This is a genomic window from Amnibacterium endophyticum, assembly GCF_042680685.1.
In the GTDB taxonomy this organism is placed as follows: Bacteria; Actinomycetota; Actinomycetes; order Actinomycetales; family Microbacteriaceae; genus Amnibacterium; species Amnibacterium endophyticum.
In genome coordinates this window covers 54,063-108,629 of record NZ_JBHUEA010000008.1, presented here as the reverse complement: position 1 = coordinate 108,629, position 54,567 = coordinate 54,063, and the positions used below count along the sequence as shown (strand labels likewise).

Here is a 54,567-nt window from a genome sequence, read left to right as displayed (position 1 = left end):
CGAGACGCGCAGCATCACCTCGAGGGGCGAGTCCTGCGCATCGAACACGTGTACTACACTACCTCTGCTCGACCTGATGATCAAGCGAAGAGGTGTCCTCCTTCCAGTGTCGGCCACCCGCTCGTGCGGCGTTCGAGGTCAGGGAAGCGGCACCGACGTCGCAGTAGCGTCGGGCCGATGCGGCGCAGCGGCGGGGACCGGCGCCCGGTCTCGACCCCCGCGCTCGCCCTCGTCACGGGCTTCGGGCCCTTCGGCACCGACACGTATCTGCCCGCGCTGCCGGCGGTGGCCCTCGCGCTCGCCGTCCCCGCGTCGACGGCGCAGCTCTCGATCACCGTCTTCCTCGTCGGGCTCGCCGTCGGGCAGCTGCTGGCGGGGCCGATCTCCGACGCCGCCGGCCGCCGCGGGCTGCTGCTCGGCAGCGGGGTGGCGCTGGTCGTCGCGTCCGCCGCCTGCGTGGTCGCGGCCGACGCCGGCACCCTGCTCGTCGCCCGGACGGTCCAGGGCCTCGCGGGCGGCGCGGGGTCCGCGATCGGCGTCGCGGTGGTCTCCGACCGCTACTCGGGGCCGGAGGCCGCCGCCCGCTTCGGCACCCTCTCCGCGATCCGGCTGATCGCTCCGGTCGTCGCGCCCGGGATCGGGGGCCTGATCCTCCTCGTCTCCGACTTCCGCGGCGTGTTCGTCTTCATGACCGCGTTCAGCGCGCTGGTGCTGCTCATCGCCGCGGTCGGGCTGCCGGAGACCCTGGAGCCCGCGATGCGCCAGCCCGCCGGTCTCCGGCACCTGGGCGCCCGCATCGTCGACCTGCTGCGGCGTCCCGCCTTCCGGGCACCGGTGATCGTGCAGTGCATCGCCCAGGCCGGGTTCTTCGTCTACATCGGGGGCTCGTCGTTCGTGCTGCAGCAGCAGCTCGGCATCGGTGAGGGCCTCTACTCGATCGTCTTCGCCACCGACGCCGCCGCGATGGTCGTCACCAGCGTGCTGTTCCGGCGCTTCGTGCTGCGCGTGCCCGTCACCCGGCTGCGCGCGATCGGGCTCTGGATGTCGAGCGGGGGAGCGGCGGCGCTGCTGCTCGTGGAGCTCGTCACCGCGGGCGGCGCCGGGCTCGCCGCGGTCTGGGTGCTGCTCGGCGTCGCCGTGGCCGGTAACGGCTTCTGCATCCCCGCCACGACGGTGCTGGCGCAGGAGGCGGGGCGCCCGTCGGCGGGGACCGCCGCGTCGCTGAGCGGCGGGCTCGCCTTCCTCGTCGGCGCGCTCACGACGCCGCTGACCGGCCTCATCGGCGTGCAGACGGTGCTCGTCCTCGCGCTCGGCATGGCCGTGCTCTCGACGACCGCGCTCGTGGCGTCCCGGCTGCTGCCGCGCGGCTGACGGTCAGGAGTCGCGGCCGACCGACGGCTCGCCGACGAACGCGTGCGCCTCGGACGCGAGCTCGACCCAGTCGGCGGAGTCCTCGACCGAGACCCACGAGCCCTTCGCCTCCGGCCGGTCCCGACGCGCGGCGACCCCGCGCTCGACCAGGTCGTCCGCCCGGTCCTCGGGCAGGTCGACCACCATGTCGTCCCCGTCCCGCACGGCGAAGGGCGTCCCGTGCACCAGCAGGGCGTCGTCCGTCGCGGTCACGTCCGCGTCGGCGTCGTCCAGCAGCGCCCCCTGCACCTCGACCCAGGCCGTGTCCTTCGCGTCGTCGCCCATCGAACGTCCTCTGCTCCCAGCGGGCTCATGGAAGAACAGTCCGGTGCCGCTCTTCTCCCCGCTCGCCGATCCTCCCGCAGCCCTGCCGGACGTGCGCCGCATCGCCGTGCTCCGCGCGAACGGCGTCGGCGACTACGTCGTCGCCGAGCCCGCGCTCGCGGCCATCCGGTCGGCCTATCCCGACGCGGAGATCACGCTGCTCGGCGCCGCGCACCACCTCGCCCTCCTCGAGGGCCGGCCGTCCCCGATCGACCGCGTCGTCGTCGTGCCGCCGGTCGCGGGCGTGCGGGTGAGGACCGAGGAGCCGGACGCGGACGAGGCGACCGTCGAGGCGTGGGCCGCGGAGCAGCGGGCGCACGGCTACGACCTCGCGATCCAGCTGCACGGCGGAGGCGGCAACTCGAACCGGCTGCTGCTGCGCCTCGGCGCCCGGACCACCGTCGGTGCGGCGACGCCCGACGCGCCGAAGCCGGACCGCTGGGTGCCCTACACGGCGTTCCAGCACGACACGGTCCGATGGCTCGAGGTGGCCGCGGCCGCCGGGGCACGCCTGGAGCGGCTCGACCCGCGCGTCGAGGTGCTGCAGACCGACCTCGACGCGTCACGGGCCGTGGTGCCGGAGGACGCCCGACGGCTCGTCGTCGTGCACCCCGGCGCGACGGACCCCCGTCGCTGCTACCCGGAGGCGCGGCTCGGCCGCATCGCCCGGGCGCTCGCGGACGACGGCGCCCGCGTGGTCGTCGTGGGCGGCCCCTCGGAGGGCGACCGGGTCGGCCGGGTCGCAGCGGGCTTCGGCGGTGACGTCGAGACCGTCGTCGGCGGCCTGACCCTGCCCGGCCTCGTCGGCCTGCTGGCCCGGGCCGACCTGGTGCTCGGCAACGACTCCGGCCCCCGCCACCTGGCCGCCGCCGTCGGCACCCCGACCGTCGCCGTCTTCACCTACGCGAACCTCGCCGACGTCGCACCGCTCACGCGGGCCTGGCACCGGGTGCTCGTCTCGTGGCACGGCGGCTGCCGCGTCTGCGGCAAGCGGGTGCTCGACGGCTGGTGCGACCACGGCGCCTCCGCGACGCACGACGTGCCGGAGGCGGACGTGCGCGCCGCCGCGCTCGAGCTGTGGGGGACGCTGCCGCGGGACTGACGGGACCGGGTCAGACGCCGAGCGGTCCCTCGACGGACACGACGCGCACCGCGATCCTCGTCGCCGGCACCTCCACGCCGTCGAGCACGCCGCGCACCGCGTCGACCACCGCGAGGGCCGTCGACGTCGCGGGCACCTCGTCCGCCACCGAGACATCGACGCGGACCTCCAGGACGTCACCCCGCAGGGAGGCGGTCACGGACTCGTCGGCGACGAGCGCGGAGAGCACTCCGCCCGCGGTGCCCAGCCGGGAGAGGGAGGGGCGGCTCGCGGGATGCAGCCGGACGACCCCGGGCAGCGCCCGCAGTCGGGCCGAGATCGTCCCGGTCAGCAGCTCGAGGTCGCTCACGGCCGATCCTCCCCGCGCACGACCAGGTCCTGCACCTCGACGTCGATCCGCAGCCGCTCGAAGCGCGTGTGCCGGCGGACGGCGGCGTCGACGGCGGCGCGCAGGCGCTCTGCCGCAGCGGGGATGGGCAGGCCGTGCGCCACGGTGGCGGCGACGCGCACGGTCAGCGGCGCATGCGGGTCCTGCAGGTCGCCGACGAAGCGCACCCGGCCGACCAGGACGCCGGGCTCGCCGTCACCGGCGGCGCGGATCAGCGCCCGCAGCGCGCCCTCGGTCATCGTGATCGAGGAGTCCGTGCCCGAGTCCACCAGCGGGAAGTCCGCGCCGGCGTGGGCGTCGAGCGCGATGCCGCTCATCACCCGCGCGAGGAAGCCGTCGGCCGGCTCCGCCTCCGGCGCGTCGTCGACCAGCAGCTCCGGTGCGAGCGCCCGGAGGCGCTCCAGCGCGGCGAGGGCGTGCCGGCAGGCGGCGGAACCCTCGATCGACGGATCGGGCAGGGTCCTGCCCGCGTCGAGGTAGTCGGCCAGCTCGTCGATCGTGTGGCCGTCGAGCTCCTCCGGCTCCTTCGCGATCGCGTCGAGCGCGTCGTCGGTCTGTCCGTCCATCGTCACCGCCACCCGTCCATCCGCTGGATCAGCCCCGTCCTCGCCCGCGCGAGCAGGCCGCGGACCGTGGAGACCGGCAGGCCGAGGTCCGTCGCGATCTCGTCGTAGCCGAGCCCGCCCAGCTCGCGCAGCGTCCAGGCGCGCCGCTGCGCCTCGGGCAGGGTCCGGAGCGCCTCGTCGAGCGAGCCGGCGAGGGCGTTGGCGCCCGCCACGCCCTCGGGGCCCCCGCCCTCGGGCGCCGGGGCGTCGTGGTCGTCGATGTCGACGGCGGGGCGCTGGGCGCGCAGGACGTCGATCGCCTTGCGGCCCACGATGCGGATCAGCCAGCCGCGCACCGCGGCGCGGTCCCGCAGCTCGGGCAGCTGCCGCCAGGCGGTGATCAGCGCCTCCTGCACCACGTCGTCGCTCGCGGCGTTCGATCCCAGCACCCGGCGGGCGTACGCGCGCAGCATGCCGCTGTGGCGACGGACGAGCACCGCGAACGCACGGGCGTCGCCGTCGGCGGCGCGATCGGCGAGCAGCGCGTCGCCCGCCTCGTCGAGCAGGGAGGCGGGCACGACGACGGATCCCGTCACGGCGCCTCCCTCCCGCGCCCGCGGCGCGTCCATCCGCAGCATGCCACCCGCGCGCTCCGCGTGTTCGCAGCCGAGCTCCCTGTGGGCGTTCAGTATTCGCACAGCCGACGCCCCGCTTCCACTCGGTCGGTCGGCGCTACAACCTGGGAGTACGCCGAGTCGCCGTGACGATCCGGCGGCGCGATGCGTCATCCCCATGACGCGGCACCGACCCGGTGCCGGATCGCACAGCAACGAAGGAGCACCACATGACCACCGTCACCACCACCTCGGCGCAGACCTCCGGCGGCTCGACCACCATCGCCGACGGCGTCGTGGCGAAGATCGCCGGCATCGCCACCCGCGACGTCCCGGGCGTGCACGACCTGGGCAGCAGCGCCGGCCGCGCGATCGGCGCGCTGCGGGACCGCATCAACCAGACGGACCTCACGCAGGGCATCGCGGTCGAGGTCGGCGAGACGCAGGTCGCCGTCGACGTGACCCTCGTCGCCGAGTACCCGATGAGCCTGCAGCAGGTCGCCGACGACGTCCGCACCGCGGTCACCGACGCGATCGAGTCCTACGTCGGCCGCGAGGTCACCGAGGTCAACGTCACGATCACCGACGTCCACATCCCGTCCGTGGACGACGCGGACGACGCGACGCCGGTCGCCAAGTGACGCCGACGCAGACGGGCATGGCCATCGGCGCCGTGCTCGCGATCACCTGGGCGGCCTTCGGCTTCTGGGTGTTCGTCGGGGTCGCCGTCGCGATCGCGATCGGCGCCCTGGTCGGGCGCTGGGTCGAGGGCCGGTTCGACCCGTCGAGCCTGATCGCCGCCGTCAGCGGCCGGCGCTCGTCCTCGTGAGCACGGCGGTCGCGGCGGCGCCGCCCGCCGCAGGGGCCTCGACCCGTGGGCGCACGCGCATCACGGGTCCCGCCCTGCAGCGGGTGGTGGCCGCCGTGGCCGGCGAGGCCCTCGGCGTCGACGCGAAGGACGTCGGCACGGACCTCACCGACCACGGCGGAGCGCTCGACCTCGCGGTCGACACCCCGATCGGGGTGCCGTCGATCTCGCGGGTCCGCGAGCAGTCGAAGGCGCTCGAGCGCTCCGGCGGCTCGATCCTCGAGCGCTGCGCCGCCGCCGAGCAGACCGTGCGCGATCGCGTGCACGAGCTGACCGGCTACGACATCCGCCGCGTGACCGTCCGGGTCACCGGCGTCCGCATCACGAAGGAGAGGAGGGTGCGATGAGCGACATCACCCGCGGCTACGGCCGCATCCGGCGCCGCGAGACGCATGCCTCGCGCTCGACGTCGGCCGTCGTGGTCGCGATCGTGCTGATCGCGGCGCTGGCCTGGCTCGTCGTCGAGATCGTCCTCGCGGCCGCCGGGCAGCAGCCCCTGCTGCTCAGCCCCGCGGGCATGGTCGAGGGGATCGCGGCGCTCGGCGGCGTGCCCGTCGGGTGGCTCTGGGGCGCGGGCGCGGTGCTGGCCGTGCTCGGCCTCGTCCTGCTCGGTCTCGGTCTCGGCCGAGGTCGCCGCCCGCGGCACGTCCTGCCGAACGACCGGGCCGTGGTCGTCGTCGACGACGAGGTCATCGCCTCGGCGCTCGTGCGCGCCGCAGCCGACGCGGACGGCATCGACCCCGACCGCGCGGTCAGCTCGATCTCCCGACGCACCGCCGTCGTGCGCGTCACGCCCACGTCGGGCGTGCCGGTGCAGCGCGACCGCATCGCGGAGGCGCTCGGCGAGCGCCTCCAGCAGTGGGGGCTCGCGCCCTCCTTGCGCTCCCGCGTGCAGATCCAGAAGGCGAAGGTCGGCGCATGAACAGCTCGAACCGCGGAGCGAACCGGCTCCTGCTGATCGTGACCGGGCTGATCCTGCTCGCGGCCGGCGCCGCGGCGCTGGTGATGGCCGGGGCGCCGGCCGTGCGGAGCGGCTTCCGGTCCACGGCCGGCGACGTGACGCGATCGGCCCCCGCGTGGATCGCCGACCCGGCGGTCGGTCGGGTCAGCTGGCTGACGATCGCCGTCGGCGCGGTCGCCGTCGTGCTCGCCGTCCTGCTGATCGCATTCGTCGTGCGGCACGGACGGGGGCACACCTCGCGCGTCGTCGACGCGGCGAACGGTGCCGAGGGCCGCACCCTGGTCGACCTCGGCGTCCCCCGGGCGCTGCTGGACGAGGAGCTGAGCGACCGCGACGAGTTCGTCGCGACGCGGATCAGCGCCTACCGGGTCAAGGGCGTGCCGACGCTGAAGGTGTCGGTGCAGTGCCGCCGCGGGGTCTCGCCCGCGGATGCGACCCGCATCGTCACGGAGGCACTGGACGGGCTCGACGGGCTGCTCGGCCGCAGCCTGCCCGCCATGGTGCAGCTGAGCGGCGGCTTCCGCAGCCGCACGGCTGCCCGAGCCCGGCTCACCTGAGCCCGTCACCATCCACCGGGCGGCGTGTTGCCGCCCCGGACACCTGAGAAGAGAGAGAGGAAGCCCCATGGCACTCGGAGACAAGATCCAGAACGCCGCGCAGGACCTGACCGGCAAGGCCAAGGAGGCCGCCGGCAAGGCGACGGACAACGAGCGCCTGACCGCGGAGGGCAAGGCGGACCAGACCGCCGCCGACGCGAAGAAGGCCGGCGAGAACGTGAAGGACGCGTTCAAGCACTGACCCGCGAACGACCGAGGGCCGGGACGGCGACCGCCGTCCCGGCCCTCAGCCGTGCCGGACGAGCGGGACCGCCCCGGACCAGCCGGTCGGGCTGCGGGTCGCCGCCTGCACCCGCCAGTCGCCCCGGCGCGGATGCCACCGGCCGGTCGCGATGTCCCGGCGGAGCGTCGGGCCGGGGTCCAGCGGCACCTCGACCAGCGCCTCCACCCCGGGCGCGACGTCGACGCGGGCGAAGCCGAGCAGCTGGGCGACCGGGCGCCTGGCCCGGACGTCGGCGGCGTAGACCTGGGCGACCGACGAGGTGGCGGCAGCGCCGGTGTTCCTGACCCGCACCCGCGCGACGCCCGAGCCGAGGTCGTGGTCGATCAGCTCGCAGGTGCAGGCCGACCAGCCGAGGCCGGAGCCGAAGGGGAAGGCGGCGGCCACGCCGTCCCGGTCGAGCACCCGCTGACCCCACCAGCGGTCGTAGACGACGTGCCGCGCGTGCCGTCGGAACGGCTGCAGGTCACCGGCGCGCTCGGGGATCGCGAAGGGCAGGCGGCCGGCGGGCTCCGCGGCGCCGGTCAGCACGTCCGCGAGCGCCCGGCCGCCCTCCATGCCCGGGTACCACGCGTGCAGCAGCGCCGGCACGGCGCGCCGCCACGGACAGGTGATCGCGCTGCCGCCGATGAGCACGACGACGGTCCGCGGGTTGGCGGCGGCGCCCGCCTCCACCAGGCGCTCGTCGGCGCGGTGGAGGCGCAGCAGGCGCCGGTCGCCGCCCCGCACGAAGCGCGTCGCGAAGCGCGCGAGCCCGGTGAGCGCGGCGCGCAGCGGTGGCAGCGCCGCGACGCCGCCGAGCACGCCGACGTCGACGCCGGGCGTGACGACGGCCTCGCCCTCGTCGTCGTGGTCCATCCCGACCACGACGATCGCGACGTCGGCCGACGCGGCCGCCGCGACCGCCTCGGGGCCGCCGGGCTCGTGCACGACCTCGGCGTCCGGCAGCGCCTCCCGCAGCCCGTCGAGCGGCGTGGAGGTCTCGGGCGGGCGCACCCGGGAGGAGCCGTGGTCGCCGAGGTTCGGCTGCGTCGCGAGGCGGCCGATCACCGCGACGCGCCCGATCCCGGGTCGCAGCGGCAGCACGGGGGCGTCCCCGACCGACTCGTTCCGCAGCAGCACCATCGAGCGGGCCGCGACCCGGCGGGCGAGCGCGCGGTGCTCGGGTCCCGCGACCTCGACCGGCTCCTGAAGCGGCCGGGCCGCCTCGAAGCCGAGCCGGGTTGCCACGATCCGGCGCGCGGAGCGCAGCACGAGCGACCTCGGCAGCCGGCCGTCCCGGGCCGCTGCGGGCAGGACGCGCGCCCGGCGCAGCCGCAGCGGCATCTCCACGTCGAGCCCGGCCTCCAGGCTGCGGATCGCGTCGTGCGTGCCGAAGACCCAGTCGCTCGTGACGAAGCCGCGGAAGCCCCACTCGTCGCGCAGCACGTCGGTGAGCAGCCGGCGGTTCACGTCGACGTGCTCGCCGTTCACCGCGTTGTAGGCGCTCATGACGCTCTCCGCGCCCGCGTCGACCACCGCTCGGAAGTGCGGCAGGTACACCTCGTGGAGGTCCGCCTCGGAGACCCGCACGTCGACCTCGAAGCGCATGTCCTCCATCGAGTTCAGCGCGAAGTGCTTCACGCACGCCATCACGTGCGGGCGGAGGCCGCGGGTCAGCGCGACGCCCATGCGGGCGGTCAGCACCGGGTCCTCGCCGAAGCACTCCTGCGCGCGCCCCCAGGCCGGATGCCGCAGCAGGTTCACGCACACGGCGGGCACGTAGTCGGCGCCCTGCGCGCGGGCCTCGAGCGCGATCGCCCGCCCGACGTCCTGCTCGAGCGCGACGTCCCACGTCGCGGCCCGTGCCATCGCAACCGGGAAGCTCGTGGAGCGGCCGACGACCACGCCGCGCGGGCCGTCCGAGAAGGCGAAGCCGGGGAAGCCGAGCCGCGGCACCGCGGCGGAGACGACCGGGGCGGTCCGGATCATCCGGGGGATCGCGAACAGGCGGCGGGCGGGGACGCCGCCGTCGAGCAGCCCGAGCAGCTCGCGGTCGGTCATCGCCGCCAGCAGCGCGTCCGCGGCGTCCTCCGGCGCGACGCCCTCGTCGCGGACCCGGCGGACGCAGTCGTCCCAGCGGTCCCGATCGCGCACCCGCCGACTCTCCCACCCCGCCGCCCCACGGCTCCCAGGAACGCCGCACGGGCACGCGGGACCATTCCGGCATGAAGACGCCCTTCGGCCTGCTGGACACGTCCGCCCCGGAGAGCCGGAGGGTCGGTGCCGCGCTCGCGGCGGGACTCGTCGCCGGTCTCAGCTCCGGCGCGATCAAGATGGCGTGGGAGGCCTGGCTGCCGCCCCGCACGCCCGACCGCGAGGTGCCGCCCGTCACGCTGCTGAAGGAGCAGGGCGCCGACCCCGACTCGCTGACCTACTCCTACAACGGCAACGACGTGCCCTGGGGCGTGCTGTCGATCCACTTCGGCTTCTCCGTCGTCACCGTCGCCGCCTACTCGGTGCTCGCGGAGTACTTCCCCAAGGTCCGTCTGTGGGGCGGCGCCGCGTACGGCCTCGGCGCCTGGCTGGTCGCGCACGAGCTCGTGCTGCCGAAGCAGGGCCTCACGCCCGCGGCGAAGGACCTGCCCGTCGAGGAGCACGTCTCCGAGGCGCTCGGGCACGTGGTGTGGATGTGGGAGGCCGAGCTGGTGCGCCACGGCGTGCGCGCAGCGCTCACCGGGGCGCCCGACGCGGAGACCCGCCGCGCCGCGCTCGGCAAGCTCGGCACGACCGCGCAGGCCGGCGCGAAGCAGGTGCTGGCCGCCGTGAAGCGACGCTGACCGCGGTGCCGACGCGGCGGGTGCTCGTCGTCCGCCTGGACAGCATGGGCGACGTGCTGATGGCGGGGCCGGCGATCCGGGCGGTCGCCGCGGAGCCGGAGACCGAGGCGTGGCTGCTCGCCGGCCCGCGCGGGCGCTCCGCCGCAGGGCTGCTGCCGGGGATCGCTGCGATCCGCACGGTCGGCGTGCCGTGGATCACGGCCGTGGACCGGCCGGTGGACGCCGCGCTGGTGGCGGAGATCGACGCCGTCGTCGACGAGTGCCGGCCGGACGAGGCGCTGATCCTCACCTCGCCGCACCAGTCGCCGCTGCCGATCGCGCTGCTGCTGCGGCTCGCGGGGGTGCCCCGGATCCTCGGCGCCTCCGTCGAGGCGTCCGCCGGGCTGCTCGACGAGCGCTGGGTGCCGGGGGAGACGTTCCCCGAGCTGATCCCCGAGCCGGAGCGCAACCTCGCGATCGCGCGGCTGGCCGGCTACGCGCTGCCCGACGGCGACGACGGCCGGCTGCGGGTCGACCTGCCCGAGGGGCGGCCGGACGGCCTCCCGGACCGCTACCTCGCCGTGCACCCGGGTGCGCAGTACCCGGCGCGGGAGTACCCGGCGGAGCACTTCGCGGAGGTCGTCCGGCTGCTCGCCGCCGCCGGCCACGCGGTCGTCGTGACCGGCGGGGGGCACGAGCGGGAGCTGACCTCGCGCGTGGCCGGCGCCTCGGGCATCGCCCTCGGCGGCGCGCACGGCCTCGTCGACACCGCGCGGACGCTGCGGGGCGCCGACGTCGTGATCGTCGGGAACACCGGGCCCGCGCACCTCGCCGCCGCGGTCGGGCGCCCGATCGTCAGCCTGTTCTCCGCCGTCGTGCCGCCGGAGCGCTGGGCGCCCTACGGCGTGCCCGTCCGCCTCCTCGGCGACCGCACCGCGGCCTGCCGCGGGACACGGGCGACCGCCTGCCCGATCCCGGGCCACCCCTGCCTCGCGGGCGTCACCCCGCGCGAGGTCGTCGACGCCGCGGAGTCCCTCCTCCCGCGCCCCTGACCGGCTCCGCGAGGGCTGGGGCCCTGGTCAGGCGCGGGCGACGAGGAGGCAGTCGCAGGCGAGGCCCGCGTCGACGGCGCGATCGCGGCGCCCGCTCAACTCGACTTCGAGGCCCGCGGTGCGAGCGGCTTCCGCGGTCTCCTCCGGCGTCGTGCGGATGCGCGGGTCCATCGCGCCCGCCTCGCCGCGAGCGACGTCCTCGCGGTCGTGCCAGATGCCGAGGAGGACGCCGCCCGGCCGCAGCCCGCGCGCGGCGGCGCCGATCGCCTGCGCCAGCGCCTCGGCCTGCAGCTGCAGGTAGCAGAGCACCGCGAGGTCCGCGGGCCGGTCCCCGGTCCAGGTCGTCACGTCGGCGACGACGGCGTCGAGGCCGTCGGCGCGCATCCCCTCGACCGCGGCCGCCGAGAAGTCGACCGCCTCGACGGTCCACCCGCGTCGCACGAGCCAGCGGGCGTTGCGCCCCTCACCGGCGCCGAGGTCGACGGCGTGCCCGGGGGCCAGGTCGGCCGCCTGCTCGGCGATCCAGCCGTTCGGCTCCGCGCCCCAGAGCGACGCGCCCGTCTCGGCAGCTGCGCGGTACCGCCCCTCCCAGAAGTCCCTGCTGCCGGCCACGGCGCAGGTCAGCGGCGCAGGTCGAGGTACTTCGCGATGAGCGAGCGGGTCGACGGGTCCTGCGCGTCGAGCGCGGCGCGGTCGCCCTGCACCGCGGGCGTGATCTCCTGCGCCAGCTTCTTGCCGAGCTCCACGCCCCACTGGTCGAAGCTGTCGATGCCCCACACCGTGCCCTCGACGAAGGTGATGTGCTCGTAGAGCGCGATCAGCTGCCCGACCACCGACGGCGTCAGCGACGGCGCGAGGATCGAGGTCGTCGGCCGGTTGCCCGGGAACGTCCTCGCCGGCACGACGGCCTCGTCGACGCCCTCGGCCCGCACCTCGTCGGCGGTCTTGCCGAACGCGAGCGCCTTCGTCTGCGCGAAGAAGTTCGCGAGGAAGAGGGCGTGCACGTCGGTGTCGCCGTCCTTCAGCGCGTGCGCCGGGTTCGCCACCGCGATGAAGTCGGCGGGGATCAGCCGGGTGCCCTGGTGGATCAGCTGGTAGAACGCGTGCTGCCCGTTCGTGCCCGGCTCGCCCCAGAAGACCTCGCCGGTGTCGGTGGTGACGGGGGAGCCGTCCCACCGCACGGACTTGCCGTTGCTCTCCATCGTGAGCTGCTGCAGGTAGGCGGGGAAGCGGTGCAGGTACTGCGCGTACGGCAGCACCGCGTGGGTCTGCGCGTCGAGGAAGTTCGTGTACCAGACGTTCAGCAGGCCCATGAGGACGGGCACGTTCGACTCCAGCGGCGCGGTGCGCATGTGCTCGTCGACGGCGTGGAAGCCGGCGAGGAACTGCTCGAAGCCCTCGCGGCCGATCGCGATGGCGACGGAGGTGCCGATGGCGGAGTCGACGGAGTAGCGGCCGCCCACCCAGTCCCAGAACCCGAAGGCGTTGTCGGGGTCGATGCCGAAGTCCGCGACCTTGTCGAGCGCGGTGGAGACCGCGACGAAGTGCTTGCTCACGGCGCCGCGGCGCGACTCGTCGGTGTCCTCGATCGCGCCGGCGTCGGCGAGGCCCTGCCAGAGCCACTGCCGCGCGAGCCGCGCGTTCGTCAGGGTCTCGAGCGTGCCGAAGGTCTTCGAGGCGACGATGAAGAGCGTCGTCGCGGGGTCGAGGTCGGCCGTCTTCTCGTACACGTCCGACGGGTCGATGTTCGAGACGAACCGCACCTCCAGCCCGTCCTGCACGGAGGGCTTCAGCGCCTCGTAGACCATCACCGGCCCGAGGTCGGAGCCGCCGATGCCGATGTTCACGACCGTGCGGATGCGCTCCCCGGTCATGCCGGTCCAGCTGCCGTCGCGCACCTGGTCGGCGAACGCGTACACCTTCTCCAGCACGCCGTGCACGCCCTCGTCGACGTCCTCGCCGTCGACCGTGAACGGCTTCGGCGGGGTGAGGTCGCCGTCCGACGGGCGGCGGAGGGCGGTGTGCAGCACCGCGCGGTCCTCCGTCACGTTGATGTGCTCGCCGGCGAGCATCGCCCGGTAGCGGCCGGTGACGTCGACCTCGCGGGCGAGGTCGAGCAGGTGGCCGAGCACCTCCTCGGTGAGCAGGTTCTTCGACAGGTCGACGGTCAGGTCCGCGGCCTCGAGCGTGTACCGCTCGGCGCGCTGCGGGTCGGCGTCGAACCACCCGCGCAGATCGGGGTCGAAGCCGTCCGTCACGATCGCGCCGAGCGCCTTCCAGGCGCGGGTGGTCGTCGGGTCGACGGGTGCGTCGGTCACGGGGTGTCCCTGTCTTGGAAGGAGCCGCCGGGCGGGCGGGGCTCAGGGGCCCTGGGCCACCCGGAACGGTAGCGCGACCGGCTGCGCGGCAGCAGACCGCGCGGACCGAGGCCGCTCCTGCGGCTCGCTACAGTCCCGGGAGAGCCGGGCGAGGGAGCAGGAGGCGCCGATGATCGCAGGGGTCGAGACGGGCGGGACCAAGGTGATCTGCGCGGCCGCCACGGCCGACGCGCCTGATGCGCCCGTGCTGACGAGGCGCTTCCCGACGACGGGCCCCGAGGAGACGATCGGCCGGATCCGCGCCTTCCTCGACGAGGCCGCCGCGGACGGGCCCCTCGAGGCGCTCGGCGTCGCCAGCTTCGGACCGGTCGACGCGGCGCCCGGCAGCCCGCGGTTCGGCTGGGTCACCGACACCCCGAAGGCGGGCTGGTCGGGCACCGACCTGCTCGGAGCGGTCCGCCCGGACGGTCTGCCGGCGGCCTTCGTCAGCGACGTCACCGGCGCCGCGATCGGCGAGCTGCGGTACGGCGCGGGGCGCGGCGCGTCCTCCGTCGCCTACGCGACGATCGGCACCGGGGTGGGCGTGGGGCTGATCGTCGACGGCCGCCCGCTCGGCGGCGACGGCTGGCCCGAGCTCGGGCACCTGCTCGTCCGGCGCCACCCCGAGGACCGCTACCCGGGCCGCTGCCCGTTCCACGGCGACTGCCTCGAGGGCCTCACCGCCGGCCCCGCCGTGCTCGACCGCTGGGGGGTCGACGCGTCCTCCTTCCCGGACGACGTGCGGGGGACCGCCCTCGACGTGCTCGCCTCCTACATCGCGCAGCTCGCCTACACGGTGATGCTGACCACCGGTGCCGAGCGCATGGTGCTCGGCGGCGGCGTGACCCAGGCGCCCGGCCTGCTCGAGCGCGTCCGAGCGGCCCTGCCCGGCCTCGCCCGGGGCTACGGGCCCGCCGCGCTCACCACCGCGGCACCGGCGGACGTGCTGGTGCCGCCGGTGCTCGAGGCGTCCGGTCTGATCGGCGCGCTCGCGCTGGCCGCCGACCTCGTCCGCCCCGGCGTCAGCTCCTGAGCGTCCCCCGGAGGATGGAGTCGCCCGAGTGCGCCGGGTCGCCGTCGGGTCGCTCGCGGCTGACGTCGACCACGTCGTAGCGGTCGAGGTCGACGTCGCCGGGCACCGCGTAGACGCCGCTGCCGCCCGCCACGACGCCGAGGCTCACCGCCCCCGTGCCGCCGTCGAGCAGCCAGAGCTCGCGGTAGTCGCTGCCGACGGACGGCGTGGCCACCTGCAGGCGCACGACGCGGCGGCCGTCCGGCAGCCGGTCGAGCTCCGCGGTGCCGCTCGACCCCGACCAGCCCGGCTCGGCGCGCAGCTGGGCCCGCGCGACGACCTCGGCCGACGGCGCCGCGATCGCCGTCCAGACCGCCGCGATCGCGGCGCCCACCACGAGGACGGCCGTCGCGCCGAGCAGGGCGGCCGTGCGGCGCCGCATCGGGCGCCGGGTGCGGCGCCGCTCCACCCGGTGGGTGCCGGCGAGCGGCTCCTCGGCCTCCGGGCCCGGGGCCAGGTCCGGAGCGAGCCCGAGCTCGTCGCGGATCGCGCCCCAGACCGCGGGGGAGGGCGTGAGCATCCGGCCGTCGATGCCGGTGGCGCGGCCGATCCGCGCCGCCTCCGTCAGCTCGGCCAGCTCCTCCCGGCAGGCGGCGCAGCCCTCGAGGTGGCGCAGCCGGTCGTCCGGCACCTCCTCGCCGAGGGCGAGGAGCGCGAGGTCGTCAGGGTCGGGGTGCTGCACCGTGCGTCACCTCCAACCGCGTCCGCATGCGCTGGAGGCTGCGCCTGAGGTGGCTCTTCACGGTACCGAGGGGCAGGTCGAGGCGCTCCGCGATCTGCGCGTGGGTGAGGTCGTCGTAGAACGCCAGCCGGACGACCCGCTGCGCGGTGTCGTCCAGCCTCGCGATCTCGTCGGCCACGAGCAGGCGTTCGGCGAGGTCGGGCTCCGCGACGGGTTCCACGTCGCCGCGTGCCCGCTCCGCGAGCTCGCGCAGGCGCCGCCGCGCTTCGTGCGCGTCGGCGATGCGCCGCCTCGCGATGCCGGTCAGCCACGCCCCGAGCGCGCCCCGCTCCGGCCGGAACCCGGCGCGTCCCTCCCACGCCGACACGAACGTGCGCTGCGTCACGTCCTCGGCGTCGCCGACGTCGCCGAGCGAGCGGACCGCGAGCGTGTAGACGAGCGGGGACCACCGCTCGTACGCCTCGGCGAGGGCGCGGTCGTCGCCGGCCGCGAACCGCCGGGCGAGGTCGTCGTCGGCCATCGCTCCTCCGCGGTCGTCAGTCGTTCGCGGATCCGGGCGGGTCGGCCGGCCGCGCGTGGACGATCACATTCTGGCTGTAGGTGCGGGTGGTCCGATCGAACGAGCCTCCGCAGGTGATGAGCACCAGCCGACGGTCCCCTGAGCGCGAGAACAGCCGGCCGACGGGCAGGTCGGCCTTCGCCGTCCGCTCCACGCCCTCCACGCGGTACTCGACGCGCTCGCCGCGGTCGTCCGTCAGCAGGACGCGGGCGCCGCGGGGCAGCTCTCGGATGCGCACGAACGGACCGAGGCCCCACTCCAGCGAGTCGACGTGGGCGGCGAGCACCGTGGTGCCCTCGCGGCTCGAGGCGTCCGGACCGAAGCGGTACCAGCCGGCGACCGAGGGCCGCTCCGGCACGTCCATCGCGCCGCTTGTCAGCACGCCGACCGGCTCGACGCGCATGTCCACGTCGACCGACGGCACCGCGACCCGCACGGGCGCGACCTGCTCGCGGGGCGGCTGCAGCGCCGCGCTGCGCACGGGCACGTCCGCAGCCGGCGCAGCCGAGGTCGAGGGCGCGGGTGCGGGTGCGGTCGAGGCCCTCGCTGAAGAGCTCGTGGCGGGTGCCGACGCGGTCCGCTGCGCCGGACCCGCCGCGCATCCGCTCGTCAGCGCGATCGCCAGCACGGCCGCGGCCGCCCCGGGGATCCGGGACGACCGCGGCCGCATCGGGCGGTCAGGAGCGACGGGCACGGACCGCGAGCGCCGTCCCGATCACGGCGATCAGCGCGACCGCCGCGCCGCCGGCGAGCCAGCCGGTGGACGGGCCGCCCTCGGCGGCGAGGCCGCCGGTGCCGGTGTTCACGCCGTCCGGCGCGCCGCCGAGCCCGTCGATCGTCTGCGTCGCGAGCTGCAGGGTGTCGTCCTCGAGGCTGCCCCACGCGTACAGGATCGTGTTCACGCCGTCCTGCACCTGCACGTCGGCCGGGCCGATCACGGGGTCGGTGGTGCCCGCGGCCGCGACCGACGCCGACACGGTGCCCGCCGGCAGGTCGAGACTGCGTCCGTCGGGGTTCTCGAGCCCTTCGATCACCGGGTCGCCGCCCGCCAGCACGTCGACGGCGGGCGCCGCGGCGGTGTGCCGGACCGTCAGGCGGCCCTGCCCGGCCTCGGTGGCCGAGGTGTCGTTCGTGAACAGCGTCGCCGTCGGCTGGCCGTCCGCGTCGAGGTGCGCCGCGGCGGTGTAGTTCCCGCCGGCCTCGAGCGGCAGGTCGATCGGCCCGATCACGGGGTCGGAGTCGTCGGTGGCGTCCGCGGCGGTGATCGCGACCGAGTAGCTGCCGCCCGGCAGCCGCAGCGGCCCGGCGAGGTCGCCGGGCTCGAAGTCGTCCAGCTGGCGCTCGCCGTTCACGTAGACGTCGACGGGCGTGTCCGGCACGGCGTGCAGGACGGACAGCGACGCGTCGGCGGTGCTCGCCTGCGCGGGTGCCGCGGCGGCGACGGCGAGGGCCGTCGCGCCGACGAGCGCTCCGGCGATGCGATGGGTGGTGCGCATGATCTGCTCCTCTTCGAGTGGGGGATCGCTTCACCACCAATTCCCGGCGGGGCCGCCCGGCGGATGCGCTCGAACCTGGCAAGAACCTCCGCAACAGCCCCTCAGGGGCTGGGCGAGGACGGGTCAGGCGGCGACCGCGTGGGCCGTCCGGCGCTGCCGGACGAGTCCCGTCGCCGCGGCGGCGACCCCCGCGAGGGCGCCGACCATCAGCCCCTCCCGAGGTCCCAGCGCGTTCGCCACCCAGCCGACGACCGGACCGCCGACGATCGTGCCGCCCATGACGGTCGCCATGTAGAGGGCCATGACGCGGCCGCGGACCACGGCGTCGACGCCGAGCTGCACGATGCCGTTGGCCGTCGTCATGAAGGTCTGCGAGGCGACGCCGACGAACGGCAGCGCGAGCGCGAGGACGAGGTACGAGGGGGCGAGCGCGCCGACGACCAGGCCCGCGGCGAACACCGCGGCGCCGACCGTCATCAGGGCGGTCCGGGGCGCCGAGCGCCGGGCCGACAGCAGCGCCCCCGCGACGGCGCCGACCGCCAGGGCGGAGGAGAGCAGCCCGTACCCCGACGCGCCCTGGTGGAACAGCACGGCCATGGTCGAGGCGTAGATGGGGAAGTTCAGGCCGAAGGTGCCCATCACGGCGACCATGCCGAACACGACGAGCAGGTCGGGGCGGCGCACCACGGTCTGCAGGCCCGCCGCCGCCTCCCGGAGCCCCCGGGGGCGTGCCGGCCGCTCGTCGGGCACCGGGCGGATGGCGCGCAACGACGCCAGCACCGCGGCGAAGCTGACGGCGTTCAGCAGGAACACCCAGCCCGTGCCGATCACCTCGATCAGCAGGCCGGCGACGGCCGGGCCCAGCAGCCGGGCGAGGTTGAACGAGGCGGAGTTCAGCGCGACCGCGTTCGACACGTGCTCCTGCCCCACCAGGTCGGAGACGAAGGACTGCCGGGCCGGTGCGTCGAACGCCGCGGTGCAGCCGCCCAGGAAGGCGAAGACGTAGACCTGCGCCAGCGTCACCGAGTCCGTCACGACCAGCAGTCCGAGCGCGAGCGCGAGCACGCCCATGACCGCCTGCGTGCAGAGCAGCAGGGTGCGCCGCGGCACCCGGTCCGCGACGAGGCCTGTCACGGGCAGCAGCAGCAGCTGCGGCCCGAACTGCAGGGCTGTCGTGACACCGACGGCGAAGGCGTCGTGCTGGGTCAGTCGCGTGAGCACGATCCAGTCCTGCGCCGTGCGCTGCATCCAGGTGCCGACGTTCGACACGATCGCCCCGGAGGCCCACAGACGGTAGTCGCGGACCCGGAGCGAGCGGAACATGGAGCCGGACGCGATCGCAGTCATTCATCACCAGGATATGCAGTCTGACCTGGCTGTTGCGTCGGAGCCGGTGTGGAGGAGGATCGCGGCGTGGACTACCGGCTCGAGGTCGTGGCGCTGCCGGTCTCCGACGTGGACGCCGCGATCGCCTTCTACCGCGACGGGCTCGGGTTCCACCTCGACCACGACGTCGAGACCGTCCCCGGGATCCGGGTGGTGCAGTGCACCCCGCCGGGGTCCCCGACCTCCATCGCCTTCGGCACGGGCATGGCACTGGGCGAGCCCGGCACCACGAGGGGTCTGCAGCTGGTCGTCCGCGACATCGAGGCGGCCCGGGAGGAGCTCGCGGGCCGCGGGGTCGACGTCGGCGAGGTGCGGCAGCTCGGGCCGGAGGGGATGGACGGGTCGCGCTTCCTGTTCTTCTCCGACCCGGACGGCAACGGGTGGTCGGTGCAGGAGCTCCGCCGCGACGGCTGACCGACCTGCGGGAGGATCGAGGGGTGGGCTCGTTCACCGACGCCGAGGGCGTGGTCGTCTCGACCGTCGAGTGGCCCGTGCCGGACCCTCGCGGCATCGTGCAGGTCTCCCACGGCATCGGCGAGCACGTGCGGCGCTACGCCCCGCTCGCCGCGGACCTGAACGGCGCCGGGTTCACCGTCGTTGGGGAGGACCACCGCGGCCACGGGCGCACCGGCGAGCGGCAGTGGGGCGGCAGGGACCGGCTCGGTCGCCTGGGGCCCGGCGGGCTCCGCGCCACGGTCGAGGCCATCGGCCGCTTCGGCGAGCTGACGAGGCAGCGGCATCCCGGCGTCCCGCTGGTACTGGTCGCGCACAGCTGGGGGTCGCTGATGGCGCAGATCGCGCTCACGACGCGCCCCGGGCTCTACGACGGGGTCGTGCTGTCCGGCACCGCCTACCGCATGCCGGGCTCGATGGACGCGGGGGACCTGAACCGGCGCCATCGGGTGCCGGGCGGCACCGGCGCCGAGTGGCTGAGCCGGGACCCCGCCGTCGCGACCGCCTGGGTCGCGGACCCCTACACGTTCCCCGCCCAGACGGCGAAGCTGCTGGGCGTCCGCGACGCCCTCCGCCTGTTCGGGCGCCCGGGCCCGGGGCTGCCCGCGGACCTGCCGCTGCTGATCCAGGTCGGCTCCGACGACACGCTCGGCGGGCGGCGCAGCGCGGAGCGGCTGGCCGCGGCCTACCGGGCCCGGGCGGGCCTGCGGGACGTCACCCTGCGCGTGTACGAGGGCGCACGCCACGAGGTCTACAACGAGATCAACCGGGACGAGGTCGTCGGCGACCTCGTCCGCTGGATCGAGCGCCACGTCCTCGAGAGCGGACGATGAAGGAGCACGGATGAGCGACGAGATGCTGCACGGGGAGTACAAGGTCCCGGGCGGGAAGCTGGTGGTCGTCGACCTCGCCGTCGAGGGCGGGCGGATCGCCGCCTTCCGGCTCGCCGGCGACTTCTTCCTCGAGCCCGACGAGGCGCTCGAGGCGATCGACGCCGCCGTCGTCGGGCTCCCCGCCGACACGAACGCGGCGGAGCTCGCCACCGCCATCCGCGCAGGTCTCCCCGAGGGCGCCGTGCTGCTCGGCTTCAGCCCGGAGGGCGTCGCCACCGCCATCCGCCGGGCGATCGGCCGGGCCGCCGACTGGCACGACTTCGACTGGCGGCTCGTGCACCCGGGGCCCTTCGCGCCCGCCCTCCACCTTGCGCTCGACGAGGTGCTGACGAACGAGGTCGGCGCGGGCCGCCGGCCGCCGACGCTGCGGATCTGGGAGTGGGACCGGCCCGCGGTCGTGATCGGCAGCTTCCAGTCGCTCCGCAACGAGGTCGACCGGGAGGCGGCGGAGCGGTTCGGCATCGACGTGGTGCGCCGGGTCTCCGGCGGCGGCGCGATGTTCATGGAGGCGGGCAGCGTCGTCACCTACTCGCTCTACGCACCCGGGGACCTCGTCCGCGGCATGTCCTTCGCGGAGTCCTACGCGTACCTCGACGACTGGGTGCTGCAGGCGCTGCGCTCGCTCGGCATCGAGGCGACGTACCAGCCGCTGAACGACATCTCGAGCCCGGCGGGGAAGATCGGCGGGGCCGCCCAGAAGCGCCTCGGCTCCGGCGCCGTGCTGCACCACGTGACCATGTCGTACGACATGGACGGCGACAAGATGGTGCAGGTGCTCCGCATCGGCCGGGAGAAGATGAGCGACAAGGGCACCGTCAGCGCGGCCAAGCGGGTCGACCCCCTGCGCAAGCAGACCGGCCTGAGCCGCGCGGCGATCATCGAGCGCATGGAGCAGGTCTTCACGACCCTCACGGGTGCGACGGCCGGCTCGCTGACCGACGCGGAGCTGGCGGCGGCGGAGGAGCTCGTCCGCACCAAGTTCACGACGCGCGAGTGGCTCGAGCGCGTCCCCTGACGACGTGCCCGGGCGGTGCTGAGTCCCCGGCGCTCAGGGGACTCATAGGACCGGCGGCGGCGCGGCCGGAACACGCCCTGGGAGGATGGTGTTCCACCTGATGAGCCGGGGAAGGCCCGGCGGGAGGGGACCCATGCCGCACCGGCACTACAACGGACTGAAGACGGCGCTGCTGTTCGGCCTGCTGGGCGCCGTCATCCTGGGCGCCAGCTACCTGCTGTTCGGCCCGAACCTCGGAGCGCTGACGATCGGTCTCGTCATCGCGCTCGCCGTGAACCTCGGCGCCTACTGGTTCAGCGACACGGTCGCGATCAAGGCGATGCGCGCGCAGCCGGTGTCCGAGGCGGAGCAGCCGGAGATGCACCGCATCGTGCGCGAGCTGTCCGAGAAGGCGGGCCAGCCGATGCCGCGCCTCTACGTCTCGCCGACGCAGGCGCCGAACGCGTTCGCCACGGGCCGCAACCCGGAGCACGCGGCGGTCTGCTGCACCGAGGGCATCCTCGGCATCCTGACGGAGCGCGAGCTGCGGGGCGTCCTCGGCCACGAGCTGATGCACGTCTACAACCGCGACATGCTGACCGGCTCGATCGCCGCCGCGATGTCGAGCGTCATCACCTACCTCGCCTATGCGGCGCTGCTCTTCGGCGGCGGCCGCGACGAGCGCAGCAACCCGCTCGCGGGCATGCTGATGCTGTTCCTCGGCCCCCTGGCGGCCGGGATCGTGCAGATGGCGATCAGCCGCACCCGCGAGTACGACGCCGACGAGGACGGTGCGAGGCTGACCGGCGATCCGCTGGCGCTCGCGTCCGCGCTCGCCAAGCTGGAGCGCGGCGTCCAGCAGCGCCCGCTGGCGCCGGAGCCGCGGCTGCAGTCGAGCAGCCACCTGATGATCGCGAACCCCTTCCGGGCGCAGGACGTCAGCGCCCTCTTCTCGACGCACCCGCCGATGGGCAAGCGCATCGCGCGGCTCGAGGCGATGGCCGGCCGCCCGCTCGGCCGCTGACCCTCCTGCCCCTTCGCGGGCGCGATCCGACTGCGCGGGCGCCGAGCGGCGCCCGCGCAGTCGGCCGCCGCCCGCGTCCGTCGCTCCGCCCCCGCTGCCCGTTCCGCTGAGTGCGAGGCCCGAGTGCGGGCGCGATCCGACTGGCCGGGCGTGCTGGAGCGCCCGGCCGGTCGGAAGTCGCCCGCATCCGTGGCTCGCCGCCTCCCTGCCGCCTGGCGGACCCCCTGCAGGGCGTGATCGGCGGATCCGGGCGTGATCGGTCGTCCGTTCGCGCCCGGATGTGCCGATCCCGCCCGGTCCGCTGGGCGAGAGGCTGTTCGCGGGCGCGATACGACTGCCCGGGCGCATCGAGGCGCCCGGGCAGTCGGATGTCGCCCGCAGACGGGGCGGCGGATCGTCAGGTGCGGGCGGGTTGCCCGGTGCGCGGGTCCTGCTCCACGGGGCCCGGCTGCTGCTGCTGCGGAGCGCCGGGCTCGACGAGGCCGCCGGCTGCCCTGGCGGCGTCCGCGGCCTCCTGCAGCGGGCTCTTCTCGCGCAGCGGCGGCGTCTTCAGGAACCAGGACAGGACGAAGGCGACCAGCGCGACGACCCCGGCGACCATGAAGACCGTCACCATCGCGTCGGTGAAGCCGGTCAGGAAGGGCAGCTTCAGCACCCGCGCGGCGCTGGTGAGGAACGACGTGTCCCCGTCGAGCGCGGTGCCGAGGCCGCCGGACGCGTCCGGCGTGCGACCCGACTGCACGGCCTGCAGCAGCGGCGTGTAGATCCGCTCCATGATCCCGGCGTTCGCGGGCGCGTTCGCGACCGCGGGGTCGGCGGCGGCGCGGAGCGCGGGCTCGATCAGGGACCGGTCGCGGAAGGCGGCGCCGAGCGTGTCGGGCAGGCGGGAGAACAGCACCGAGAACAGCACGGCGGTGCCGAGCGTGCCGCCGATCTGCCGGAAGAACGTCGAGCTCGAGGTGGCGACGCCGATGTACCGGACGTCCACCGCGTTCTGGCTCGCGATCGTCAGCGTCTGCATCAGCTGCCCGAGCCCGAGCCCGATGCCGAACATGCCGATCCACGCCCACCAGAGCGGCCGGTCGGGCGTCATGAAGGTCATGTAGCCGAAGGCCGCGGCGAGCAGGCCGGTCCCGAGGATCGGGAACAGCCGGTAGCGGCCCGTCCTGGCGATGGTCTGGCCGCTGATGATCGAGGCGGACATCAGCCCGAGGATCAGCGGGATCATCGCGAGCCCGGACTCCGTCGGGGTGAGGCCCTGCACGAGCTGCAGGTAGAGGGGGATCGTCAGCAGCGCGCCGAACATCGCGAAGCCGACGAGCACGCCGAGCACCGTCGCCATCGCGAACGTGGCGTTGCGGAACAGGCGCATGGGGATCAGCGCGTTCGTCCCCATCCGCAGCTCCGTGAGGATGAAGCCCACGACGCCGACGAGGGCGAGCGCGTAGCAGACGAAGGAGCCCGGGGCGTCCCAGCCCCACTCGCGGCCCTGCTCGGCGACGATGAGGCCCGGCACGAGGGCGAGGACGACGAACGCGGCGCCCCACCAGTCGATGACGACGCCGTCGCGGTGCCGGTTCGGCAGGCGCAGGAAGCGCACGACGAGGTAGAGGGCCGCGGCGCCGATGGGCAGGTTGATGAGGAAGACCCAGCGCCATCCGGTGATGAACAGGATCGAGTCGGCGCCCGCGAACAGACCGCCGACCAGCGGTCCGATGACGCTCGACGTGCCGAAGACGGCGAGGAAGTAGCCCTGGTACTTCGCGCGCTCCCGCGGGGCGAGGATGTCGCCCATGATCGTCAGGGCGAGCGCCATCAGCCCGCCGCCGCCGACGCCCTGCACGGCGCGGAAGGCCGCGAGGGAGTACATGCTCCACGCGAAGCCGGACATGAGCGACCCGACGAGGAAGATCGAGATCGCGATCAGGAAGATCGGGCGCCGGCCGAAGATGTCGGACAGCTTCCCCAGGATCGGCGTCGAGATCGTCGACGTGATCAGGTAGGCGGTCGTCACCCAGGCCTGCAGGCTGAGCCCGTTCAGGTCGTCGGCGATGGTGCGGATCGAGGTGCCCACGACCGTCTGGTCGAGCGACGACAGGAACATCCCGCTCATCAGACCGACGATGATCAGCAGGATCTGGCGGTGCGACAGGACTGCGCCGGACGGCGTCGCCGTGGGCGCGGTGGAGGTGGCGGTCAACGTGCTCCCCTGGTGATTGACCGGATGAAACTACGCCCTCGCGGCGACGATCGGGCCGAGGAGTCGCTGAGTAGGCTCCCGCGCGTGCGTCGGATCCGTCGTCCCCGGCTCGTCGGCGTCCTCGCGGGGGTCGCGCTGCTCGCCCTCTCCGGCTGCACCGCCGCGGTCCCGACCGGCAGCGCGTCGGGGGCACCGAGCGCCTCGACGCCGGGCTCCGAGGCGCCCACGTCGCCGACCCCAGAGACCACGCCGACGCCGACGCCGACGCCGACGCCGACGCCGACGCCGACGTTCGACCTCGCCCGCCACTCGATCGACGACCCGCGCAGCATCTGGGTGGTGGTCGACAAGCGGCGGCCGCTGGACCCGAAGGACTGGGTGCCGCAGGACCTCGTCGCCCCCGACGTGCCGCACACGAACGCGCCGCTGCTCCGGAAGCCGGCCGCGAAGGCCCTCGAGCGGATGGTCGCGGCGGCGAAGGGCGACGGCGTCGGCGTCGTGTCGCTGTCCGCCTACCGCCCGTACACCGTCCAGAAGTCGATCTTCGACCGCAACCTGAAGTCGCTGGGCCTCACGGCGACGGAGCGGCTCACCGCCCGCCCCGGCTACAGCGAGCACCAGACCGGGCTCGCGGACGACCTCGGCGACTCGTCCGGCCGCTGCCCGATCGCGACCTGCTTCGGGGCGACGCCCGCCGGGCGGTGGCTCGACGCGAACTCGTGGCGCTACGGCTTCATCCTCCGCTACCCGAAGGGGCAGCAGGCGGTGACGGGCATCCAGTGGGAGCCGTGGCACTTCCGCTACGTCGGTGAGGCGCTGGCGCGCCACATGCACGAGTCGGACCAGCCGCTGCTCGAGAAGGTCTTCGGCCTGCCGGACGCGCCCGACTACTGAGCGGCGGGGGTGTCGCGCGCCCCGGCGTCAGTACGAGTGGGCCGACTGCCAGTGCGCCCAGGCGCCGCAGGGGGTGCCGTAGCGGCCGGCGATGTAGCCGAGCCCCCAGCGGATCTGCACGCGGTGGTCGTTCAGCCAGTCGCCGCCGGCGGACGCCATCTTCGTACCCGGGTAGGCCTGGGGGATGCCGTACGGGCCGTTCGGCCGGCCCGCGTGCGCGTTCCAGCCCGACTCCCGGCTCCAGAGCGGCACCAGGCAGGCCAGCTCCTTCTTCGCCCACCCTCGGGCGGCGATCTGCTGCGCCGCGTACTGCTGCGCCTCGCCGACGGGAGCGACCGGTCCGGTCGGCATCGACACCGCGCCGCCGCTCGACCCGGACGGGGCGACGGGAGCGGCCGAGACCTTGATGCGGTCGACCGTGATGTCGTCGAGCACCGCCTCGGGCGGGACGACGTAGTGCTGCACCGCGACCGTCGGCCTCGTGTCCGGCTCGTCGCCCGGCAGCGTGGTCGCGTAGGCGTTGCCGATCAGCGCGAGCGTGATGCCCGCGCCGCCGACCGTGGTGACCAGCCCGGGCAGCAGGATCCGCACCCGCGCCCACCAGGGGGCCGGTGCGGCCTCCTCCTCCTCGAGCACCTCGGGCTCGGGCAGGGCGCGCTCGTCGAGGGCGTCGTCCACGCGGGTCCCCTCTCGTCGCGGCACGGTCGGCGCCCGACGCTAGCGGCCGGGGCGCGCTCAAGGGCTGCAGGCCCGCGGCGTGCCAGGATTCCTCGGGTGACCAGGATCCTCGGGTGACCAGGCGCTTCCCGGCCCGGGTCTACGGGGTGGGGCAGGAGCCCGACCCCCGCTTCACGCTCGCCAACGAGCGCACCTTCCTCGCCTGGATCCGCACGGCGCTCGCGCTGATCGCGGGCGGCGTCGCGGTCGACGCCGTAGCGCTGCCGCTGCCCGTCGGCGTGCGGGTCGCGACCGCGGCGGTGCTGCTCGGACTCGGCCTCGTGCTGCCGGTGGTGGCCTGGCTGAACTGGGCGGCGGCGGAGCGCGCCCTGCGCCTCGGCCGCCCGCTGCCGTCGTCGTTCGTCTCGCTGCCGCTCGCCGGCGGCGTCGTGCTCGTCGCGGTCCTCATCGTCGTCGGGCTGCTGATCCGGTGACCGCGCCCGTCGACCCGGGCCTGCAGCCGGAGCGGACCGCGCTGTCGTGGCGCCGCACGCTGCTCGCCCTCGCGGTGGGCGCGCTCGTATCGGTCCGCGTGCTGCCGGACGTGCTCGGACCCTGGACGATCGGCACCGGGCTCGCCGGCGTCGCGGTCGCGATCGGCCTGTGGCTCGCGGCCGCCCGCCGCGCCCGCGCGGCGTCGGCCGCCTTCGGGTCCGGCGGCGTGATGCCGGGCGGACTGCTGCTGGCCGCGACCGCGGTGCTCACGGCAGCGGGCGCGGCGCTCGGCCTGCTCTACCTCGCGGCCTCCCCCCGCTGACCGACGGTCCCCGCGGATCCGCAGCACTCCCGCGGAGGAGGTGCGGATCCGCGAGGGGGGACGCGGGTCAGCCGAGCGCGGCGTCGACGATGCGCTTCGCCTCCGCCTGGACCGCCTTCAGGTCGTCCGGGCCCTTGAAGGACTCGGCGTAGATCTTGTACACGTCCTCGGTGCCGGAGGGGCGCGCGGCGAACCAGGCGTCCTCGCTCACGACCTTCACGCCGCCGATCGCGGCGCCGTTGCCGGGCGCCTTCGACAGCTTCGCCACGATCGGCTCGCCGGCCAGCTCGGTCGCGGCGACCGCGTCGCCGTCGAGCTTCCCGAGCGCCGCCTTCTGCGCCTTCGTCGCTGCCGCGTCGACGCGGGCGTACGCCGGGTCGCCGAACCGCTCGGTCAGCTCGCGGTACAGCTCGCTGGGGCTCCTGCCGGTCACCGCGCGGATCTCGCTCGCCAGCAGGCAGAGCAGGATCCCGTCCTTGTCGGTGGTCCACGAGGTGCCGTCCTGCTTGAGGAAACTGGCGCCCGCGCTCTCCTCCCCGCCGAAGGCGACGGAGCCGTCGATGAGGCCCGGCACGAACCACTTGAAGCCCACCGGCACCTCGACGAGCGTCCGGCCGATCGACTCGGCGACCCGGTCGATCATCGAGCTGGAGACCAGCGTCTTGCCGACCGCCGCGTCCTCGCTCCACCCCGGGCGGTGCGTGAACAGGTACTGGATCGCCACCGCGAGGTAGTGGTTCGGGTTCATCAGGCCGGCGTCGGGCGTCACGATGCCGTGCCGGTCCGCGTCCGCGTCGTTGCCGGTGAGGATGTCGTAGTCGCCGGCGCGGGCGACGACCGAGGCCATCGCCGACGGGGAGGACGGGTCCATGCGGATCTTCTCGTCCCAGTCCAGCGTCATGAAGCCCCACTGCGGGTCGACCTCGGGGTTCACGACGGTGAGGTCGAGCCCGTAGGCCTCGGCGATCGCCTGCCAGTACGACACGGAGGCGCCGCCCAGCGGGTCCGCGCCGATCCGGATGCCGCTGTCCTTGATCGCCTGCATGTCGATGATGGAGCCGAGGTCCTCGACGTAGCGGGTGCGGAAGTCGTAGGTGCCGACGGCGGTGGCCTCGGCGCGCTGCACGTCCTGGAGGCCGCCCGCGATCAGCGCGTTGGCGCGCTCCGCGATCCAGTTCGTCGCGTCGCTGTCGGCCGGGCCGCCGTGCGGCGGGTTGTACTTGAAGCCGCCGTCCGCGGGCGGGTTGTGGCTCGGCGTCACGACGATGCCGTCCGCCTGCGGCTGCCCCGGGTGCTCCCGGTTGTACCGGATGATCGCGTGGCTCACCGCGGGCGTCGGGGTGTAGCCGTCGAACTCGTCGACGAGCACGTCGACGCCGTTCGCGACGAGCACCTCGAGCGCGGTCGACTGCGCGGGCGCCGAGAGCGCGTGGGTGTCGCGGCCGATGAAGAGGGGGCCGGTCGTGCCCTGCTCGGCGCGGTACTCGACGATCGCCTGCGTGATGGCGGCGATGTGGTCGTCGTTGAAGGCGGTCTTCAGGCTGCTGCCGCGGTGGCCGCTGGTGCCGAACACCACCTTCTGCTCGGGGTCCGACACGTCGGGGTGCCGGTGCCAGTAGGCGTCGATCAGCGCTTCGACGTCGATGAGGTCGGACGACTGCGCAGGCGTCCCTGCCCGTGAGGTCATGCCGTCATCCTGGCACCCGACCCGCTGGGGCTTCCCTCCGGATCCGGGCCGACGCACCGCGCGGTCGCGACGGAGCGGGCCGGTGGCACGCGCCCGCCTCACCTGAAGAAGTCCTGTGGATCGCGGGGAGCCCGGGTGTCCGCCGTGCCGCCGAGCGGGCCGGCGGGATCCTGCGGCCGTGCTGAGGATGGTGCGCGACGTCGTCGACCTGCTGGAGCACTCCGCCGACCAGCTCGAGGCGGAGGGGCGCGGAGGGCTCGCGCTCCACCATCGCCGAGCCGCGGCGCACCTGCGGCCGGCGGGCGAGCCGGACTAGTCCGCCGCGGGCCGCACGATCGGGGTGCGCGGGGACCACGGCAGCACGCCGAGCCGGCGGGCGGCGCCGGCCTCCGCGTTCGTGCCGCTGGAGACCAGCAGGAAGCGGCCGTCGGCGTCGGTGAGCACCTCGGAGTAGACGGCCCCGCCCGTCGGCAGCAGCGCGACGGCATCGGCGGCGGAGCCGCCGACCCACAGGCTGCGCAGGGTGGGGTCGGCGCCCTCCCGCTGCGCGGCGAACTCGCCCTCGACCCCGACGACGAGGAAGCGGGTGATCGACCCGGACAGGTCGTCGACCTCGCGCTCCGCGACGCGCAGCGGCCCCCCGAGGTCCGCGCCGCCGAGCGCCACCGCCGGCTCGTCCGAGCGCTCGACCATCGCGAGGGCCTCGGCGGTGGAGGCCGTCGGCACCGGCGCGAGCCCCCACCGCGCGACGAACCGCGTGCACTGCGCGAGGCCCTGGGGGTGGCTGAACACCTGCCGTCCTCGCAGGCGCTCCAGCGGCTCGGGTCCCCGGACGTAGGCGTCGAACCGCACGGCGACGTCCACGACGCCGCTCGCGACGACGGGCGGTGCGGCGAGCAGCGCGTCCACGGCCCGGCCGACGAGGCCGGATGCGCTGCTCGTGATCGGCAGGACCCCGACGACGCCCGGCCGCAGGGCGCCGAGCACCGCGTCGAAGCTCGGCAGGGCCGTGAGCCGCGGCGCGACGAGGCCCAGGCTCTCGCCGGCCTGGCGCGCCGCCGTCTCGGAGAACGTGCCCGCCGGGCCCAGGTAGACCACCTCCAGCTCCGCGCGGGCCGGGGCCCGCGTGACGCCGACCGGCCAGGCGTAGGCGGCGGCGACGTCGCGACGCACCGCCTCGACCGTCGCGTCGACGTCCCGGTCCGCCCGCACGGCGAGGTGCACGACGACCGAGCGCTGGCCGGTGCGCACGACCTCGTCGACCAGCCGCACGTCGCGCAGCCCCGCGGCGCGCGCGACGACCCGCGTCACCCCGGCGCCGGACACGGACTCGGGCACGAGGAAGCGGACGTCGCGCGGCAGGAACGCGAGGCGCTCGTCGAGCAGGCGCTGCAGCTCCGCCTCGCCCAGCACCTCGACGTGCCCGGCACCGAAGTCGTGGCGGGCGACGCGCTTCGGCACGCCGAGCCGTGCGGCGTTCGCCAGCCCGGGACCGTCCAGCAGGGCGGCCCGACCGGGCGGCCCCGCCAGCAGCACGTCGAGCGCGACGTGGGTCGGGGACGCCGCACGGACCCGGCCGACGCGCACCGAGTCGGGGGCACCGGCCCGGCGGAGCCCGACGAGGGTGCCCTCGCGGAGGTGCCGCGCGATCTCGCCCCGCCGCGCCTGCGCGGCCTGGATGCCCGCCGCCGCGGTCGTCCGCAGCTCCTCGAAGAGCGTGCCGCTGATGCGGTCGCGGGCCGCTGCGGCCGCGCGCTGCACCTCCGGCGTCTGCAGCGCGGCCACCTGGGCCTGCTGCCGGGGGTCGAGCGCCCGCGTGGTGAGCGCGAGCAGGCTGTCGAACAGCGGGGTGCGCACGCTCCAGAGCGCGTCGAGGTCCGGCACGGACGCGGTCACCTCGTCGGCGAACGCGACGAGCGTGCGGTGCGTGGCGCCCTGCACGACCGCCATCGCGGCGTCGTGCGAGGCGGCGTCGCCCGTGCGCAGCAGCGCCCCGCTGCCCTCGAGCGCGTCCGCGAACCAGGTCGGCGGTGCGGCCGGGGCGACGAAGACGCCCTGCCCGTCGCCGGCGGTCAGTGCGGGGTCGAACAGCAGGTGAGCCGTCCATGCCTGCTGCGGCATGCGTTGCAGCAGGGCGACGGCGGGCGCCATCGGATTCGCCACGACGACCAGCTCGGCGTCACCGGGCAACGCGGCGGCGAGGTCGGTCAGCACCGGGTCGAGTGCGGAGGCCGGCACGGCGACGACCGCCGCGCGGACGTCGCCGAGGTCCGCGGGCAGGGCCGTGAGCGCCTGCCCGCCGCCCTGCACGGAGGGGTCGATCGGAGCGGTGTCGACGAGCAGGGTCCGGGACCACCGCCCGTGCGCGCCCAGCTGCTCGGCGAGCCAGCGCCCGGCGCCGAGCGCGGCCCCGACGACGACGAGCCCTCCTGCCATGACGCCCAAGGCTAGGGGTGGCGCGTCCTCAGGCCAGCGACCAGTAGAAGGCGGTCCCGCCGGGGTGGTCGATGGTGATCGACTCGTCGACGTCGCGGTAATCGCTGTCCTTCGTGTGCCCGGCGTACCCGATGCGGGTCCGTCCGCCCTCGGTGGTGATGCGCGTCACGACGCCGGTGTGATCGCGGTCGCCGGAGCCGTCCCAGTCGAACTGGACCACGTCGCCCAGCTTCACGCGGTCGCGCTGGTCGTCCGTGAGCGCGGTCCCGAGCTCCGGGTGCAGGGTCATGAAGTCGCGGAAGGCCGTGGAGCTGATCCAGGCCGGACCGGAGGACACCACCTGCTCGGCGTGGGTCCACGTCCCCTGCTGCTCCCAGCCGCGTTCGAGCAGCGACTGGCTCGTGAAGTCGACGCAGTCGGTGTCGCCGAGGCGCTGGTAGGCCGGGTTGTAGTCCTTCCAGTAGGTCAGCACGTACTCGAGCTGCCGGTCGACCCCGTCCACGGCGCGGTACGTCCAGGTGGTCGACGCGACCTCGTGCCGATCCGCGTCGAGCAGGGCGACCTCGACCTCGCCGGATCGGAAGTCGACGGCGGCGGGGGAGGTCGCGACGACGCTCGCCGCACCCTGCCGCACCAGCGGCACCTCCACGCCGCCGATCCGCGCCGTGCGGGCCGCGCCGAGGTCGGTGCCGTGCAGCACGATGCGGTCGCCGCCGCGGACGGAGCCGGATCGTGCGCCGCGGTACCGGAGCCCGACGGTCTCGGCCTCGACCGCGTCCACGGCGCGGGTCGAGACCGGGCTCCCGGAGCAGGCGCTCAACGCCATCGCAGCGGAGCCGAGGGCGGCCGAGGCGAGCAGGTGTCGACGGGTCGCGCGCATCCGGAGGACCGTACGGACCGGATCGCGCCGGTGGCGGAGACGCGCCGGGCGCCCGGCGTGTCCCGCGGCGCGTCGCTCAGGCGGGCTGGGCCTCCTTCGCCGCGTCGGAAGCGGGCAGCTGGTCGGCCTTGTCCTCGGGGACGCGCACGGTCAGTGCGCCCGCCTCGACGGACGCCCGCACGGCGACCACGTCGCCCATCGCATCGCCGTCCAGCTGCACCGCGCGCGGACCGTCGGTGCGGAACACCACCCGCTTCCCGCGGAGGTAGCGGAGCGTCCGCACCTCCTTGGTGTGGCTCAGGATCTTGCGGCCGAGGTCGCTGCGGCGCAGGACGCCGTTCTCCCAGAGCACCTTCCAGAGGATCTGGATCCAGCCGATCGGGCCGTCGGGGCGGAGCGCGACGATGTCGAAGAGGCCGTCGTCGACCGCCGCCTCCGGCAGCAGCAGGATGTTGCCCGTCAGCAGCCCGCAGTTGCCGATGAGCACGGTGTTCACGCGCAGGGAGTGCGAGGGCTCGTCGTCCAGCTTGAAGCGCAGCCGGATGCGGTTGTCGCCCTTCAGGCTGCGGACGATCCCCCCGACGTAGGCGAGCCAGCCGACCTTCTTCTTCAGGCCCGGATCCGTGTTCGCGATCATCGCGGCGTCGAGGCCGATGCCCGCCATCACGACGAAGGCGTGCGTCTCGCGGTCGCCGCCCTCCCGCTCCAGCTCGGCGACACCGAGGTCGATGTGCCGGTCGACGCCGGTGAAGGCGGTGTCGACCGACTCCTCGAGCCGGTCGAGCGACATGCGCAGGTTGCGGGCGAGCAGGTTGCCGGTGCCGGAGGGGATGAGCGCGATGGGGACGCCGGCCCCGCGGAGCCCCTCCGAGACCGCGCGGATGGTGCCGTCGCCCCCCGCCGCCACGACGACCGTCGCGCCGTCCTCGACCGCCTGCTTCGCCATCCCGGCGCCCGGGTCCTCCTCGGTGGTCGGGTACCAGCGGCTCTCGGTCCAGCCGGCCTTCCGCTCGCTGTCGGCGACCGCCCGGCGCAGCCGGTCCTCCTCGACCTTGATCGGGTTGTAGACGATCGCGGCGACCTGGTCCGAGGCGGGCATGCGCCCCACCGTACTGAGGACCACCGGGGAGATCTCCGCAGGAATGCTGAGAGGCGCCCCTGCCGGCCGACGGTCGGCAGGGGCGCCTCTCGAGGGGGTCAGAACGCGCCGAGGCCGTTCGGCGTGCCGAGCCCGGTCGGGCCGTCCCAGCCCGTGCCCGCGGTGCAGAGCTGCGCCGCGACCGTCGAGCACGACCCGTTCGACCCGCCGCTGACGTCGTGCAGCGAGGATGTGTTCGCGTAGAGGTGCGCGCCGGCGCCGTCCGCCGGAGGGCCGCCGGCGAGCGCGTACGTGCCGGCGATGATCGGCGACGAGGCCGACGTGCCGCCGAACACCATCCAGCCCGCCCTCCCCTGGTAGCGCGTGCTGTCGTAGACGGCGACACCGGTGCTCGGGTCGGCCACGGCGGACACGTCCGCCACGGCGCGCTTCGATCCGCACGCGGTACCGACGGCGGCGCCCTGCCAGCTCGGCTGGTCGAACGCGGTGGAGCATCCGGAGCCCGCACCGCTCCACGCCGTCTCGCCGACCCGGGTGGTCCCGCTCATCGTCAGCGACGTGCCGCCCACCGCGATGACGCCGGGTGCCGAGGCCGGGTAGGAGACCCCGTAGCCGCCGTCGCCCGTGCTCGCAGTGATGACCGCCTTCGTCGACGAGTACGCCGAGTCGTACGCGGCGGACGCCGAAGGCTCCGAGCCGCCGTAGCTGTTCGACACCACCGTCGCGCCGAGGCGGACCGCCGTCGTCACCGCGGTGGAGAGGTCGGCGAGCGACGCCGAGTCCGCCTCGACGAGCAGGATGCTGCAGTTCGGGCAGATCGCGCTGGCCATGTCGAGGTCGAGCGACGTCTCCTGCGCCCAGCCCGCGTTCGCCTTCGGCATCCTCGTGCCGCCGGTCTGGTTCACCTTTTTGAAGGTGCAGGTGCCGATCGCGTCCGAGGTCGGCGTGCCCGCGCAGCCGGGGAGCCCGTAGGTCGTCCGGTACACGGCCAGGTCCTTCGCCGCCGTCGGGGCGTCGTAGGCGTCGATGATCGCGAGCGTCCGGCCGGCCCCGGCGGTCGAGGTGAGCCCGTACGCGCTCTGCAGCTGGGTCGGCCCGTAGCCGTTCGGCAGCGACGTCGCGCTCGAACGCACGGGTGCGGCATCGTTCCTGATCGCGTCGCACGCGACCATCCCCTTCGCGGGCGGTCCGCACACCCGCACGTGGCTCGACGGGTGCGTGCCCGTCGCGGCCTGCGCGGGCAGCGCGGTCGCCCCCGCGATCGTCAGCGCGAGCGCTCCGAGCGCCACCGCGCGCCCGGCCGTGATCATCCTCATCCGGACTCCGTCCCGTCGCCGCGCGCACCATTGCTCGCGCGGATCGCCCGGAGTGTGCTCCTCGGGTGATCCGGCGACGGGAGGCGCGCCGGGGCCGTTGTCGCGGTCCCGCCTAGGCTGGGGTGGTGATCGACCCGCAGCTGCTCCGCGCGGCTCCCGAGGTCGTGGAGGCCTCGCAGCGCGCCCGTCGCGCCGATGTCGGCCTCGTCGCCCGCGCGGCCGAGGCGGATGCCCGGCGCCGCGACGCCATCGCCGAGTTCGAGCGCCTGCGCGCCGAGCAGAACGCGTTCGGCAAGCGCGTGGCCGCGGCGTCCAAGGAGGACAAGCCCGCGCTGCTCGCGCAGGTGAAGGAGCTCGCGGCCGAGGTCCGCCAGGCGTCGGAGCGGTCGCAGGTCGTGGAGGCGGAGGCCGAGGACCTCGTCCGCGCCATCCCGAACGTGGTCCTCGCGCAGGTGCCCGAGGGTGGCGAGGACGACTACGTCGTGCTCCGCGAGGTGGGGGAGCGGCCCGACTTCGACTTCGAGCCCCGCGACCACCTGGCGCTCGGCGAGCTGCTCGGCGCCATCGACATGGCGCGGGGCGCGAAGGTCTCCGGCGCCCGCTTCAGCTATCTGCGGGGCCAAGGGGCCCGCCTCCAGCTCGCGCTGATGAACCTCGCGCTCGACCGCGCCGACGAGGCGGGGCTGGTCCCGCTGATCACCCCGACGCTCGTGAAGCCCGAGATCATGGCCGGCACCGGCTTCCTCGGCGACCACGCGGACGAGGTGTACCGGCTCGAGGCCGACGACCTCTACCTGGTGGGGACCAGCGAGGTGGCGCTCGCCGGGTACCACTCCGACGAGATCCTCGACCTCGCCGACGGGCCGCTCCGCTACGCCGGCTGGTCCACCTGCTACCGCCGCGAGGCGGGCAGCCACGGCAAGGACACCCGCGGCATCATCCGCGTGCACCAGTTCGACAAGCTCGAGATGTTCAGCTACGTCGATCCCGCGGAGGCGGAGGCGGAGCACGAGCGGATGCTGGGGATGCAGGAGGCGATGATGGTCGACCTCGGCCTCGCCTACCGGGTCATCGACACGGCCGCGGGTGACCTCGGCACCTCCGCCGCCCGCAAGTTCGACGTCGAGGCGTGGATCCCGACCCAGGGGCGGTACCGCGAGCTGACGTCGAGCAGCAACTGCACCACGTTCCAGGCGCGGCGGCTCGGCATCCGCCACCGCACCGAGGGCGGGCGCACCGCCCCGGTCGCGACCTTGAACGGCACGCTCGCCACGACCCGCTGGCTCGTCGCGATCCTCGAGACGCACCAGCAGGCCGACGGCTCCGTCGCGGTGCCCGAGGTGCTGCAGCCCTACCTCGGCGGCCGGGCCGTGCTCGAGCCCGTTCGGTGAGGGCCGACGGCCGGCTCGTCGCGCTCGACATCGACGGCACCGTCCTCACCGAGGACGGCGAGCTGAACCCGCCCGTGCGCCGGGCGATCCTCGCGGCGCGGGCCCGCGGCCACGAGGTGATGCTGGCCACGGGCCGCAGCGCGGCCTCCACGATCCCGGTCGCCCGTGCGGCGGGCATCGACCCCGAGTACCTCGTGTGCGCGAACGGCGCCGTCACCCTGAAGCGCGACGCTTCCGCGCAGGACGGGTACCGCCGCGAGTTCGTGGAGACGTTCGACCCGACCGAGGTGCTGGGGACCATCCGCGCCGCCCTCTCCGACGCGCTCTTCGCCGTCGAGGACGAGGAGGGCTTCTTCCGCTACACCGAGCGGTTCCCGGCCTCCGCGGTCGGACCCGCGGGGGAGCAGGTGGACTGGGACGACCTGCTCACCGTGCGGGCGACCCGCGTGGTGGTCGTCTCACCGACCTCGGCGACGGAGGAGTTCCTCGGCGCGGTGGAGCGGATGGGCTTGCACCGGGTCAGCTACGCGGTCGGCTGGACGGCCTGGCTCGACATCGCGCCCGACGGCGTGAACAAGGCGACCGCGATGGAGCGCGTGCGGAAGGCGCTCGACGTGCCGCGCGACCGCGTGGTCGCGGCGGGCGACGGCCGCAACGACATCGACCTGCTCGAGTGGGCGAGCGCGGAAGGCGTCGGCGCGGCGATGGGCCAGGCGCCGCCCGAGGTGCACCGGGCCGCGGGCGAGCTGCTGCCCCCGGTCACCGAGGACGGCCTCGCGACCCTCCTCGACCGCCTCCCGTAGCAGCAGCAGCCCCGCGCCGCTGGTCGAGGTGCGAGCGGAGCGAGCCTCGAGACCACCCGACCTGCTTCAGGACCCGTCGGTCGAGGTGCGACGGAGGAGCCTCGAGACCACCCGCGCCCGCTAGCCTCGGCCCCCTGGAGGGCTGTCCGAGCGGCCGAAGGATCCGGTCTTGAAAACCGGCAGGCAGCAATGCCTCGTGGGTTCGAATCCCACGCCCTCCGCCGCGTCCTCGGCCGACGGGCGCGCGGTCGATGCTGTTCGTCGCGCGCCCGTCGTGCGGGTCCTCAGCCCAGCGCGATCCGCCGGACCGGTGCGGCCGCCGCGAGGACGCAGCTCGGGTCGACCCGCTCGACCAGTGCGCGGAGCCGCTCGATCGACGGCCGGCCGTAGGTCGCGAGGATCGCGTCCGGGTCTACGGTCGGCTCGAAGTTGGGCACGCGTCCGCCCGTCGACCAGGGCCGCAGCCGCTCGACGACCGCCGCCGCGTCCCGCTCGGTCGCCGCGGCCGCGGGTCCCGCCGAGATCCCGATCGCGTTCGCGGCAAAGGCCACCTCACGCCCGGGGAAGAGATCCTCCGCCTCGGGGGCGTGGGCAACCCGCCCGCCGAGCTGCCGGAGCTCGGCGAGCAGCAGCGTGCACTCCGTCTGCGGCCCAGCGGCACCGAGCAGGGCGTCGACGGCGGCGCGCGGCAGCCCGCGCAGCATGGCGGAGCGCTCCGCGGCCGGGGTCGGCTGCACGGGGTCCCCGTGGATGGCGCCGACTGCGGACGTCGGCATGGGCTGCACACCCCCGAGGACGGGCGCGGCCACCCGCAGCATCGGGGCGAGCGCCTCCCGACCGGCGCGCTCGTCGCCGGTCCAGGCGAACCGCACGGCGACGGTGAGCCGTCCCGCGATCGGCGCCGGGATGAACGGCAGGTCCGGCAGGCGCTGCAGCGCGACAGAGGTCGTCGCCGCGTCGGGGAGTCCGGGGCACCACTCGGCCCAGGCGTGCAGCACGACGGCCGCGTCCGCGCCGTCGAAGAAGACGCTCCCCGCGAGGATCACGTCGTCCGGCAGCAGGGCGAGCTCGACGGCGGTCACGACGCCGAGGGCGCCCTTGCCGCCGCGGAGGCCCCAGAAGAGATCGGGGTGCGTCTCGGCGGTGACATGCAGGAGGTCCCCGAGCCCGGTGACCAGGTCGAAGGCGGTGACCCGGTCGGAGCAGACGCCGTGGCTGCGCGCGAGCGGGCCGAGGCCGCCGCCGGTGAGGAGGCCGACGACGCCGACGGTCGGCGCGGACCCGAGCAGGGGTGCGAAGCCGTGGGCCGCGGCTGCTGCGGAGAGCGCCTGCGCGGTGACGCCGGCGCCGATCCGGGCGGTGCCGGTGGGCGAGATCGCGATCTCGGCGAGCCGGCCGGTGTGCACGAGGACGACGCCGTCGAGCGCGTCGACGGCGCCGTGCCCGGTAGCTCGGACGGCGACCGGCGTGCCGGTCCGGCTCGCCCAGCGGAGGACGTGCTGGACGTCCTCCGCGTCGGCGACCGCGGCGACGGCGATGGGCCGCGACGGGACCGCGAGGTTCCAGGGGGTGGCGAGCTCGGCGTAGGCGTCGGTGCCGGGGAGGAGGAGGTCGCCGGTCAGCTGCGCGGCGAGCTCGTCGAGAGCCGGGGAGGTGGTCGTGTCGGTCATGGGGGTCCTGTCAGGTCGATCTGCGGAGAGGGCGTCCCACCCGGCAGCCAACGGTGCCGGGCGGGACGACGGGAGCGGGTCGGAGGAGGCGGCTCAGGCGAACAGCGGGTCGTCGATCACGACCCGCCAGGTGCCGTCGGGCTGGCGGCGGGAGACCTCGGCGGTCGTGCCCCCCTGAGTGATCGTCGAGCCGTCGGGCAGGACGATCTCCGCGGTCCAGTCCGCAGAGCTGAGGGCGATGTCCCCGGAGACGAAGAGCTTCCGGGTGGTGCCGTCGATGCGGCGGATGGCGGTGGTGAGGCCGTCGAGCATCGCCCGCATGGCGGGCTCGCCCACGGCTTCGGAGCCGTCGAGCTGCACGGCGATGCCGGCGGTGTCGTAGAGGGCCATGAGGCCCTCGACGTCCTTCTCGTTCGTCGCGCGCAGGAAGCGATCGTGGATCTGATCGGGGCCGGTGAGGCGGTTCGTCGTCATGCCTCGATGGTCCGGTCCAGCGGTGGTCTCGGACCATCCCAGGAATGTGGGGACTTCCGAGCCGGCCCGGTCAGCCGACGAACTGCGCGATCAGCTCTCGGCGACTGCTGATGCCGAGCTTCGCGAAGACGGCCTTGAGGTGGTCCTGCACGGTGTGGGCGGACAGGTGCAGCTCGAGCGCGATCTCCTTCGTCGATGCCCCGAGCAGGACCTGCTGCACGATGTCCTTCTCCCGCGTCGTCAGCCCGCGCGCTGCCAGACGGAGGCGCCCGATCGCAGCCGGGTGCGGCGTCTCGACGGTCAGCACGACCGAACGCACCCCCGACAGCGTGGTCACCGCGACCGCGCGAGCCGTCACCCACTCGCCGTCGAGGGTGCGGATCCGCGAGGACGCCGTGCCGGCCGCCGTCCGAGCCGCGGCGGCGACGGCGAGCATCGACGCCGGCAGATCGCCGGCGTCCCAGCCGCCGAGGACGTCGATCAGCGCATCGGTCGGTCCGCTTCGGCTCTCGATCCGGTCCGACTCGTCGAGGACGAGGACGGCCGGTGGGCGCTGCGGGTCCGGCACGCGCTCGGGCGCGACCAGCGTCCGCATGAGCGCGCGTGCGACGAGCTCGTGGATCTCGGCGGCGCGGGCTCCGTCCTCCCGGGTGAAGGACGCCTCGCCCTCGCCCCGGTACAGCGCGAGGGCGCCCCACATCGTCCCGCCCGTCAGACAGGCCAGCCGGAGCTCGTCGGTGAAGCCGAAGCGCGGGGCCATGAACTCCCGGAAACGGAGACATGACGACGGGGATCCTGCGGTGTCTACCGACAGCACGCCGACCGGGACCGGCCGCCGCGCCAGATCGTCGAACCGGTTCACGTCCGGAGCGCCGTACTCGGCCGCCGTGAACTCGTGGTCGCCGATCTCGAGCGGCTTCGACTTGAGTGCGCGGGTGATGAGCCCGCTGCTCGGATCCATCGTCGCGAGGCAGGTCAGCACGTTGGGGATCTCGGCGCCGACGACCTCGAAGACGGCCGAGGCGACGGCGTCGAGCGAGTCGACGCTCTCGAGCCGTGCTTCGATGAGGTGCCTGAGTCGCGACCTCGTGCTGACCACCGTCGCATGGTCCTCCTCCGCTCGGATCCCCCGCAAGGGTCACCGGAGGCGCTTCTCGGCGCTCCCGACCCGCCGCGGCTACTCCTGCTCGCGAGGCCCGTCCGGTCGGGTGAGGAAGTACGCGCCGAGGGATCCGGCCAGGGTCGCGAAGACGACGACGGAGTAGACGGCCAGCACGATCCGGAGCAGTCGGACGAGCAGGCCGTCGCCCTCGAGCCCGCTGCCGGTGATGGTCGCCATCGCGGCCTGGTAGAGCGCGTCGCCGTAGTCGATCCCGGTGCTGACGTAGAGCAGCTGGCTGGCGGCGAGGATCACGACCGCCGTGATGGCGGCGAGCCACGAGATCCGGCCGGAGAGGAGGCGCCCTGCTGACCGGGACCCGCGCACGCCCGCGGAGACCACACCACCGAGCCGGGCCACCCGCGCCACCCGGGCGAGGCGGAACACCGAGAGTGCCCGGAAAAAGCGGAGGAAGGGCAGGGCGAGGAACAGCACCTGCCACCAGTTGCGCCGCCAGAAGTGCCCGCTCCATCCGGCGACGTGCGCGCGGAGGACGAACTCCGCGACGAAGACCGCCCAGCACACCCAGCCGAGGACGCCGAACACGGTGACGAGCGCCGGATCCTTCGCGAGGACCTGCCCGAGCACGATGAAGACGAAGAGCACGCCGAGCACGCCCATCGGGCGGTCGAGCCGAGCGGCGAGGCGCTCGGCCCTGCTCGTGGCCCGCGTCCGTCGCTCGTGCTCGGGGGCGTCGGGTCCGGGATCCGGCTCGGCGACCCGGTCGGCGGAGTCCATGGCGCCACCGTACGGACCGGCCGACCGGCCGGCGCTCGTGCTGACGATCGTCGCACCGGATGCTCGGCGACCGCTGCCGCGGCGCCCTCCCCGGCAGCGGCTCAGGCGATGCCGGTCGTGCCGAGCAGCGAGCCGATCGCGAAGGTGGCGGCGAGGGCGATGGCGCCGCCGATCACGACCCGCAGCGTCGAGCGGCCCTTCTCGCTGCCGCCGATCGCCGCGCTGATCGCGCCCGTCGCGGCGAGGGCGATCAGCACGGCCGCGAAGGTGATCGGGACCCGGAGCGCCGGCGGCGGCAGCAGGATCGCGATCATCGGCAGCACCGCCCCGATGAAGAAGGCGAGCGCCGAGGCGCCCGCGGCCTGCCACGGGCTGGCGACGTCGTCCTCGTCGATGCCCAGCTCGGCCTCGAGGTGCGCGCTCAGCGCGTCGTGCGCCGTCAGCTCCTCCGCCACCCGCATCGCCGTGTCCGACGACAGCCCCTTGGCGCGGTAGAGCGCGGCCAGCTCGTCGAGCTCCTGCTCGGGCATGTCCCGCAGCTCGGCGCGCTCCTTGGCGATCAGCGCCGTCTGGCTGTCCCGCTGGCTGCTCACCGACACGTACTCGCCGAGCGCCATGGAGATCGCGCCGCCGACGAGCCCGGCGGCGCCCGCGGTCAGGATGGGGCCCGTCGCCGTGGTGGCACCGGCGACGCCGACCACGATCGCGGCGACGGACACGATCCCGTCGTTCGCGCCCAGCACGCCCGCCCGCAGCCAGTTGAGCCGACCGGCGAGGCCCCCGGCGTGGGGCTCGTCCTCATGGGTCGCATCCGTCATGGCGGGAGTCGACCACAGGAGGCCTCGGATCCTGCTGGAGTCGTGCGGCCCCGATTCTTCGCGCGATCTTGGCGCGACGTCCTCAGGATCGGAGCGACTGTGCGGAGAAGGGGTGCGATGACGGCGACGTCGGCGGAGACCGGACGGCACGACCGCGTCCTCGACGTCGTGTTCCTCGTGGGGGTCGTCCTCAAGGGGCTCGACGGCCTCTTCGAGCTGGTCGCGGGCGTCCCGCTGCTCTTCATCGGGCCGCAGCGGCTCGATGCGCTCGCGCAGTCGTTCACGGCGGAGGAGCTGCAGGAGGACCCGCACGACCTGGTCGCGCACCTCGTCCTGCACGGCGCCGCGGCCGCGACCTCGGGCGGGCTCCTGTTCGCCGCCGTCTACCTGCTCGTCCACGGCGTCGTGAAGCTCGCCGTCGTGGCCGCGCTGATCGCAGGCGCGCACAGGGTGCAGCCCTGGGCGATCGGGGTGCTCATCGCCTTCGTCGTGTTCCAGCTCGTCGAGATGACGATGCACTTCTCGATCGGGCTCGTGCTGATCACGCTGCTCGACCTGGTGGTCATCGTGCTCGCGTGGCGGGAGTACCGGAAGCGCCGCACCTTCCGCGAGGCCTGGGACTCCGTCCGGGGCCGGTCGCCTCAGCGGGCCTGAGCGTCCTGCTCCTCGCCGGACGGCGCCTCCGCGGCCCGGCGCCTGCGGGCCCGCTTGATCAGCTGGTCGATGACGATCGGCAGCACGGACACGACGACGACCGCGGCGAGCAGGACGTCGATGTTGTTCGCGATGAAGGGCAGCCCGCCGAGGAACGACCCGACGACCGTGACACCGACGGCCCACAGGAAGGCGCCGAGCGCGTTCCAGGGCAGGAAGCGCCGGTACGGGTAGCGGGCGCTGCCGGCAGCGAGGGGCACGTAGGTGCGGATGATCGGCACGAACCGCCCGAGCACGAGCGCGCGGCCGCCGTACTTCTCGAAGAAGGCCTCGGTCTCCCGCAGGCGCGACGTCTTCAGGACGCGGGCGTCGTCCTTGAACAGCCGGGCGCCGAACCTGTCGCCGAGCAGGTAGCCCACCTGGTCGCCCGCGACGGCCGCGACGAACCCCACCAGCGCGATGACGGCGACGCTGAGCCCGAGCTGCTGGTGCGCGAGCCCCGCGGTGACGAGCAGCGAGTCGCCGGGGAGGAACGGGAACAGCAGCCCCGACTCGATGAAGACGAAGAGGGCGATCACCGCGAGCGCCCAGGGGCCGACCCCCTCCAGCAGCGCTTGCACGTCCATGCCGCGATCATCCGGCACGGCGACGGAGGAAGCGCCAAGAGGTCGCGCCGCGAGCGGGTGACGCCCGGGGACGCGAACAGGTGTGACCCGCAGTGGGGCGGTGCGAGCCGGTGCGGAATCCCTGGTCGGCGCGTACTGTCGTACACATCGAGTCGGTCACCGGTTGGGGGACCGAGATCACCGACTCGCCTCGTTGAGAAGCGCCGCGGCGACCGGTTGGGGGATCGGTCGCCAGCGGCGCTTCTTCATGTCCGGGCCCGCTCGCGTCCGGCATCGGGGGCTGCCGGGCGCCTGCCGGTTCGGGTCCGCCCGCGTGCGGCTCGGGGGTGCCGCGCGTCGGGAGGACCGGCGTGCGGTCCGTGTGGTCGGTCCGGGGTGAGGACCTCGGCGGTGGGTGCCGCCGTGCTCATGACAGTAGCGCGCCCCACGAGGACAGAACGATCGTTCTGTCCTCGTGGGGCGCCCCCAGTGCGAGGGGCGGCGACCCGCGCCGACGCGGCAACACGCGCGTAATCGGCCAGGGCGCACCATGGGTCGGTGCTCGAGATCGCCGACCGGCTGCTGCCCCTGCTGCGCGCCCCGGCTCCCGTCGCGCTGGCGACCGCGGTCGACGCGACCGGCAGCTCGCCGTACCCCGTCGGCAGCACGCTGGCGCTCGCGGACGGCGCGGCCCCGGTCGGCTCGGTCTCGGGCGGCTGCGTCGAGTCGGCCGTCCTCGCGGGCTGCCGGGCCGCGCTCGGCGGTGCCGCACCGGCGGTGCGGCGCTACGGCTTCGGGGACCCGGTCGCGGCCTGCGGCGGCGAGGTCGACGTCCTCACCCACCTGCTGACGCGCGCCGACGCCGCACTGCTCGCCGGCCGGCTGGAGCGACGCCTGCGCGGCGAGGCCGTCGCGGTCGCCGTGCGGACGGCGGGCGTCGCCCTCGGCCGGCTCGTCGAGGGCGTGGAACCGGGTCCGGGGGTCTTCGTCGACCGCGCCGCTGCGGCGCCCCGCATGCTGCTGCTCGGGGGGACCGAGACCGCCGTCGCCGTGGCGGCCGCCGCGTCGGCCGCCGGCTACGCGGTCACCGTCTCGGACGTGCGGTCGGCGTTCGCGGACCCGGGCCGGTTCCCGACGAGGACCGAGGCGGTGGTCGCGAGGCCGCACGACGCGGTGCGCGCCTTCGCCCCGGGGCCCGCGGACGCCGTATGCCTGCTCGGCCACGACGAGGACCTCGACGCGCTCGCTCTCGCGGCGGCGCTGGAGTCGGACGCCGGGTACGTCGGGGCGCAGGGCTCCCGCGCGACCACGGCGCCGCGCCGCGACCGCCTGGTCGCGCTCGGTCTCCCGGCTCCGCTGCTGGACCGGCTGCATGCGCCGATCGGGCTCGCGCTCGGCGCGACGACGCCGGCGCAGGTCGCCGTGGCGGTCGTCGCGGAGGTGCTCGCGACCCGCTCGGGAGCGCCCGCGACCCCGTTGAGCCGGCTGGACGGCCCGCTCCGCGTCGTGGCGTCCGCCTGAGGTCAGCGCTGCCGCTGCGCCGCCAGCAGCGGGGCCAGCGCCTCGGCCACCGCGGTGCCGCACCGCTCGTACCAGGCCGCGCTCGCGATCGGCGCGTCGGCCTCGGGGGCCGGCAGCGCGACGCGGCCCGTCGCGGGGCGGTCGGTCGCTGCCCGGCTGAGCACGCGGTTGACGCGGCGCACCCGGCGGTCCGCGAGCGCGACGGCGAGGGTGCGGCGCCGAGCGACCGAGGAGACCGGCGGCACGGTCGTCAGCAGCACGACGGCGCCGCGCGCGCCGTCGCGCTGCATCGCGTCGAGCTGCCGGTGCAGCTCGCGGCTCCACGCGCGGAGCCCGGCGCCGTCCATCGCGTCGAAGAGGCCGATCACGAGCACCATCGCGTCGAACCGCTGCAGCCGTGCTCCCTGCAGCAGCGCCGGCAGGTCGTGCAGCCGCAGGCGCTGCGCCCCGCGCGCCTCCACGACCGCCCCGTGGCCCGTGCGGTCCGCGAGGGCTCGCGCGATGGTGCCCGGCAGGGCGTCGTCGTGCCGCCGCGCTCCCGCCCCGGTCACCGGGCCGCTGCCGACCACCAGCACCCGGTCGGGATCGGGCCCGCTCGCCTCCGACAGGGGCTCGCCCTCGGGCACGGAGCGGTCCGCCGGATTCAGTGCCCTGAGGGCGGCGCGGGACACGGGGGCTCGCAGCAGCGGGATCATCGACGTCCTCCAGGTCGGTGCCCGCTCCGTCGCGCGCGTCGTGCACTCCGCATCGTGGCGCACGGACGTCCGAACCATTCGCAGCGACCCGGGGAAGCAGGGGGACAGGCCGCTGCCGATACCGTGAGCGCCATGCGGCCCACGGTGAAGGACGTGGCGGAGCGCGCCGGGGTCTCGCCGAAGACCGTGTCGAACGTGCTGAACGGCGTCATCCGGGTGGCGCCGCCGACGAAGGAGCGGGTCGAGCGCGCGATCGAGGACCTCGGGTACGTGCCGAACCTCTCCGCGCGCGGGCTGCGGTCCGGCAGGACCGGCATCGTCGCGCTGGTCGTGCCCGAGCTGCGGACGCCCTTCTCGGCCGAGCTGACGCACGAGTTCGTGGAGCTCGCGCACGCCCGCGGGCTGGTGGTGCAGATCGAGCAGTCGTGGGGCGATCCCTCGAGGACGAGCGAGCTGGTCACCGCAGCCCGCCGCCACCTGGTCGACGGCGTCGTGATCAACCCCGTCACGCTCCAGGAGCACGTCCTGCTCATCGACCAGGACGGCCCCGGCGTGCCGCTGGTCGCGATCGGCGAGGTGCCGCAGCACGACGTCGACCAGGTGTGGGTCGACAGCGTCCACGCCGCTCGGGAGATCACCCGGCTGCTCGTGGGCACCGGCCACCGCCGCATCGCGATGATCGGCGCCCCCGGGGGCGGCCTCGAGACCTTCACCGGTCGGATGCGGCGCGACGGCTACCGGGAGGCGCTGCTCGAGGCGGGGCTGCCGCTCGACCCCGCGCTCGAGCGGCACTGCCCCGACTGGTCGCCCCGCGGGGGAGCCGAGGCGGTCCGCCGCCTGCTCGACGAGGGCGTCGCGGTGGACGCCCTGTTCTGCTGCACGGACTCGATCGCGATCGGGGTGCTGTCCGCGCTGTGGTCGGCGGGGGTGCGGGTGCCGGAGGACGTCTCCGTGGCGGGGTTCGACGACGTCGCCGACGCGCAGTTCGCCTCGCCGCCGCTCACCTCGGTGCACTTCGACCGGCGCGACTACGCGGCCGCGGCGCTCGAGCGGCTGGTGGCGCGCATCGACGGCGACGACGGCCCGGCCCGTCAGGTCGTCGTGCCGTCGACGGTGGTGCGGCGCGCGAGCGTGCGCGAACGCCCGGCCCGCTGACGGCCGGCACCCAGCCGCATCGGATCGGATGAGGCGATGCGAGCACTGACGTGGCAGGGCAACGAGGACGTGCGGGTCGTGGACGTGCCCGATCCCCGGATCGAGCAGCCGACCGATGTCGTCATCCGGGTGACCTCCACCGCGATCTGCGGGTCCGACCTGCACCTCTACGGCTTCCTCGGGCCGTTCCTGCACCAGGACGACGTGCTGGGGCACGAGACGATGGGCGTCGTCGAGGAGGTCGGCGCCGAGGTCCGGAACCTGCGGCCGGGCGACCGCGTCGTGATCCCCTTCGTCATCGCCTGCGGCGACTGCTACATGTGCGACCGCGGGCTGCACACCCAGTGCGAGACCACCCAGCAGCGGGAGCACGGCACCGGAGCCGCGCTCTACGGCTACACGGAGCTGTACGGCCGCGTGCCCGGCGGCCAGGCCGAGCGGATGCGCGTGCCGCTCGCGGACTTCAACGCGACCCGCATCGGCACCGACCTGCCCGACCTGCGCTACCTCTTCCTCAGCGACATCCTGCCGACCGCGTGGCAGGGCGTGGCGTACACCCGCCTCGCCGACGACGGCGTGCTCGGGGTGATGGGGCTCGGTCCGGTCGGGCAGTTCGCGGCGCGGATCGGCAAGCACCTCGGGCACCGCGTCGTCGCCGTCGAGCCGGTGCCCGAGCGGCGGGCGCTCGCCGAGCGGTACGGCGTGGAGGTCCTCGACGCCACCGACGACGTCGCCGAGCGGCTGATCGACATGACGGACGGACGCGGCCCCGACGCGATCGTGGACGCGGTCGGCATGGAGGCGCACGGCCAGGCGGCCGTCGGTCTGGCGCAGAAGGCCGCGGGCCTCCTGCCCGACCCGCTCGCCAAGCGGGCGATGACCACGGCGGGCGTCGACCGCCTGACCGGCATGCACACCGCCTTCGACGCGGTGCGGCGCGGCGGCACCGTGTCGCTGTCGGGGGTGTACGTGGGGGTCGCCGACCCGACGCCGTTCATGACGCTGTTCGACAAGCAGGTCACGCTCCGCATGGGCCAGTGCAACGTGCAGCGCTGGCGCGACGAGATCCTGCCGCTCGTGGAGGACCCGGCCGACCCGCTCGGCACGATGGACCTCGTCACCCACGAGGCCCCGCTCGAGGACGCGCCGGACCTGTACCGCACCTTCCGGAACAAGGAGGACGGCTGCATCAAGGTGGTCCTCCACCCCTGACGGGACGCCCCGGGCGCCGACACCGACGCGCCCGGGCGCCGGCCCCGGCCGGGATCAGGCCCCTTCGTCCTCCGCAGCGAACCCGAGCGACTCGAGGGTGGACGAGTCGGCCGGCTCGTCCACCGCGTCGGCGAAGATCCGGAGGCCCTGGAGCACCGTCGCCCGGTCCTCCTCCGGCACGCGGTCGAGCGCCCGGCGCATCTCGCGGCCCCGCTCCACCAGCAGCCCGTCCACGAACCGCTCGCCCTTGCGCGTGAGCGCCACCGTGACCGACCGGCGGTCGTCGGTCGCCCGCCTGCGGTGCAGCCATCCGTCGCGATCCAGTCGCGCGACGAACCGGGTCGCGCCCGACGGCGACAGGCCGAGGGTCGTGCCGACCTGCCCCACCTGCATCTCGCCCGTCGAGCGCAGCAGCACGAGCACCCGCAGCTGCGGCGGGGTCAGCTCCTCGAAGGCGCGGGCCAGCGAGCCCGCGACCGCCCCCATGGTCGCGCGCACCCCGCGCAGCAGGATCGCGGCCTCTTCGTCTCCAGCAGACATGCAGTCCCCGTCCAGGCACCTTTGTTGCAGGTGCTCAATCATTGATCTCGGTCATTCGATTGGAACGGCCGTCCCGCCCTCGAGCCCCTAGGAGCACCGTGAACCACCCAGTCCTCGCCGCGGTCGTCCCGCCCTGGCAGGCCACGCTCAACCTCTCCGAGCGCACCCTCATCTACTACTTCCTGGTCATCGCCGGGCTCGCCCTCCTCGCCATGCTGCTGCGGACCGCGATCGGCATCAAGGAGGTCAGCGCCAAGTACCGTCCGTCCATCTTCGCGGGCATCGGGGTGGTGGCGATCGCCTTCGTCTCCTACGTCGTGCTCGCGATCAAGTTCGACGTCGGCTACACGCAGCAGGGCGACCTGTTCGTCCCGAACGGGAACGCGATCTGGTCCTGGGCCCCGCGGTACATGGACTGGTCCATCACCGTCCCGCTTCTGATCGTCGAGCTGATCGGCGTCAGCGCCCTGACTGGCCTCGCCGCCCGTCGCATGCGCGTCATCGGCGTCGCCTCCGCGATCCTCATGATCTTCACCGGGTACCTCGGCGGCGTCGTGATCGACGACGGCTCCAGCATGACCGCGCTGCTCTGGTGGGGCATCATCAGCTCCGTCTTCTTCGCCGTCCTCTACGGCGTCGTCATCCGCACGGTCATGAAGTCGATGCCGTCGCTGCCCGGCGCGGCGCGGCCGACGTTCCGCAACGCGGGCATCCTGCTGCTGGTCATCTGGTTCGCGTACCCGATCGTGTTCGGCTTCCAGGGCTGGACCTCCGGCGGGGCTTCCGCGACGGCGCTGCAGGTCACCCTCTCGGCGGCCGACATCATCGCGAAGGTCGGCTTCGGCCTGATGATCCACAAGGTGGCGAAGCTGCGGACGGCCGCGGACGTCGCCGCCGGCATCGACATCCACCCGGAGACCATCTGGGCGGACCAGAACAAGCAGGCGGACGCGGTGGCCCCGGCCTCCATCCACCTCGAGCACGCGGACCACGAGCAGCTGGCGGGTCAGCGGCTGCAGTGATCCACGACGGCAGGGGCCGTGCGCGCGAGTCGCGCACGGCCCCTCCGTCGTTCCCGGCGTGTCCCCGAGAGGCACTGGCAGTCGTCGTTCCAACGATGTAACGTGCCCCGCGTCACGACGACGTCGACCATTGGAGCCGCCGGTGCCCGAAGTCCGCATCACCGCCTCGACCGCAGCACCCGTGGGTGCGATCGACCGCCGGGTCTTCGGCTCGTTCGTCGAGCACCTGGGGCGCTGCGTCTACGACGGCATCCACGAGCCGGGGCATCCGACCGCGGACGAGCAGGGCTTCCGGCAGGACGTGATCGACCTCGTGCGCGAGCTCGGGGTGACGACGGTGCGGTACCCGGGCGGCAACTTCGTCAGCGGCTACCGCTGGGAGGACGGCGTCGGCCCGAAGGACGAGCGCCCGGTGCGCCGCGACCTCGCGTGGCACTCCACCGAGACCAACCAGGTCGGGCTGCACGAGTTCGCGCACTGGAACGCGAAGGCCGGCAGCGAGCCGATGCTCGCGATCAACCTCGGCACGCGGGGCGAGCTCGAGGCGCTGGACCTGCTCGAGTACACGAACCTGCCGACCGGCAGCACGCTGTCGGACCGCCGCGCCGCCAACGGGTCGCCCGAGGGCTTCGGCGTGCGGATGTGGTGCCTCGGCAACGAGATGGACGGGCCCTGGCAGCTCGGCCACCGCAGCGCCGAGGACTACGGCAAGCTCGCGAGCCGCACGGCCAAGGCGCTGCGGCAGATGCAGCCGGACCTCGAGCTCGTCGCCTGCGGCAGCTCCGGACGAGGCATGCCGACCTTCGGCTCGTGGGAGCGGACGGTGCTCCTGCACACCTACGACGACGTCGACTTCATCTCCGCCCACGCCTACTACCAGCCGACCGGCGGCGACCTCGACAGCTTCCTCGCCTCCGCGATCGACATGGACCGCTTCATCGAGTCCGTCGCCGCGACCGCCGACGCGGTGAAGGCCGAGCTGAAGAGCGACAAGACGATCTTCGTCTCGTTCGACGAGTGGAACGTCTGGTACCAGGACCGGTACCACGACCAGGACATCGTCACGGGGCAGGACAACTGGCCGATCGCGCCCCGGCTGCTCGAGGACGTCTACACGGTGATGGACGCCGTGGTCTTCGGCAGCCTGATGATCTCCCTGCTGAAGCACGCGGACCGCGTGAAGGCCGCGAGCCTCGCGCAGCTGGTGAACGTGATCGCGCCGATCATGACCGAGCCGGGCGGTCCCGCCTGGCGTCAGACGACCTTCTACCCCTTCGCGATCACCGCCCGCCTGGCCCGCGGCGAGGCGCTGCGGGTCGAGATCGACGCCCCGACCGTGCCGACCGAGAAGCACGGCGACGCCCCGGTGGTCGACGCGGTGGTGACGCGGGACGGGGGCGAGGCCGCCGCGTTCCTCGTCAACCGCCATCGCAGCGAGCCCATGACGGTGCGGATCCGCGTCGACGGCCTCGGATCCGCGCGGATCACCGAGACGCACCAGATCGCCGACGACGACCCCGACGCCGCGAACACGCTCGAGGACCAGGAGCGGGTGACGGCGCGGCCGAACGAGTCCGCGGCGATCGAGGACGGCGTGCTGACGGTGACGCTGCCGCCGGTCTCCTGGACGGCGATCGGACTCGCCGGGGACTGATCCGGCACCAGCAGGCGGGACGCACGACGAGGAGGTCGAGCAGATGGCGAAGCAGTTGTTCAGCAGCCCGATGACGAGACGAGGGGTGCTCGGAGCAGGGCTCGCGGCCGCGGCCGCGCCGCTGCTCGCCGCGTGCTCCAGCCCGGTGACCGCAGGGCTCACCGGCGCCGCGCTGGATCCCAGGACCCTCGTCTACTGGAACCTCTTCGGCGGCGGCGACGGCAGCCGCATGCAGACGATGGAGGGGGTGTACGAGCAGGACCACGGCGGTCCGTCCTCCTTGCAGGCCACGGTCTTCGCCTGGGGCAACCCCTACTACTCCAAGCTGACGCTGGCCACCGTCGGGAACAAGCCGCCGGACGTCGCGATCGCGCACCTGACCCGCGCGAAGCTGCTCGCGCAGGGCGGGATCCTCGATCCGATCACGGCGGAGGACCTCTCATCCGTCGGCCTCTCCGCCTCGGACTTCAACCCGAAGTCGTGGACGGCGCAGCGGACCGGCGGGAAGGACATCGCGATCCCGCTCGACACGCACCCGTACGTCATGTTCTTCAACCAGGACGTGGTCGACGAGGCCGGGCTGCTCGAGAACGGCAGGCTGAAGACCATCACGGGCCTGAAGGACTTCGAGGCCGCGCTCGCCGAGATCAGCAAGGTCACCGGCGGTCTCGCGATCACGTCCGCGAACGTCAACGAGACCGCGACCCCGTGGCGGCTGTTCCAGACGCTCTACAACCAGTTCAGCGGCGTGCCCCCGTACCTCGGGGACGACGGGAAGACGATCACCGTCGACCAGGACGCGGCGAAGGAGGTGCTCGCCACCATCCAGGGCTGGAGCAGGAAGGGCTGGCTCAACAAGGCGCTCGACTACGCGGGCAGCCAGACGCCGATGTTCACCGGCAAGGCCGGGTTCTACCTGCAGGGCGAGTGGGAGATCACGACCGCGCAGTCCATCGACGGGCTGAAGTTCGGGATGGTCCCCGTGCCGCAGCTGTTCGAGAAGCCCGCGAGCCAGGCCGACTCGCACACCTTCGTGCTGCCGAAGAAGGACCGGAGCCCGGAGCAGCGCAAGCAGGCGATGGGCTTCATCAAGTCGATGCTGGACCAGAGCCTCACCTGGGCGAAGGGCGGCCACATCCCCGCCTACCTGCCGGTGCGCGACAGCGCGCAGTACAAGGACCTCGAGCCGCAGGCGGACTACGCCGCCGCGGCGGAGGACGCGGTGTACGACCCGTCGGCCTGGTACTCGGGCTCGGGCTCGACCTTCGAGAACACGGTCGGCGCCCAGTTCGCGCTGGTGCAGCAGGACGCGATCTCGCCCGAGGGCGCGCTGCGGGCGGCGAGCGACCAGCTGCAGACCTACCTGCGCACCCCCTCCCCGCTCTGATCCGATCCGCTCGACCACCGAAAGGCCATCGCAATGACGCAAGCCGTATCCGTCCCGCCGGCAGGGGTCGCCGCACGGCCTCGCCGGCTCAGCCCCCTGGACCGCGGCGGCAGACGCGCGGGCTGGGGGTTCCTCGCGCCCTTCGGCGTCTTCTACCTGCTCTTCCTGCTCGGCCCCGCGGTCGTGATGCTCGTCGTGAGCTTCTTCAACACGTCGACCGTGCGTCCCGGGCTCGGCGGCTTCGCCGGGTTCGGGAACTACGCCGAGATGTTCGGCCGCGCCGACTTCTGGGGCGCGATGTGGCACACGGTGCAGTTCACGATCTACACGACCCCGCCGCTCGTGGTCCTCGGCTTCGTCCTCGCGGTGCTGACGAACCGCATCCGCCGCGGCCAGTGGTTCTTCCGGCTCGCGTTCTTCCTGCCGTTCGTGCTGCCGTCCGCGACCATCTCGCTCATCTGGCTCTTCATCTTCACCCCGGGGACCGGGCTCTGGGCGCTGGGGGAGCAGCTGGTCGGGCTGACCCCGGGGCCCGGCGTGCTGGCGTCGCCCGCGACCGCGATGATCGGCATCGCGCTCGCGACGGTGTGGTGGACGCTCGGGTTCAACTTCGTGCTCTACCTGGCGGGGCTGCAGGAGATCCCGCGCGAGCTCTACGAGGCGGCGGCCGTCGACGGCGCCAGCCAGTGGGAGCAGATCCGCTTCATCACGCTGCCCCTGCTGACCAGGACGACGACGCTGGTGATCCTGCTGCAGATCATCGCGAGTCTGAAGATCTTCGACCAGGTCTACCTGATGACCTCCGGCGGGCCCGGCATCTCGACGCAGGTCGCCCTGCAGCTCGTCACCAACACGGCTTTCACCGACAACCGCGTCGGGGCCGCCTCCGCGGCCTCCACGATCCTCTTCGTCCTGATCGTCGCCATCGCGGTGATCCGGCAGCTCACCGACCGCACGAAGGAGGCGTGAGATGACCACGACGCCCACCACGACCCCCCGGCGCTCCTCGGCCGTGCGCCGGGCGGTGTCGCCGGCCGCGCCCGCCCGGGCCCTGCCGGCGGAGGCCACGAGGCGCAGCGACCGCATCTTCAACGTCGTCGCGCTCGCCGTGCTGATCGTGCTCGCGGTCCTCTGGCTCATCCCGAGCGTCTTCGCCCTGAAGACGTCGCTCACCGACAACGGCACGTCCGCGCTCGGCGCCGGGCAGATCATCTCGTCGTTCTCGCCGACGCTGCACTCCTACGCGTCGCTGTTCCAGGCCGGCGACATCTGGAACTGGTACCTCGCGAGCGGCATCACGAGCGTGATCACGACGGTGCTCACCGTGCTCTTCGCCTCGATGGCGGCGTTCGCGCTCTCGCGGCTCGTCTTCCGCGGGCGGAACGTCGTGTTCCTCCTCATCGTGCTCGGGATCATGATCCCGACGCAGGTGCTGATCGTCCCGATCTTCCAGATGCTGGGCGCGGTGAACCTGCTGAACACGTACTGGGGCGTGATCCTGCCCCAGGTGCCCGCGGTCATCGCGGTGTTCATCTTCAAGCAGTTCTTCGACGGCATCCCGAAGGACCTGGAGGAGGCGGCGCGGATCGACGGCGCGAGCCGCTGGCGCGTCTACTGGTCGGTCATCATGCCGCTGTCCCGGCCGGTGATCGCGGCGGTGTCGATCCTCACCTTCGTCGGCGTCTGGAACAACCTGCTGCTGCCCCTGTTCGTCGTCGCGAACCCGAACCTCATGACCATCCCGGTCGGCCTCGCCACGGTGCAGGGCAGCTTCGGTCAGCGCTACTCGGACATCCAGGCCGGTGCGGTGCTCGGGGCCCTGCCGCTCGTGATCCTCTACGTGATCTTCCAGCGCCAGATCGTCGAAGGCGTGACCGGTTCGGGCCTGAAGGGCTGAGCCGCAGCGGCGTCACCCCTCCTCCGGGGGCTCGGGTCCGAACCCCCGGGCGGACGGAGGTCGGGGCGTGCTGCAGCAGGACGAGCGGGTCGTGGTCGCCACCGAGCACCGGGACGACGCGCTCGCCCTGCTCGGGAGGGCGATGCCCGGGCTGACGGTGCGCGCGGAGGGCGGCGACGAGCCCCTCGCCGTGCGCTGGACGGCCGTCCGCGCGGGCGGGATGCAGCTGTCGGAGCTGCGGGTGCGAGGAGCCGCGTCGGCGACGGGAGCCCCCGCATCCGGCGTCGTCACCGCAGGCGTCGTCCTCTCCGGCCGGTACGACGCGGAGTACGCGCGCCACCGGCTCGACACCACCCGGCCGTTCCTGCAGCCGGCCGAGCCCGTCGCGCTGCGGCTGCGGGACGCCCACGTCCGCCTGGTCGAGTTCGACGCCGACCGGTTCCGCGCCGCGGCGGAGCGGGCCGGCGATCGCGGCGGCCGGCGTCTCCGGCTGCTGCGGACCCGGCCCGTCAGCGACGACGCCGCCGACGCCTGGCGCTGGACGGCCGCGAGCCTGCACGACGCGCTCGTGGTCGCGGCCTCGGCCAACCCCGTGCTGCGCGACGAGCTGTTCGAGCTGGGCGTGCGGATGCTGCTCGGCACCTTCGGCGAGGTCGTGACGCAGGCCGCCGCCGCAGACGTGCGGGCGGCGCCCGCCGCCGTGCGCCGCGCGGTGGCCTTCCTCGAGGAGCACGCCGCCGGCACGGTGACCGTCCCCGAGGTCGCCGCGGCCGCGCGCGTCTCGCCGCGGAGCCTGCAGGCGCTCTTCCGGCGCCACCTCGGCGTCACCCCGCTCGCCCACCTGCACGCGATCCGGCTCGACGCGGCCCGGCGCGACCTGCTCGCAGGCGGCGCCGCGGTGGGCACCGTGCACGAGATCGCCGAGCGATGGGGCTTCGGCAACAGCGGCCGCTTCGCCCGGCTCTACGCCGAGCGGTTCGGCGAGCGTCCGAGCGACACCCTCCGGCTCGGCTGAGGCCGTTCGAGGACGTGCTCGGGCCGCTTCCCGCACGATCTCGTGCCCGAGACATCCGATCCGCCGAGTCGTCACGGATGCTCAGCGCACGGACGACGACGTCCAGCCGCAGTGGCTGCTCGCCGGTTCGGCCGACGACCCGAGGAGAACCTCCCTTGTACGAGAAGCACTTCATCACACAGGCGGTCAACCGCAGCGCTGCGAAGGAGGTCGACCGTCGCAGGCTGTTCACGATGCTCGGTGTCGCCGGTGCCGGTGCGGCAGTCGCGACCGTCGCCGGCGGCGCCACAGCGGCGCAGGCGGCCGACAGCGTCGACGACGGCGCGGTCCTCAACTTCGCGCTCAACCTCGAGTAC

Annotated in this window: 60 protein-coding genes and 1 tRNA gene (2 of these 61 running past the window's edge); 33 read left to right on the top strand and 28 right to left on the bottom strand. The window is 74.3% G+C overall.

What is annotated here, in order from left to right:
- Positions 1-48, bottom strand: the 5' end (the start) of a protein-coding gene (locus ACFSBI_RS07165) for a 13E12 repeat family protein (protein WP_377933457.1). 783 nt of this gene lie to the left of the window's left edge; the window shows 48 of its 831 coding nt (coding positions 1-48); it begins with the start codon at positions 46-48; its stop codon lies beyond the left edge, outside the window.
- A gap of 129 nt (positions 49-177) precedes the next feature.
- Between ACFSBI_RS07165 and ACFSBI_RS07160 the strand changes: the two genes are divergently transcribed.
- Positions 178-1,371, top strand: coding sequence for a Bcr/CflA family efflux MFS transporter (locus ACFSBI_RS07160; RefSeq protein ID WP_377933455.1), 1,194 nt, complete (start codon positions 178-180; stop codon positions 1,369-1,371).
- A 3-nt stretch (positions 1,372-1,374) separates the two neighbouring features.
- Here ACFSBI_RS07160 and ACFSBI_RS07155 read toward each other — a convergent pair whose 3' ends face one another.
- Complete coding sequence (locus ACFSBI_RS07155) at positions 1,375-1,695, bottom strand: hypothetical protein (RefSeq protein ID WP_377933453.1); 321 nt, start codon at positions 1,693-1,695, stop codon at positions 1,375-1,377.
- Positions 1,696-1,738: 43 nt separating this feature from the next.
- Here ACFSBI_RS07155 and ACFSBI_RS07150 point away from each other — a divergent pair, with 43 nt between their 5' ends.
- Positions 1,739-2,836 carry a glycosyltransferase family 9 protein gene (locus ACFSBI_RS07150; protein ID WP_377933452.1) on the top strand — a complete coding sequence of 366 codons (1,098 nt, stop codon included), beginning with the start codon at positions 1,739-1,741 and terminating at the stop codon, positions 2,834-2,836.
- Between the two features lie 10 nt (positions 2,837-2,846).
- Here ACFSBI_RS07150 and ACFSBI_RS07145 read toward each other — a convergent pair whose 3' ends face one another.
- Genes ACFSBI_RS07145 through ACFSBI_RS07135 form a run of 3 tightly spaced genes read right to left on the bottom strand, consistent with a single transcriptional unit; the run spans position 2,847 to position 4,365 of the window.
- The gene (locus ACFSBI_RS07145) at positions 2,847-3,185 is read right to left on the bottom strand and encodes a hypothetical protein (protein WP_377933450.1); all 339 of its coding nucleotides are present in this window, start codon (positions 3,183-3,185) and stop codon (positions 2,847-2,849) included.
- Positions 3,182-3,802: an Asp23/Gls24 family envelope stress response protein gene (locus ACFSBI_RS07140; protein WP_377933448.1), complete on the bottom strand. Its 621-nt coding sequence runs from the start codon at positions 3,800-3,802 to the stop codon at positions 3,182-3,184. The genes ACFSBI_RS07145 and ACFSBI_RS07140 overlap by 4 nt, the downstream gene beginning before the upstream one ends.
- The gene (locus tag ACFSBI_RS07135) at positions 3,793-4,365 is read right to left on the bottom strand and encodes an RNA polymerase sigma factor (protein WP_377933446.1); all 573 of its coding nucleotides are present in this window, start codon (positions 4,363-4,365) and stop codon (positions 3,793-3,795) included. The genes ACFSBI_RS07140 and ACFSBI_RS07135 overlap by 10 nt, the downstream gene beginning before the upstream one ends.
- A gap of 248 nt (positions 4,366-4,613) precedes the next feature.
- Between ACFSBI_RS07135 and ACFSBI_RS07130 the strand changes: the two genes are divergently transcribed.
- From ACFSBI_RS07130 to ACFSBI_RS07105, 6 genes are all read left to right on the top strand, one after another.
- Complete coding sequence (locus tag ACFSBI_RS07130; RefSeq protein WP_377933444.1) at positions 4,614-5,024, top strand: Asp23/Gls24 family envelope stress response protein; 411 nt, start codon at positions 4,614-4,616, stop codon at positions 5,022-5,024.
- Positions 5,021-5,212 carry a hypothetical protein gene (locus ACFSBI_RS07125; RefSeq protein ID WP_377933442.1) on the top strand — a complete coding sequence of 64 codons (192 nt, stop codon included), beginning with the start codon at positions 5,021-5,023 and terminating at the stop codon, positions 5,210-5,212. Before ACFSBI_RS07130 ends, ACFSBI_RS07125 begins: the two co-directional genes overlap by 4 nt.
- On the top strand, positions 5,209-5,598 hold the full coding sequence (locus ACFSBI_RS07120; protein ID WP_377933440.1) for a hypothetical protein: 390 nt from the start codon (positions 5,209-5,211) through the stop codon (positions 5,596-5,598). Before ACFSBI_RS07125 ends, ACFSBI_RS07120 begins: the two co-directional genes overlap by 4 nt.
- Entirely contained in the window at positions 5,595-6,173 is a 579-nt protein-coding gene (locus ACFSBI_RS07115; protein ID WP_377933438.1) for a hypothetical protein, read from the top strand. The genes ACFSBI_RS07120 and ACFSBI_RS07115 overlap by 4 nt, the downstream gene beginning before the upstream one ends.
- Positions 6,170-6,769 carry a hypothetical protein gene (locus ACFSBI_RS07110; RefSeq protein ID WP_377933436.1) on the top strand — a complete coding sequence of 200 codons (600 nt, stop codon included), beginning with the start codon at positions 6,170-6,172 and terminating at the stop codon, positions 6,767-6,769. The genes ACFSBI_RS07115 and ACFSBI_RS07110 overlap by 4 nt, the downstream gene beginning before the upstream one ends.
- Positions 6,770-6,836: 67 nt before the next feature.
- Positions 6,837-7,010 (top strand): CsbD family protein, encoded by a 174-nt coding sequence (locus ACFSBI_RS07105; protein ID WP_377933434.1) that lies wholly within the window; start codon positions 6,837-6,839, stop codon positions 7,008-7,010.
- A 45-nt stretch (positions 7,011-7,055) separates the two neighbouring features.
- Here ACFSBI_RS07105 and ACFSBI_RS07100 read toward each other — a convergent pair whose 3' ends face one another.
- Entirely contained in the window at positions 7,056-9,185 is a 2,130-nt protein-coding gene (locus ACFSBI_RS07100; protein ID WP_377933432.1) for a beta-glucosidase family protein, read from the bottom strand.
- A 71-nt stretch (positions 9,186-9,256) separates the two neighbouring features.
- Between ACFSBI_RS07100 and ACFSBI_RS07095 the strand changes: the two genes are divergently transcribed.
- Entirely contained in the window at positions 9,257-9,868 is a 612-nt protein-coding gene (locus tag ACFSBI_RS07095; RefSeq protein WP_377933430.1) for a DUF1440 domain-containing protein, read from the top strand.
- 44 nt (positions 9,869-9,912) lie between these two features.
- Positions 9,913-10,899 carry a glycosyltransferase family 9 protein gene (locus ACFSBI_RS07090; protein WP_377933492.1) on the top strand — a complete coding sequence of 329 codons (987 nt, stop codon included), beginning with the start codon at positions 9,913-9,915 and terminating at the stop codon, positions 10,897-10,899.
- Positions 10,900-10,926: 27 nt separating this feature from the next.
- Here ACFSBI_RS07090 and ACFSBI_RS07085 read toward each other — a convergent pair whose 3' ends face one another.
- On the bottom strand, positions 10,927-11,511 hold the full coding sequence (locus ACFSBI_RS07085) for a class I SAM-dependent methyltransferase (protein WP_377933428.1): 585 nt from the start codon (positions 11,509-11,511) through the stop codon (positions 10,927-10,929).
- Between the two features lie 8 nt (positions 11,512-11,519).
- Positions 11,520-13,217: a glucose-6-phosphate isomerase gene (pgi, locus tag ACFSBI_RS07080; protein ID WP_377933426.1), complete on the bottom strand. Its 1,698-nt coding sequence runs from the start codon at positions 13,215-13,217 to the stop codon at positions 11,520-11,522.
- A 169-nt stretch (positions 13,218-13,386) separates the two neighbouring features.
- On the opposite strand from pgi, the gene ACFSBI_RS07075 reads away from it, so the two are divergent.
- Positions 13,387-14,289 (top strand): ROK family protein, encoded by a 903-nt coding sequence (locus ACFSBI_RS07075; RefSeq protein ID WP_377933424.1) that lies wholly within the window; start codon positions 13,387-13,389, stop codon positions 14,287-14,289.
- Here the strand turns inward: ACFSBI_RS07075 and ACFSBI_RS07070 are convergent.
- The 5 genes from ACFSBI_RS07070 to ACFSBI_RS07050 form a co-directional block, all read right to left on the bottom strand.
- Positions 14,279-15,010 (bottom strand): anti-sigma factor, encoded by a 732-nt coding sequence (locus tag ACFSBI_RS07070; RefSeq protein WP_377933422.1) that lies wholly within the window; start codon positions 15,008-15,010, stop codon positions 14,279-14,281. The genes ACFSBI_RS07075 and ACFSBI_RS07070 overlap by 11 nt on opposite strands.
- Entirely contained in the window at positions 14,991-15,530 is a 540-nt protein-coding gene (locus ACFSBI_RS07065) for an RNA polymerase sigma factor (RefSeq protein ID WP_377933420.1), read from the bottom strand. Before ACFSBI_RS07065 ends, ACFSBI_RS07070 begins: the two co-directional genes overlap by 20 nt.
- 16 nt (positions 15,531-15,546) lie before the next feature.
- A complete protein-coding gene (locus ACFSBI_RS07060; protein ID WP_377933418.1) occupies positions 15,547-16,056 on the bottom strand; it encodes a class F sortase in 510 nt (169 codons plus the stop codon).
- A 190-nt stretch (positions 16,057-16,246) separates the two neighbouring features.
- On the bottom strand, positions 16,247-17,065 hold the full coding sequence (locus ACFSBI_RS07055) for a DUF4397 domain-containing protein (RefSeq protein WP_377933417.1): 819 nt from the start codon (positions 17,063-17,065) through the stop codon (positions 16,247-16,249).
- A 123-nt stretch (positions 17,066-17,188) separates the two neighbouring features.
- On the bottom strand, positions 17,189-18,412 hold the full coding sequence (locus ACFSBI_RS07050; RefSeq protein ID WP_377933415.1) for an MFS transporter: 1,224 nt from the start codon (positions 18,410-18,412) through the stop codon (positions 17,189-17,191).
- Positions 18,413-18,478: 66 nt separating this feature from the next.
- Here ACFSBI_RS07050 and ACFSBI_RS07045 point away from each other — a divergent pair, with 66 nt between their 5' ends.
- From ACFSBI_RS07045 to htpX, 4 genes are all read left to right on the top strand, one after another.
- Entirely contained in the window at positions 18,479-18,865 is a 387-nt protein-coding gene (locus tag ACFSBI_RS07045; protein ID WP_377933413.1) for a VOC family protein, read from the top strand.
- A 23-nt stretch (positions 18,866-18,888) separates the two neighbouring features.
- Positions 18,889-19,737: an alpha/beta fold hydrolase gene (locus tag ACFSBI_RS07040; protein WP_377933411.1), complete on the top strand. Its 849-nt coding sequence runs from the start codon at positions 18,889-18,891 to the stop codon at positions 19,735-19,737.
- Positions 19,738-19,762: 25 nt separating this feature from the next.
- A complete protein-coding gene (locus tag ACFSBI_RS07035; RefSeq protein ID WP_377933490.1) occupies positions 19,763-20,812 on the top strand; it encodes a lipoate--protein ligase family protein in 1,050 nt (349 codons plus the stop codon).
- 133 nt (positions 20,813-20,945) lie between these two features.
- Positions 20,946-21,815 carry a zinc metalloprotease HtpX gene (htpX, locus tag ACFSBI_RS07030; protein WP_377933409.1) on the top strand — a complete coding sequence of 290 codons (870 nt, stop codon included), beginning with the start codon at positions 20,946-20,948 and terminating at the stop codon, positions 21,813-21,815.
- A 397-nt stretch (positions 21,816-22,212) separates the two neighbouring features.
- Here the strand turns inward: htpX and ACFSBI_RS07025 are convergent, their stop codons facing one another.
- Positions 22,213-24,015 (bottom strand): MDR family MFS transporter, encoded by a 1,803-nt coding sequence (locus tag ACFSBI_RS07025; RefSeq protein WP_377933407.1) that lies wholly within the window; start codon positions 24,013-24,015, stop codon positions 22,213-22,215.
- 84 nt (positions 24,016-24,099) lie between these two features.
- On the opposite strand from ACFSBI_RS07025, the gene ACFSBI_RS07020 reads away from it, so the two are divergent.
- A complete protein-coding gene (locus ACFSBI_RS07020) occupies positions 24,100-24,909 on the top strand; it encodes a M15 family metallopeptidase (RefSeq protein WP_377933405.1) in 810 nt (269 codons plus the stop codon).
- A 27-nt stretch (positions 24,910-24,936) separates the two neighbouring features.
- Here ACFSBI_RS07020 and ACFSBI_RS07015 read toward each other — a convergent pair whose 3' ends face one another.
- Complete coding sequence (locus ACFSBI_RS07015) at positions 24,937-25,587, bottom strand: aggregation-promoting factor C-terminal-like domain-containing protein (protein ID WP_377933403.1); 651 nt, start codon at positions 25,585-25,587, stop codon at positions 24,937-24,939.
- Positions 25,588-25,700: 113 nt separating this feature from the next.
- Here ACFSBI_RS07015 and ACFSBI_RS07010 point away from each other — a divergent pair, with 113 nt between their 5' ends.
- Complete coding sequence (locus ACFSBI_RS07010) at positions 25,701-26,060, top strand: YidH family protein (RefSeq protein ID WP_377933402.1); 360 nt, start codon at positions 25,701-25,703, stop codon at positions 26,058-26,060.
- Positions 26,057-26,383, top strand: coding sequence for a DUF202 domain-containing protein (locus tag ACFSBI_RS07005; protein WP_377933401.1), 327 nt, complete (start codon positions 26,057-26,059; stop codon positions 26,381-26,383). The genes ACFSBI_RS07010 and ACFSBI_RS07005 overlap by 4 nt, the downstream gene beginning before the upstream one ends.
- 67 nt (positions 26,384-26,450) lie before the next feature.
- On the opposite strand, the gene pgm is transcribed toward ACFSBI_RS07005, so the two are convergent.
- The gene (pgm, locus tag ACFSBI_RS07000) at positions 26,451-28,070 is read right to left on the bottom strand and encodes a phosphoglucomutase (alpha-D-glucose-1,6-bisphosphate-dependent) (RefSeq protein WP_377933399.1); all 1,620 of its coding nucleotides are present in this window, start codon (positions 28,068-28,070) and stop codon (positions 26,451-26,453) included.
- A 178-nt stretch (positions 28,071-28,248) separates the two neighbouring features.
- On the opposite strand from pgm, the gene ACFSBI_RS06995 reads away from it, so the two are divergent.
- Positions 28,249-28,386 (top strand): hypothetical protein, encoded by a 138-nt coding sequence (locus ACFSBI_RS06995; protein ID WP_377933397.1) that lies wholly within the window; start codon positions 28,249-28,251, stop codon positions 28,384-28,386.
- On the opposite strand, the gene ACFSBI_RS06990 is transcribed toward ACFSBI_RS06995, so the two are convergent.
- The 4 genes from ACFSBI_RS06990 to ACFSBI_RS06975 form a co-directional block, all read right to left on the bottom strand.
- Entirely contained in the window at positions 28,383-30,506 is a 2,124-nt protein-coding gene (locus tag ACFSBI_RS06990; protein ID WP_377933395.1) for a prephenate dehydratase domain-containing protein, read from the bottom strand. The two genes, ACFSBI_RS06995 and ACFSBI_RS06990, sit on opposite strands and share 4 nt — an antisense overlap.
- Positions 30,507-30,534: 28 nt before the next feature.
- On the bottom strand, positions 30,535-31,386 hold the full coding sequence (locus ACFSBI_RS06985; protein WP_377933393.1) for an amidase domain-containing protein: 852 nt from the start codon (positions 31,384-31,386) through the stop codon (positions 30,535-30,537).
- Between the two features lie 76 nt (positions 31,387-31,462).
- On the bottom strand, positions 31,463-32,485 hold the full coding sequence (locus ACFSBI_RS06980; protein ID WP_377933391.1) for a diacylglycerol/lipid kinase family protein: 1,023 nt from the start codon (positions 32,483-32,485) through the stop codon (positions 31,463-31,465).
- A 98-nt stretch (positions 32,486-32,583) separates the two neighbouring features.
- A complete protein-coding gene (locus ACFSBI_RS06975) occupies positions 32,584-33,801 on the bottom strand; it encodes a S53 family peptidase (RefSeq protein WP_377933389.1) in 1,218 nt (405 codons plus the stop codon).
- A 125-nt stretch (positions 33,802-33,926) separates the two neighbouring features.
- Between ACFSBI_RS06975 and serS the strand changes: the two genes are divergently transcribed.
- The 3 genes from serS (at position 33,927) to ACFSBI_RS06960 (ending at position 36,216) form a co-directional block, all read left to right on the top strand.
- Positions 33,927-35,192 (top strand): serine--tRNA ligase, encoded by a 1,266-nt coding sequence (gene serS, locus ACFSBI_RS06970; RefSeq protein ID WP_377933387.1) that lies wholly within the window; start codon positions 33,927-33,929, stop codon positions 35,190-35,192.
- Complete coding sequence (locus tag ACFSBI_RS06965; protein WP_377933386.1) at positions 35,189-35,995, top strand: HAD family hydrolase; 807 nt, start codon at positions 35,189-35,191, stop codon at positions 35,993-35,995. The genes serS and ACFSBI_RS06965 overlap by 4 nt, the downstream gene beginning before the upstream one ends.
- Positions 35,996-36,131: 136 nt before the next feature.
- Positions 36,132-36,216, top strand: a tRNA-Ser gene (locus tag ACFSBI_RS06960).
- Positions 36,217-36,279: 63 nt separating this feature from the next.
- Here the strand turns inward: ACFSBI_RS06960 and ACFSBI_RS06955 are convergent.
- From ACFSBI_RS06955 to ACFSBI_RS06935, 5 genes are all read right to left on the bottom strand, one after another.
- Positions 36,280-37,665, bottom strand: coding sequence for an FAD-binding oxidoreductase (locus ACFSBI_RS06955; RefSeq protein ID WP_377933384.1), 1,386 nt, complete (start codon positions 37,663-37,665; stop codon positions 36,280-36,282).
- Between the two features lie 93 nt (positions 37,666-37,758).
- Positions 37,759-38,139, bottom strand: a complete 381-nt coding sequence (locus ACFSBI_RS06950; protein ID WP_377933382.1) for a YybH family protein — start codon at positions 38,137-38,139, stop codon at positions 37,759-37,761.
- Positions 38,140-38,209: 70 nt separating this feature from the next.
- Positions 38,210-39,238: a helix-turn-helix transcriptional regulator gene (locus tag ACFSBI_RS06945; protein ID WP_377933380.1), complete on the bottom strand. Its 1,029-nt coding sequence runs from the start codon at positions 39,236-39,238 to the stop codon at positions 38,210-38,212.
- Positions 39,239-39,316: 78 nt separating this feature from the next.
- Complete coding sequence (locus ACFSBI_RS06940) at positions 39,317-40,036, bottom strand: ion transporter (RefSeq protein ID WP_377933378.1); 720 nt, start codon at positions 40,034-40,036, stop codon at positions 39,317-39,319.
- Positions 40,037-40,137: 101 nt separating this feature from the next.
- A complete protein-coding gene (locus ACFSBI_RS06935; RefSeq protein ID WP_377933376.1) occupies positions 40,138-40,854 on the bottom strand; it encodes a VIT1/CCC1 transporter family protein in 717 nt (238 codons plus the stop codon).
- A gap of 117 nt (positions 40,855-40,971) precedes the next feature.
- On the opposite strand from ACFSBI_RS06935, the gene ACFSBI_RS06930 reads away from it, so the two are divergent.
- Entirely contained in the window at positions 40,972-41,508 is a 537-nt protein-coding gene (locus tag ACFSBI_RS06930; protein WP_377933375.1) for a DUF2127 domain-containing protein, read from the top strand.
- Here ACFSBI_RS06930 and ACFSBI_RS06925 read toward each other — a convergent pair.
- Positions 41,496-42,134, bottom strand: a complete 639-nt coding sequence (locus ACFSBI_RS06925) for a DedA family protein (protein WP_377933373.1) — start codon at positions 42,132-42,134, stop codon at positions 41,496-41,498. The two genes, ACFSBI_RS06930 and ACFSBI_RS06925, sit on opposite strands and share 13 nt — an antisense overlap.
- Positions 42,135-42,671: 537 nt before the next feature.
- Between ACFSBI_RS06925 and ACFSBI_RS06920 the strand changes: the two genes are divergently transcribed.
- The gene (locus ACFSBI_RS06920; protein ID WP_377933371.1) at positions 42,672-43,634 is read left to right on the top strand and encodes an XdhC family protein; all 963 of its coding nucleotides are present in this window, start codon (positions 42,672-42,674) and stop codon (positions 43,632-43,634) included.
- A 2-nt stretch (positions 43,635-43,636) separates the two neighbouring features.
- Here the strand turns inward: ACFSBI_RS06920 and ACFSBI_RS06915 are convergent, their stop codons facing one another.
- The gene (locus tag ACFSBI_RS06915; RefSeq protein ID WP_377933369.1) at positions 43,637-44,329 is read right to left on the bottom strand and encodes an SGNH/GDSL hydrolase family protein; all 693 of its coding nucleotides are present in this window, start codon (positions 44,327-44,329) and stop codon (positions 43,637-43,639) included.
- Positions 44,330-44,461: 132 nt separating this feature from the next.
- On the opposite strand from ACFSBI_RS06915, the gene ACFSBI_RS06910 reads away from it, so the two are divergent.
- Positions 44,462-45,484 carry a LacI family DNA-binding transcriptional regulator gene (locus tag ACFSBI_RS06910; protein WP_377933367.1) on the top strand — a complete coding sequence of 341 codons (1,023 nt, stop codon included), beginning with the start codon at positions 44,462-44,464 and terminating at the stop codon, positions 45,482-45,484.
- Positions 45,485-45,520: 36 nt separating this feature from the next.
- On the top strand, positions 45,521-46,696 hold the full coding sequence (locus tag ACFSBI_RS06905) for an alcohol dehydrogenase catalytic domain-containing protein (protein ID WP_377933365.1): 1,176 nt from the start codon (positions 45,521-45,523) through the stop codon (positions 46,694-46,696).
- A gap of 54 nt (positions 46,697-46,750) precedes the next feature.
- On the opposite strand, the gene ACFSBI_RS06900 is transcribed toward ACFSBI_RS06905, so the two are convergent.
- On the bottom strand, positions 46,751-47,236 hold the full coding sequence (locus tag ACFSBI_RS06900; protein WP_377933363.1) for a MarR family winged helix-turn-helix transcriptional regulator: 486 nt from the start codon (positions 47,234-47,236) through the stop codon (positions 46,751-46,753).
- Positions 47,237-47,334: 98 nt separating this feature from the next.
- On the opposite strand from ACFSBI_RS06900, the gene ACFSBI_RS06895 reads away from it, so the two are divergent.
- The 7 genes from ACFSBI_RS06895 to ACFSBI_RS06865 all read left to right on the top strand — a co-directional run.
- Positions 47,335-48,258 (top strand): bacteriorhodopsin, encoded by a 924-nt coding sequence (locus ACFSBI_RS06895; protein WP_377933361.1) that lies wholly within the window; start codon positions 47,335-47,337, stop codon positions 48,256-48,258.
- Positions 48,259-48,400: 142 nt separating this feature from the next.
- Positions 48,401-49,912: an arabinosylfuranosidase ArfA gene (arfA, locus tag ACFSBI_RS06890; RefSeq protein ID WP_377933359.1), complete on the top strand. Its 1,512-nt coding sequence runs from the start codon at positions 48,401-48,403 to the stop codon at positions 49,910-49,912.
- A gap of 43 nt (positions 49,913-49,955) precedes the next feature.
- Positions 49,956-51,299 carry an extracellular solute-binding protein gene (locus ACFSBI_RS06885; RefSeq protein WP_377933357.1) on the top strand — a complete coding sequence of 448 codons (1,344 nt, stop codon included), beginning with the start codon at positions 49,956-49,958 and terminating at the stop codon, positions 51,297-51,299.
- A gap of 33 nt (positions 51,300-51,332) precedes the next feature.
- Positions 51,333-52,268, top strand: coding sequence for a carbohydrate ABC transporter permease (locus tag ACFSBI_RS06880; RefSeq protein ID WP_377933355.1), 936 nt, complete (start codon positions 51,333-51,335; stop codon positions 52,266-52,268).
- 1 nt (position 52,269) lies between these two features.
- Positions 52,270-53,196 (top strand): carbohydrate ABC transporter permease, encoded by a 927-nt coding sequence (locus ACFSBI_RS06875; RefSeq protein WP_377933353.1) that lies wholly within the window; start codon positions 52,270-52,272, stop codon positions 53,194-53,196.
- A gap of 67 nt (positions 53,197-53,263) precedes the next feature.
- Positions 53,264-54,211, top strand: coding sequence for a helix-turn-helix transcriptional regulator (locus tag ACFSBI_RS06870; protein WP_377933351.1), 948 nt, complete (start codon positions 53,264-53,266; stop codon positions 54,209-54,211).
- Positions 54,212-54,366: 155 nt separating this feature from the next.
- Positions 54,367-54,567: the beginning of a ferritin-like domain-containing protein gene (locus tag ACFSBI_RS06865; protein WP_377933349.1), read on the top strand. 777 nt of this gene lie beyond the right edge of the window; the window shows 201 of its 978 coding nt (coding positions 1-201); it begins with the start codon at positions 54,367-54,369; its stop codon lies off the right edge, out of view.

What these genes read in the sequence shown, in the direction of transcription:
- ACFSBI_RS06930 (WP_377933375.1), top strand. Translation starts at nt 40,972, where the DNA reads ATGACGGCGACGTCGGCGGAGACCGGACGGCACGACCGCGTCCTCGAC.
- ACFSBI_RS07090 (WP_377933492.1), top strand. Translation starts at nt 9,913, where the DNA reads ATGGGCGACGTGCTGATGGCGGGGCCGGCGATCCGGGCGGTCGCCGCG.
- ACFSBI_RS06885 (WP_377933357.1), top strand. Translation starts at nt 49,956, where the DNA reads ATGGCGAAGCAGTTGTTCAGCAGCCCGATGACGAGACGAGGGGTGCTC.
- ACFSBI_RS07130 (WP_377933444.1), top strand. Translation starts at nt 4,614, where the DNA reads ATGACCACCGTCACCACCACCTCGGCGCAGACCTCCGGCGGCTCGACC.
- ACFSBI_RS06880 (WP_377933355.1), top strand. Translation starts at nt 51,333, where the DNA reads ATGACGCAAGCCGTATCCGTCCCGCCGGCAGGGGTCGCCGCACGGCCT.
- ACFSBI_RS07050 (WP_377933415.1), bottom strand. Translation starts at nt 18,412, where the DNA reads ATGACTGCGATCGCGTCCGGCTCCATGTTCCGCTCGCTCCGGGTCCGC.
- ACFSBI_RS06935 (WP_377933376.1), bottom strand. Translation starts at nt 40,854, where the DNA reads ATGACGGATGCGACCCATGAGGACGAGCCCCACGCCGGGGGCCTCGCC.
- ACFSBI_RS07075 (WP_377933424.1), top strand. Translation starts at nt 13,387, where the DNA reads ATGATCGCAGGGGTCGAGACGGGCGGGACCAAGGTGATCTGCGCGGCC.
- ACFSBI_RS07155 (WP_377933453.1), bottom strand. Translation starts at nt 1,695, where the DNA reads ATGGGCGACGACGCGAAGGACACGGCCTGGGTCGAGGTGCAGGGGGCG.
- ACFSBI_RS06975 (WP_377933389.1), bottom strand. Translation starts at nt 33,801, where the DNA reads ATGAGGATGATCACGGCCGGGCGCGCGGTGGCGCTCGGAGCGCTCGCG.
- ACFSBI_RS06925 (WP_377933373.1), bottom strand. Translation starts at nt 42,134, where the DNA reads ATGGACGTGCAAGCGCTGCTGGAGGGGGTCGGCCCCTGGGCGCTCGCG.
- ACFSBI_RS06980 (WP_377933391.1), bottom strand. Translation starts at nt 32,485, where the DNA reads ATGCCCGCCTCGGACCAGGTCGCCGCGATCGTCTACAACCCGATCAAG.
- ACFSBI_RS06875 (WP_377933353.1), top strand. Translation starts at nt 52,270, where the DNA reads ATGACCACGACGCCCACCACGACCCCCCGGCGCTCCTCGGCCGTGCGC.
- ACFSBI_RS07115 (WP_377933438.1), top strand. Translation starts at nt 5,595, where the DNA reads ATGAGCGACATCACCCGCGGCTACGGCCGCATCCGGCGCCGCGAGACG.
- ACFSBI_RS07065 (WP_377933420.1), bottom strand. Translation starts at nt 15,530, where the DNA reads ATGGCCGACGACGACCTCGCCCGGCGGTTCGCGGCCGGCGACGACCGC.
- ACFSBI_RS06955 (WP_377933384.1), bottom strand. Translation starts at nt 37,665, where the DNA reads ATGACCGACACGACCACCTCCCCGGCTCTCGACGAGCTCGCCGCGCAG.
- ACFSBI_RS07055 (WP_377933417.1), bottom strand. Translation starts at nt 17,065, where the DNA reads ATGCGCACCACCCATCGCATCGCCGGAGCGCTCGTCGGCGCGACGGCC.
- pgm (WP_377933399.1), bottom strand. Translation starts at nt 28,070, where the DNA reads ATGACCTCACGGGCAGGGACGCCTGCGCAGTCGTCCGACCTCATCGAC.
- ACFSBI_RS06985 (WP_377933393.1), bottom strand. Translation starts at nt 31,386, where the DNA reads ATGCGCGCGACCCGTCGACACCTGCTCGCCTCGGCCGCCCTCGGCTCC.
- ACFSBI_RS06950 (WP_377933382.1), bottom strand. Translation starts at nt 38,139, where the DNA reads ATGACGACGAACCGCCTCACCGGCCCCGATCAGATCCACGATCGCTTC.
- ACFSBI_RS07110 (WP_377933436.1), top strand. Translation starts at nt 6,170, where the DNA reads ATGAACAGCTCGAACCGCGGAGCGAACCGGCTCCTGCTGATCGTGACC.
- ACFSBI_RS06900 (WP_377933363.1), bottom strand. Translation starts at nt 47,236, where the DNA reads ATGTCTGCTGGAGACGAAGAGGCCGCGATCCTGCTGCGCGGGGTGCGC.
- ACFSBI_RS06940 (WP_377933378.1), bottom strand. Translation starts at nt 40,036, where the DNA reads ATGGACTCCGCCGACCGGGTCGCCGAGCCGGATCCCGGACCCGACGCC.
- ACFSBI_RS07160 (WP_377933455.1), top strand. Translation starts at nt 178, where the DNA reads ATGCGGCGCAGCGGCGGGGACCGGCGCCCGGTCTCGACCCCCGCGCTC.
- ACFSBI_RS07105 (WP_377933434.1), top strand. Translation starts at nt 6,837, where the DNA reads ATGGCACTCGGAGACAAGATCCAGAACGCCGCGCAGGACCTGACCGGC.
- htpX (WP_377933409.1), top strand. Translation starts at nt 20,946, where the DNA reads ATGCCGCACCGGCACTACAACGGACTGAAGACGGCGCTGCTGTTCGGC.
- ACFSBI_RS07095 (WP_377933430.1), top strand. Translation starts at nt 9,257, where the DNA reads ATGAAGACGCCCTTCGGCCTGCTGGACACGTCCGCCCCGGAGAGCCGG.
- ACFSBI_RS06910 (WP_377933367.1), top strand. Translation starts at nt 44,462, where the DNA reads ATGCGGCCCACGGTGAAGGACGTGGCGGAGCGCGCCGGGGTCTCGCCG.
- ACFSBI_RS06915 (WP_377933369.1), bottom strand. Translation starts at nt 44,329, where the DNA reads ATGATCCCGCTGCTGCGAGCCCCCGTGTCCCGCGCCGCCCTCAGGGCA.
- ACFSBI_RS06905 (WP_377933365.1), top strand. Translation starts at nt 45,521, where the DNA reads ATGCGAGCACTGACGTGGCAGGGCAACGAGGACGTGCGGGTCGTGGAC.
- ACFSBI_RS06990 (WP_377933395.1), bottom strand. Translation starts at nt 30,506, where the DNA reads ATGGCAGGAGGGCTCGTCGTCGTCGGGGCCGCGCTCGGCGCCGGGCGC.